The 57,671-nt window shown below is 49.8% G+C and carries 56 protein-coding genes and 2 tRNA genes (1 of these 58 running past the window's edge); 11 read left to right on the top strand and 47 right to left on the bottom strand.

Going from position 1 to position 57,671, the window contains the following annotated elements:
* The 11 genes from oadA to pncC form a co-directional block, all read right to left on the bottom strand.
* Nucleotides 1-1,015, bottom strand: partial view of a sodium-extruding oxaloacetate decarboxylase subunit alpha gene (gene oadA / locus EOE65_RS11270; protein ID WP_127694423.1) — the 5' portion only. The gene continues 770 nt to the left of window position 1, outside the view; only the first 1,015 of its 1,785 coding nucleotides appear in the window; it begins with the start codon at nucleotides 1,013-1,015; the stop codon falls past the left edge of the window.
* Nucleotides 1,016-1,071: 56 nt separating this feature from the next.
* Entirely contained in the window at nucleotides 1,072-1,308 is a 237-nt protein-coding gene (locus EOE65_RS11265) for an OadG family protein (RefSeq protein WP_127694422.1), read from the bottom strand.
* A gap of 259 nt (nucleotides 1,309-1,567) precedes the next feature.
* Nucleotides 1,568-3,028, bottom strand: a complete 1,461-nt coding sequence (gene thiI, locus EOE65_RS11260; RefSeq protein WP_127694421.1) for a tRNA uracil 4-sulfurtransferase ThiI — start codon at nucleotides 3,026-3,028, stop codon at nucleotides 1,568-1,570.
* Between the two features lie 46 nt (nucleotides 3,029-3,074).
* Nucleotides 3,075-3,151: transfer RNA gene (locus tag EOE65_RS11255), tRNA-Arg, on the bottom strand.
* A gap of 5 nt (nucleotides 3,152-3,156) precedes the next feature.
* Nucleotides 3,157-3,246, bottom strand: a tRNA-Ser gene (locus EOE65_RS11250).
* An 81-nt stretch (nucleotides 3,247-3,327) separates the two neighbouring features.
* Nucleotides 3,328-3,516: a carbon storage regulator CsrA gene (csrA, locus tag EOE65_RS11245; protein ID WP_127694420.1), complete on the bottom strand. Its 189-nt coding sequence runs from the start codon at nucleotides 3,514-3,516 to the stop codon at nucleotides 3,328-3,330.
* Nucleotides 3,517-3,642: 126 nt separating this feature from the next.
* The gene (locus EOE65_RS11240; protein WP_127694419.1) at nucleotides 3,643-4,878 is read right to left on the bottom strand and encodes an aspartate kinase; all 1,236 of its coding nucleotides are present in this window, start codon (nucleotides 4,876-4,878) and stop codon (nucleotides 3,643-3,645) included.
* Between the two features lie 45 nt (nucleotides 4,879-4,923).
* The gene (gene alaS / locus EOE65_RS11235; protein WP_127694686.1) at nucleotides 4,924-7,476 is read right to left on the bottom strand and encodes an alanine--tRNA ligase; all 2,553 of its coding nucleotides are present in this window, start codon (nucleotides 7,474-7,476) and stop codon (nucleotides 4,924-4,926) included.
* A gap of 176 nt (nucleotides 7,477-7,652) precedes the next feature.
* Nucleotides 7,653-8,117, bottom strand: coding sequence for a regulatory protein RecX (locus EOE65_RS11230; protein ID WP_164847092.1), 465 nt, complete (start codon nucleotides 8,115-8,117; stop codon nucleotides 7,653-7,655).
* An 84-nt stretch (nucleotides 8,118-8,201) separates the two neighbouring features.
* Entirely contained in the window at nucleotides 8,202-9,242 is a 1,041-nt protein-coding gene (recA, locus tag EOE65_RS11225) for a recombinase RecA (RefSeq protein WP_127694417.1), read from the bottom strand.
* A gap of 81 nt (nucleotides 9,243-9,323) precedes the next feature.
* A complete protein-coding gene (pncC, locus tag EOE65_RS11220) occupies nucleotides 9,324-9,800 on the bottom strand; it encodes a nicotinamide-nucleotide amidase (RefSeq protein ID WP_127694416.1) in 477 nt (158 codons plus the stop codon).
* A 459-nt stretch (nucleotides 9,801-10,259) separates the two neighbouring features.
* Here pncC and EOE65_RS11215 point away from each other — a divergent pair, with 459 nt between their 5' ends.
* Complete coding sequence (locus EOE65_RS11215) at nucleotides 10,260-10,694, top strand: Lrp/AsnC family transcriptional regulator (RefSeq protein WP_127694415.1); 435 nt, start codon at nucleotides 10,260-10,262, stop codon at nucleotides 10,692-10,694.
* Nucleotides 10,695-10,699: 5 nt separating this feature from the next.
* Here EOE65_RS11215 and EOE65_RS11210 read toward each other — a convergent pair whose 3' ends face one another.
* Genes EOE65_RS11210 through EOE65_RS18335 form a run of 3 tightly spaced genes read right to left on the bottom strand, consistent with a single transcriptional unit; the run spans nucleotide 10,700 to nucleotide 12,281 of the window.
* Entirely contained in the window at nucleotides 10,700-11,515 is an 816-nt protein-coding gene (locus EOE65_RS11210; protein WP_127694414.1) for an agmatinase family protein, read from the bottom strand.
* Between the two features lie 8 nt (nucleotides 11,516-11,523).
* Nucleotides 11,524-11,874, bottom strand: coding sequence for a type 2 periplasmic-binding domain-containing protein (locus tag EOE65_RS18340; RefSeq protein ID WP_276317519.1), 351 nt, complete (start codon nucleotides 11,872-11,874; stop codon nucleotides 11,524-11,526).
* Nucleotides 11,835-12,281, bottom strand: coding sequence for a transporter substrate-binding domain-containing protein (locus EOE65_RS18335; protein WP_276317518.1), 447 nt, complete (start codon nucleotides 12,279-12,281; stop codon nucleotides 11,835-11,837). The genes EOE65_RS18340 and EOE65_RS18335 overlap by 40 nt, the downstream gene beginning before the upstream one ends.
* Before the next feature lie 365 nt (nucleotides 12,282-12,646).
* Between EOE65_RS18335 and mutS the strand changes: the two genes are divergently transcribed.
* Together mutS and fdxA are read left to right on the top strand one after the other, a co-directional pair.
* Nucleotides 12,647-15,226 (top strand): DNA mismatch repair protein MutS, encoded by a 2,580-nt coding sequence (gene mutS / locus EOE65_RS11200; protein ID WP_127694685.1) that lies wholly within the window; start codon nucleotides 12,647-12,649, stop codon nucleotides 15,224-15,226.
* A 25-nt stretch (nucleotides 15,227-15,251) separates the two neighbouring features.
* Nucleotides 15,252-15,575, top strand: a complete 324-nt coding sequence (fdxA, locus tag EOE65_RS11195) for a ferredoxin FdxA (protein ID WP_127694413.1) — start codon at nucleotides 15,252-15,254, stop codon at nucleotides 15,573-15,575.
* A gap of 8 nt (nucleotides 15,576-15,583) precedes the next feature.
* Here the strand turns inward: fdxA and rpoS are convergent, their stop codons facing one another.
* The 26 genes from rpoS to rpsB form a co-directional block, all read right to left on the bottom strand.
* Nucleotides 15,584-16,591 carry an RNA polymerase sigma factor RpoS gene (gene rpoS, locus EOE65_RS11190; protein WP_127694412.1) on the bottom strand — a complete coding sequence of 336 codons (1,008 nt, stop codon included), beginning with the start codon at nucleotides 16,589-16,591 and terminating at the stop codon, nucleotides 15,584-15,586.
* Nucleotides 16,592-16,634: 43 nt separating this feature from the next.
* Nucleotides 16,635-17,534 (bottom strand): peptidoglycan DD-metalloendopeptidase family protein, encoded by a 900-nt coding sequence (locus tag EOE65_RS11185; protein ID WP_127694411.1) that lies wholly within the window; start codon nucleotides 17,532-17,534, stop codon nucleotides 16,635-16,637.
* 7 nt (nucleotides 17,535-17,541) lie between these two features.
* Nucleotides 17,542-18,483, bottom strand: coding sequence for a polyprenyl-phosphate transporter (locus tag EOE65_RS11180; RefSeq protein WP_240656975.1), 942 nt, complete (start codon nucleotides 18,481-18,483; stop codon nucleotides 17,542-17,544).
* 9 nt (nucleotides 18,484-18,492) lie between these two features.
* Nucleotides 18,493-19,158: a protein-L-isoaspartate(D-aspartate) O-methyltransferase gene (locus EOE65_RS11175; RefSeq protein ID WP_127694410.1), complete on the bottom strand. Its 666-nt coding sequence runs from the start codon at nucleotides 19,156-19,158 to the stop codon at nucleotides 18,493-18,495.
* Nucleotides 19,155-19,907: a 5'/3'-nucleotidase SurE gene (surE, locus tag EOE65_RS11170; protein ID WP_127694409.1), complete on the bottom strand. Its 753-nt coding sequence runs from the start codon at nucleotides 19,905-19,907 to the stop codon at nucleotides 19,155-19,157. Before surE ends, EOE65_RS11175 begins: the two co-directional genes overlap by 4 nt.
* 6 nt (nucleotides 19,908-19,913) lie before the next feature.
* Complete coding sequence (gene truD, locus EOE65_RS11165) at nucleotides 19,914-20,948, bottom strand: tRNA pseudouridine(13) synthase TruD (protein WP_127694408.1); 1,035 nt, start codon at nucleotides 20,946-20,948, stop codon at nucleotides 19,914-19,916.
* Nucleotides 20,949-20,951: 3 nt separating this feature from the next.
* On the bottom strand, nucleotides 20,952-21,248 hold the full coding sequence (gene ftsB / locus EOE65_RS11160) for a cell division protein FtsB (protein WP_127694407.1): 297 nt from the start codon (nucleotides 21,246-21,248) through the stop codon (nucleotides 20,952-20,954).
* 71 nt (nucleotides 21,249-21,319) lie between these two features.
* A complete protein-coding gene (eno, locus tag EOE65_RS11155; protein WP_127694406.1) occupies nucleotides 21,320-22,615 on the bottom strand; it encodes a phosphopyruvate hydratase in 1,296 nt (431 codons plus the stop codon).
* 66 nt (nucleotides 22,616-22,681) lie between these two features.
* Complete coding sequence (locus EOE65_RS11150; protein WP_127694405.1) at nucleotides 22,682-24,316, bottom strand: CTP synthase; 1,635 nt, start codon at nucleotides 24,314-24,316, stop codon at nucleotides 22,682-22,684.
* A gap of 87 nt (nucleotides 24,317-24,403) precedes the next feature.
* Nucleotides 24,404-25,690 (bottom strand): tRNA lysidine(34) synthetase TilS, encoded by a 1,287-nt coding sequence (gene tilS / locus EOE65_RS11145; protein WP_127694404.1) that lies wholly within the window; start codon nucleotides 25,688-25,690, stop codon nucleotides 24,404-24,406.
* Nucleotides 25,687-26,646, bottom strand: coding sequence for an acetyl-CoA carboxylase carboxyl transferase subunit alpha (gene accA, locus EOE65_RS11140; protein ID WP_127694403.1), 960 nt, complete (start codon nucleotides 26,644-26,646; stop codon nucleotides 25,687-25,689). The genes tilS and accA overlap by 4 nt, the downstream gene beginning before the upstream one ends.
* An 85-nt stretch (nucleotides 26,647-26,731) precedes the next feature.
* A complete protein-coding gene (gene dnaE / locus EOE65_RS11135) occupies nucleotides 26,732-30,226 on the bottom strand; it encodes a DNA polymerase III subunit alpha (protein ID WP_127694402.1) in 3,495 nt (1,164 codons plus the stop codon).
* Nucleotides 30,223-30,828, bottom strand: a complete 606-nt coding sequence (gene rnhB, locus EOE65_RS11130; protein WP_127694401.1) for a ribonuclease HII — start codon at nucleotides 30,826-30,828, stop codon at nucleotides 30,223-30,225. Before rnhB ends, dnaE begins: the two co-directional genes overlap by 4 nt.
* The gene (gene lpxB, locus EOE65_RS11125; protein WP_240656974.1) at nucleotides 30,829-31,992 is read right to left on the bottom strand and encodes a lipid-A-disaccharide synthase; all 1,164 of its coding nucleotides are present in this window, start codon (nucleotides 31,990-31,992) and stop codon (nucleotides 30,829-30,831) included.
* Nucleotides 31,993-32,001: 9 nt separating this feature from the next.
* A complete protein-coding gene (gene lpxA / locus EOE65_RS11120; RefSeq protein ID WP_127694400.1) occupies nucleotides 32,002-32,769 on the bottom strand; it encodes an acyl-ACP--UDP-N-acetylglucosamine O-acyltransferase in 768 nt (255 codons plus the stop codon).
* 3 nt (nucleotides 32,770-32,772) lie between these two features.
* The gene (gene fabZ / locus EOE65_RS11115; RefSeq protein WP_127694399.1) at nucleotides 32,773-33,210 is read right to left on the bottom strand and encodes a 3-hydroxyacyl-ACP dehydratase FabZ; all 438 of its coding nucleotides are present in this window, start codon (nucleotides 33,208-33,210) and stop codon (nucleotides 32,773-32,775) included.
* Between the two features lie 14 nt (nucleotides 33,211-33,224).
* Nucleotides 33,225-34,262, bottom strand: a complete 1,038-nt coding sequence (gene lpxD / locus EOE65_RS11110) for a UDP-3-O-(3-hydroxymyristoyl)glucosamine N-acyltransferase (RefSeq protein ID WP_127694398.1) — start codon at nucleotides 34,260-34,262, stop codon at nucleotides 33,225-33,227.
* Nucleotides 34,262-34,768, bottom strand: coding sequence for an OmpH/Skp family outer membrane protein (locus EOE65_RS11105; RefSeq protein WP_127694397.1), 507 nt, complete (start codon nucleotides 34,766-34,768; stop codon nucleotides 34,262-34,264). The genes lpxD and EOE65_RS11105 overlap by 1 nt, the downstream gene beginning before the upstream one ends.
* A gap of 11 nt (nucleotides 34,769-34,779) precedes the next feature.
* Nucleotides 34,780-37,104 (bottom strand): outer membrane protein assembly factor BamA, encoded by a 2,325-nt coding sequence (bamA, locus tag EOE65_RS11100; protein ID WP_127694396.1) that lies wholly within the window; start codon nucleotides 37,102-37,104, stop codon nucleotides 34,780-34,782.
* Nucleotides 37,105-37,134: 30 nt separating this feature from the next.
* On the bottom strand, nucleotides 37,135-38,490 hold the full coding sequence (gene rseP / locus EOE65_RS11095) for a sigma E protease regulator RseP (protein WP_127694395.1): 1,356 nt from the start codon (nucleotides 38,488-38,490) through the stop codon (nucleotides 37,135-37,137).
* Nucleotides 38,491-38,493: 3 nt separating this feature from the next.
* Nucleotides 38,494-39,306: a phosphatidate cytidylyltransferase gene (locus EOE65_RS11090; protein ID WP_127694394.1), complete on the bottom strand. Its 813-nt coding sequence runs from the start codon at nucleotides 39,304-39,306 to the stop codon at nucleotides 38,494-38,496.
* Complete coding sequence (gene uppS, locus EOE65_RS11085; RefSeq protein ID WP_127694393.1) at nucleotides 39,300-40,061, bottom strand: polyprenyl diphosphate synthase; 762 nt, start codon at nucleotides 40,059-40,061, stop codon at nucleotides 39,300-39,302. The genes EOE65_RS11090 and uppS overlap by 7 nt, the downstream gene beginning before the upstream one ends.
* A gap of 39 nt (nucleotides 40,062-40,100) precedes the next feature.
* A complete protein-coding gene (gene frr / locus EOE65_RS11080) occupies nucleotides 40,101-40,658 on the bottom strand; it encodes a ribosome recycling factor (RefSeq protein WP_127694392.1) in 558 nt (185 codons plus the stop codon).
* Nucleotides 40,648-41,409, bottom strand: coding sequence for a UMP kinase (gene pyrH / locus EOE65_RS11075; RefSeq protein WP_127694391.1), 762 nt, complete (start codon nucleotides 41,407-41,409; stop codon nucleotides 40,648-40,650). Before pyrH ends, frr begins: the two co-directional genes overlap by 11 nt.
* A 90-nt stretch (nucleotides 41,410-41,499) precedes the next feature.
* Nucleotides 41,500-42,360 carry a translation elongation factor Ts gene (gene tsf / locus EOE65_RS11070; protein WP_127694390.1) on the bottom strand — a complete coding sequence of 287 codons (861 nt, stop codon included), beginning with the start codon at nucleotides 42,358-42,360 and terminating at the stop codon, nucleotides 41,500-41,502.
* A gap of 104 nt (nucleotides 42,361-42,464) precedes the next feature.
* The gene (gene rpsB / locus EOE65_RS11065; protein WP_127694389.1) at nucleotides 42,465-43,199 is read right to left on the bottom strand and encodes a 30S ribosomal protein S2; all 735 of its coding nucleotides are present in this window, start codon (nucleotides 43,197-43,199) and stop codon (nucleotides 42,465-42,467) included.
* 323 nt (nucleotides 43,200-43,522) lie between these two features.
* Here rpsB and map point away from each other — a divergent pair, with 323 nt between their 5' ends.
* From map to EOE65_RS11050, 3 genes are read left to right on the top strand one after another with little or no spacing between them, the layout of a single operon-like run.
* Entirely contained in the window at nucleotides 43,523-44,293 is a 771-nt protein-coding gene (gene map / locus EOE65_RS11060; RefSeq protein WP_127694388.1) for a type I methionyl aminopeptidase, read from the top strand.
* Nucleotides 44,294-44,309: 16 nt separating this feature from the next.
* Nucleotides 44,310-47,006 (top strand): [protein-PII] uridylyltransferase, encoded by a 2,697-nt coding sequence (locus EOE65_RS11055; RefSeq protein ID WP_127694387.1) that lies wholly within the window; start codon nucleotides 44,310-44,312, stop codon nucleotides 47,004-47,006.
* A 10-nt stretch (nucleotides 47,007-47,016) separates the two neighbouring features.
* Complete coding sequence (locus EOE65_RS11050; protein WP_127694386.1) at nucleotides 47,017-47,316, top strand: DUF1244 domain-containing protein; 300 nt, start codon at nucleotides 47,017-47,019, stop codon at nucleotides 47,314-47,316.
* A gap of 10 nt (nucleotides 47,317-47,326) precedes the next feature.
* Here EOE65_RS11050 and EOE65_RS11045 read toward each other — a convergent pair whose 3' ends face one another.
* Nucleotides 47,327-47,776: an LPP20 family lipoprotein gene (locus tag EOE65_RS11045; RefSeq protein WP_127694385.1), complete on the bottom strand. Its 450-nt coding sequence runs from the start codon at nucleotides 47,774-47,776 to the stop codon at nucleotides 47,327-47,329.
* Nucleotides 47,773-48,465 carry a FlgO family outer membrane protein gene (locus tag EOE65_RS11040; protein WP_127694384.1) on the bottom strand — a complete coding sequence of 231 codons (693 nt, stop codon included), beginning with the start codon at nucleotides 48,463-48,465 and terminating at the stop codon, nucleotides 47,773-47,775. The genes EOE65_RS11045 and EOE65_RS11040 overlap by 4 nt, the downstream gene beginning before the upstream one ends.
* Before the next feature lie 137 nt (nucleotides 48,466-48,602).
* Between EOE65_RS11040 and EOE65_RS11035 the strand changes: the two genes are divergently transcribed.
* Nucleotides 48,603-49,817 (top strand): flagellar assembly protein T N-terminal domain-containing protein, encoded by a 1,215-nt coding sequence (locus tag EOE65_RS11035; protein WP_127694383.1) that lies wholly within the window; start codon nucleotides 48,603-48,605, stop codon nucleotides 49,815-49,817.
* A 71-nt stretch (nucleotides 49,818-49,888) separates the two neighbouring features.
* A complete protein-coding gene (zapB, locus tag EOE65_RS11030) occupies nucleotides 49,889-50,077 on the top strand; it encodes a cell division protein ZapB (protein ID WP_127694382.1) in 189 nt (62 codons plus the stop codon).
* 6 nt (nucleotides 50,078-50,083) lie between these two features.
* On the opposite strand, the gene EOE65_RS11025 is transcribed toward zapB, so the two are convergent.
* Nucleotides 50,084-50,740, bottom strand: coding sequence for a YiaD family glycine zipper/OmpA-like lipoprotein (locus tag EOE65_RS11025; protein WP_127694381.1), 657 nt, complete (start codon nucleotides 50,738-50,740; stop codon nucleotides 50,084-50,086).
* Between the two features lie 214 nt (nucleotides 50,741-50,954).
* On the opposite strand from EOE65_RS11025, the gene EOE65_RS11020 reads away from it, so the two are divergent.
* Both EOE65_RS11020 and EOE65_RS11015 read left to right on the top strand, forming a co-directional pair.
* Nucleotides 50,955-52,868, top strand: coding sequence for a beta-ketoacyl synthase (locus EOE65_RS11020; RefSeq protein WP_127694380.1), 1,914 nt, complete (start codon nucleotides 50,955-50,957; stop codon nucleotides 52,866-52,868).
* Nucleotides 52,869-52,882: 14 nt separating this feature from the next.
* The gene (locus tag EOE65_RS11015; RefSeq protein ID WP_127694379.1) at nucleotides 52,883-53,287 is read left to right on the top strand and encodes a hypothetical protein; all 405 of its coding nucleotides are present in this window, start codon (nucleotides 52,883-52,885) and stop codon (nucleotides 53,285-53,287) included.
* Here EOE65_RS11015 and EOE65_RS11010 read toward each other — a convergent pair.
* The 3 genes from EOE65_RS11010 to EOE65_RS11000 form a co-directional block, all read right to left on the bottom strand.
* Nucleotides 53,284-54,057, bottom strand: a complete 774-nt coding sequence (locus tag EOE65_RS11010; RefSeq protein WP_127694378.1) for a TatD family hydrolase — start codon at nucleotides 54,055-54,057, stop codon at nucleotides 53,284-53,286. The genes EOE65_RS11015 and EOE65_RS11010 overlap by 4 nt on opposite strands.
* Before the next feature lie 29 nt (nucleotides 54,058-54,086).
* Nucleotides 54,087-55,673 carry a peptide chain release factor 3 gene (locus tag EOE65_RS11005; RefSeq protein ID WP_127694377.1) on the bottom strand — a complete coding sequence of 529 codons (1,587 nt, stop codon included), beginning with the start codon at nucleotides 55,671-55,673 and terminating at the stop codon, nucleotides 54,087-54,089.
* Between the two features lie 256 nt (nucleotides 55,674-55,929).
* Entirely contained in the window at nucleotides 55,930-56,577 is a 648-nt protein-coding gene (locus tag EOE65_RS11000) for a LexA family protein (protein WP_000854920.1), read from the bottom strand.
* A 117-nt stretch (nucleotides 56,578-56,694) separates the two neighbouring features.
* Between EOE65_RS11000 and EOE65_RS10995 the strand changes: the two genes are divergently transcribed.
* Nucleotides 56,695-56,946: a helix-turn-helix domain-containing protein gene (locus EOE65_RS10995; RefSeq protein WP_024015942.1), complete on the top strand. Its 252-nt coding sequence runs from the start codon at nucleotides 56,695-56,697 to the stop codon at nucleotides 56,944-56,946.
* Between the two features lie 384 nt (nucleotides 56,947-57,330).
* Here the strand turns inward: EOE65_RS10995 and EOE65_RS10985 are convergent.
* On the bottom strand, nucleotides 57,331-57,671 hold a 341-nt coding region (locus EOE65_RS10985), incomplete at its 5' end, for a transposase (RefSeq protein WP_164847091.1).

The following is a 57,671-nucleotide window of genomic DNA, read 5'->3' as shown; positions in this document are numbered from 1 at the left end:
GAATCAAGCCCAAATCTTCGCGCACACGCGGAATCTCAGCCAGTACTTCATCAAACTTATCAGAAGCACCTTGCTCACGAAGCTGGTTTTCCATGTTCGTCAGCATGCCTCCAGGCACCTGAGCGATCAGGATACGGGAGTCAGTTCCACGCAAAGAACCTTCGAATTGTGCATACTTTTTACGTACGTCGCGGAAATAAGCTGCAATTTCTTCAAGTAACTCAAGATCCAAACCTGTCTCGCGATCCGTACCTTGTAATGCAGCTACAACTGACTCGGTAGACGTATGTCCATAAGTCATCGACATTGAAGAGATTGCCGTATCAACGCGGTCAATTCCGGCTTCGACAGACTTCAGAATAGTCATATCCGAAAGGCCCGACGTTGCGTGCGCATGCAGTTGAACTTCGAGATCAGTTTGCGCTTTCAAACGGGAAACCAGATCAAATGCATCGTAAGGCGTTAGGATGCCAGACATGTCTTTGATAGCAATAGACTCGGCGCCCATATCCTCAAGCGTTTTAGCGTACTCAACCCACATGTCGTTGGTGTGTACAGCACTCTTGGTATAAGAGATCGTACCTTGAGCGTGCTTACCTGTCGCTTTAACAGCGCGAATGGCTGTTTCAAGGTTACGAGGATCGTTCATGGCATCAAAGATACGGAATACATCTACGCCGTTTTTAGCTGCACGCTCAACAAACTTGTTTACCACATCGTCAGCATAGTGACGGTAACCAAGCAAGTTTTGACCACGCAGCAACATTTGCTGTCGAGTCTTCGGCATTGCAGCTTTTAGTTCGCGAATGCGATCCCAAGGATCTTCGCCGATAAAACGAATACAGGAGTCAAAAGTCGCTCCGCCCCAACTTTCTAGGGACCAGTAGCCGACTTTATCCAGCTTTTCAGCGATAGGTAACATGTCATCGATACGCATACGCGTAGCGAAGAGAGACTGATGTGCATCTCGCAGTACTACATCAGTTATACCAAGCGGTTTCTTAGCATCGGACATGGGTAAAAGGCCTTCTGTCGATAATAGTGCACGAATTTATAGTTGCTAATCGTTTCTTATGAACGATATTTATGAACAGCTGCTGATATAACAGCAACAAGCTCATCGTTATTCCCACTTTGCGCTGCGGCAGCAGGTGCCGGCTTCGCAGCCTTAGGCTGGGGTGCTGGTTCATATTTCGTCACCAACTTCGACATCCCAGTCGTAATTCCAACCAACAAAGTTAGGAACACAAAAACAAAGCCCATACCAAAGACCATCAGCGTGAGGCCCTCTGATAACAGATTATCCATCTGCGGCAGCTCCTAGTTGTTAATAAAAAATGCTCGCTTTCTGCAATTTAGTATCTAATTTCCCTGAATTTAGGGAATATGACCACAAATGCAGTTTTTGCGACATAGCAATTAAACCGCAAATAGGCCAGCGGGGCAACTTAAGATGGGAAACACAGGTCAATAAATAGACGTCAACAAAGAAATTGTCGACAATTTGATACTCTATCTAAATCAAAGAGTTAGGAAACCCTCACCAAGGAGAGTGAGGGTGGGCACATTAGACTAAGGGACGATACACCTTAATATTGAGATAACCTTTTTCTTGCAAGCTTTGCGCATGCAAAGAGCTCATAACACCTTTATCACAATACAGCAGATACTCCTTGCTGTTATCAAGCGTAGCAACCTTGCTCTCAAGCTCATAGAAGGGTATCACCTGAACGTCACAACCTGGCATATTGAGCGGCTTACGCTCCACTTCTAAAGGAGCACGAATGTCGACAACAACCTGATTCTCAGAGACTTTGCTCAGCGCCTCGATATCACTTTCAATATCTAAATTCTTCGCAATATCATCAATCTTGATCACCTTGCACTGACTGATCGCACGATCCAGAACTTCTTCGTCTAGCTGAGACTCCTCCTCCAGCACACGTGATAACTTAGCTCGCGTTGTCGGACGATCTGAGATAACACCACAATACTCTGGAATCATCTTAACAATATCGAAACAGCCTAATCGCTTGGTGAGTTCAACGATTTCTGGCTTATCTACCGTAATTAAAGGGCGCACTACGAGCTTATCCGTCGCACGATCAATCACATTTAGGTTAGGGATCGTTTGACTCGAAACTTGGGCAATACTCTCACCCGTAACAATCGCGTCAATTTTCATCTCATCGGCTACACGCTCTGCCGCTCGCATCATCTGACGCTTAAGCACAACCCCCATATGAGAGTGATGCACATTCTGAAGAATATCACCCACCACTTCCTCAAAAGGCACGGTTACGAACTTAACTCGCGCAGAAGCACCAAGACTCTGCCAAAGCTGCAGCGCAACCTGCTTAACACCCACCTCATGCGCCTTTCCGCCTAAGTTAAAGAACAGGAAGTGAGTTTTAGCGCCACGGCGCATCGTCATGTAGGAGGAAACAACGGAATCAAATCCTCCTGATATCAGCGAAAGTACCGGCTCTTGAGAACCTAGCGGATATCCACCAAGCCCCTTATGCTGTTTTTCAACGATAAAGAGTTTTTCATTCTTAATCTCAAGATCAACGAAAACCTCAGGCTTTCTGACATCAACTCTCAATGGCTGAGCATGCTGCAGCAACCCACCGCCAACATAGCGTTCCACATCAACCGATGTGAAGTCATGGTCACCGGTGCGCTTCACGCGCACTTTGAACGTCTTACCTTCGATCCTATCGCGATAAACTGGCAGCGTTTTTTCAAAAACATCATGGAATGACCCGAGCGGATACTCGGCCACCTCTAAGAAGTGAGCAATACCCGGAGTCATCTTCATCGTCTCGACCACCGCATCAACTTCCAACATCGAAGCCGACTCAGGCACAACGACCTCAATCTTATCCCAGAACCCACTCACCGTAACCTTAGGGTGGATGCGCTTTAGAAGAATCTGAAGATTACTTTGGAGACGCTGAATAAAGCGGCGTCGAACAGGACGGCTCTTGATCGTAATCTCAGGGAAAAGCTTAACGATAAATTTCATGACGATTTAGACTTAATTGAAAATTGATCTAAGAAAGGAGGGGGAGTGGCGCGCCCGAGAGGATTCGAACCTCTGACCGCCTGGTTCGTAGCCAGGTACTCTATCCAGCTGAGCTACGGGCGCGTAAATGGCGGTGAGAGAGGGATTCGAACCCTCGATAGAGTTTCCCCTATACGCCCTTAGCAGGGGCGCGCCTTCAGCCACTCGGCCATCTCACCAATCAACGGCGCGTACTATACTAAACTGATTTTTAAAAAGAAAGCTTTATTTTCAAAAAAAACCAGTTTAGTAACAAAAAGTTAGTCCTGTCGTTCAGACTCACCTTTTTCGCGCTGAATACGCTGGTAGATCTCCTCACGATGCACTGAGACATCTTTAGGGGCATTTACACCAATACGCACTTGGTTACCTTTAACACCAAGTACAGTCACTGTGACATCGTCACCGACCATCAAAGTTTCGCCGACTCGGCGAGTTAAAATCAACATTCTAGGATCTCCTAATCTTCCCTTGATACCACCAAAACGAATGAGCAAGCACATCCACGCTTGCTCAGACGCTTCATGACAAAGCAGTTACCAAGTCTACTACTATAGACCAATTACGTAACGTCGTCATTCGCTGACAGTATCAACTTTATCCAAGTCAAATGCTGAGTGTAACGCACGCACCGCTAGTTCAAGATACTTCTCTGCGATAACTACTGACACCTTAATCTCAGAGGTTGAGATCATCTGAATGTTGATCCCCTCTTTTGCTAGCGCGTCAAACATTTTGCTCGCTACACCTGCATGTGATCGCATTCCAACGCCAACGATCGAGACCTTAGCAATCTTATTGTTGCCCACCACTTCACGGGCTTCTAGCTCAGTCGCGACCGCACGAAGCACTTCTTCAGCTTTATTATAGTCATTTCTGTGTACAGTGAAGGTGAAGTCAGTCGTTTGATCGGCAGCAATATTCTGCACAATCATATCCACTTCGATATTCGCATCACTGACCGGTACTAAAATTTTAGAGGCAACACCCGGAATATCAGGAACACCCAACACCGTTAGCTTTGCTTCATCACGGTTAAATGCAATACCGGAAATAACTGGTTTTTCCACTGTTTCTTCTTCCTCTATCGTAATCAGCGTTCCTGGGCCTTCTTCAAAGCTTGATAAGACACGCAGTGGCACTTTGTATTTGCCCGCAAACTCGACAGAGCGAATTTGCAAAATTTTTGACCCCAAGCTTGCCATCTCAAGCATCTCTTCAAAAGTGATGCGCTCTAAACGACATGCACCTTCAACGACACGCGGGTCGGTCGTGTATACACCATCAACATCGGTGTAGATCTGGCACTCATCCGCTTTCAACGCTGCAGCAAGCGCAACGCCTGTCGTATCCGAGCCACCACGGCCTAACGTAGTGATATTCCCCTCAGCATCCGCGCCTTGGAAACCCGCCACTACGACGACGCGCCCTTGCGCTAAGTCGCCTTGAATACGTTCGACATCAATATCTTGAATTCGTGCTTTAGTATGCGCACTATCCGTCAAGATTCGTACTTGAGAGCCCGTGTAAGAACGCGCAGGAATGCCTCGTTTTTCCAGCGCCATACACAATAGCGCAATGGTCACTTGCTCACCTGTTGAGACAAGCACGTCCATTTCGCGAGGACTCGGCGTCTCTTGAACCTCTTTCGCTAACGAAATCAGGCGATTGGTCTCGCCGCTCATGGCCGAAACCGCAACGACCAAGTCATGCCCTTGGTCTTTGAACTTTTTGAGTTTATCAGCGACCGCCTCTATGCGCTCGACAGACCCAACGGATGTTCCACCATACTTCTGTACATACAGAGCCATTTGTCTTTTTGTCTCCATCGGCTGGCTCAGCCAGCCCTATTACCGCTAACTATTTGCAACGATCTCTTTAACACTTTCCAAAGCACCCGCTAGCGCTGCGCTATCGGTACCGCCACCTTGCGAAAAATCAGGACGACCACCGCCTTTACCGCCGATCTTTCCCGTCAAATCACGCACAATATCGCCCGCTTTAACACGGCCTGTTAGGTCTTTAGTTACGCCTGCTGCCAAACTGATCTTACCTTCGGCTTCAGTCGCCAACACAACAACACCAGAGCCAAGCTTGTTTTTGAGCTGATCAATCGTGTCGCGCAACGCTTTAGGTTCCACGCCATCAAGCTGGGCTGCTAGCAATTTGATACCATTAACCTCAACAGCCTGCCCCAACAGATCAGCGCCTTTTGCGGCAGCTAACTGGCCTTTAAGCTGTTCAATCTCTTTTTCTAGCTGACGGCCTTTTGCCTGCTGATCGTTCAGTTTTGCCTCGAGCTCCGCTTGAACCTGAGCAAAGTGTGCTAATGCAGCCGCGCCGGTCACAGCTTCTACCCGACGTACACCTGATGCAATACCGCCTTCAGATACAATCGTCAGCAAGCCGATGTCGCCGGTACGCTCAGCGTGCGTGCCACCACATAGTTCAATCGAGAAACCATCGCCCATGGTCAAAACACGAACTTCATCATCGTATTTCTCGCCGAACAGAGCCTGAGCGCCCTTCTCTTTCGCCGCGTCGATTCCCATGACTTCAGTGACTACAGGGGAGTTTTGGCGAATCTGATCATTTACCAGTTGTTCAACTTCAGCGAGCTGCTCACGTGTCACAGCTTCAAAGTGAGAGAAGTCAAAGCGCAAACGCTTGTCATCATTCAAGGAGCCTTTCTGCTGAACATGGTCGCCTAGAACGACGCGCAGTGCTTCATGGAGTAGGTGCGTCGCGGAGTGGTTCAAAGCGATCGCATGACGGCGTGCCTCATCCACTTGAACAGCAACGCTGTCACCCACAGCGATCGAGCCAGACTCAATGTGAACATGATGGAGGTTATTCTTACCTTCCTTTGTACAGTCCGTCACCTGAGCGCTCATGGAGCCGTTTTGCAGCGTTCCAGTATCCCCGACCTGACCACCTGACTCGGCATAGAAGGGGGTGTTATCCAGTACGACTAAACCATCATCACCCGCATTCAAGTTACCGACTTCTTCACCGCCTTTGATCAGCGCAACAACTTTTGCAGCATCGCCATGCAGTGCTTCGTAACCTGTGAAGAGGGTCTCACCGTCTAACTGGATGGCATCGTTATAATCAACAGAGAACTTACCAGCAGCACGAGCTCGCGCACGCTGCGCCTCCATTTCGCGCTCGAAGCCCTCCATATCTAGCGTCAGCTCGTGCTCACGCGCCACGTCGGCTGTGAGGTCTGCCGGGAAGCCGTAGGTGTCGTATAACTTAAATACTGTTTCACCTGGAATCACCGTACCCTCTAACCCATCAATGGCTTCCTGCAGAATACGCATTCCGTGATCTAGCGTTTTGGCGAACTGCTCTTCCTCTTTCAGCAACACGTTCTCAACACGTGCCTGCTGCGAAATAAGCTCTGGATAAGCAGCACCCATCTCATCGGCCAGTGCTTTTACTAACTTGTGGAAGAATGGGCCGTTAGCTCCCATCTTGTTACCATGACGTACCGCGCGGCGGATAATCCGGCGTAATACGTAACCTGCACCTTCATTCGAAGGCACGACACCGTCGATGATCAAAAATGCACAGGAGCGGATGTGGTCAGCGATTACACGTAACGATTTGTTACTCGTATCATCGTTACCCACCGCTTGCGCTGTCGCCTTGAGAAGGTTTTGGAAGAGGTCGATTTCATAGTTGGAATGCACGTTTTGCATCACTGCAGCGATACGCTCCAAGCCCATACCGGTATCAACCGATGGCTTTGGTAACGGAGTCATGTTGCCTTCTGCATCACGGTTATACTGCATAAAGACCACGTTCCAGATCTCAATGTAGCGATCGCCGTCCTCTTCTGGTGATCCTGGAGGGCCACCCCATACATCAGCTCCGTGGTCGAAGAAGATCTCAGTACAAGGACCACAGGGGCCAGTTTCACCCATTGACCAGAAGTTATCTTCATCTAGTTTCGAGAAACGCTCGGGATCTACACCGATTTCCTCTTTCCAGATACGCTCAGCTTCCTCATCAGAGTGGTGAACCGTAACCCAAAGACGCTCTTTTGGGAGACCAAGCACCTCAGTTAAGAAGGTCCATGCAAAACGAATCGCCTCTGGCTTGAAGTAGTCACCAAAGCTGAAGTTACCCAGCATCTCAAAGAATGTATGGTGACGCGCCGTATAACCTACGTTTTCGAGATCATTGTGCTTACCGCCAGCACGTACACAACGCTGAGATGTAGTAGCACGGTTATAATTACGTTTATCGGTGCCAAGGAACACATCTTTAAATTGCACCATCCCGGCGTTGGTGAACATCAACGTTGGATCATTTGCCGGAATAAGGGAGCTAGACGCTACAACCTCATGGCCCTGTTCTTGGAAATAACTCAGGAAAGCCTGACGAATTTCGGCACTTGTCATGTATTTCATATGAATTGTTCGTTCCGCTGGATGGTTACATGCCTAATAAAACTTGCTCTGCAAGGCGGTGATACTCAAACGCCGAGCAAAATGGCGACCTAGTATATATCGCGGTTAAAAATTGTTCGAGTTTTAATGGACTAAGGGAGGACGGTTGGTGAGTATTTTGTTAGCTATTAGCACTCTTCATCAGTAAATTCTGTGGCGAATTTAATTTCTTCAAAAGAAAAGCCTCTAGACAACATAAAACGCATCCGCTTTTCGTAACTTTTTCTATCGTAATCCTTTAAGGGCATACCAAACTTACTACGATAAACACGACGTGCATTTTCGAACCAATCGATCGCCTCCTCACGAAGCGCGTCTTCGATAAGGTCATCAGAGACTCCACGCCGGCGTGCGTCCTGTAACACACGCATTTTGCCATACCCTTGTTGCGCTTTGCTGCGGACAATCATGCCTGCACAGCGCTGGTCACTTTGATAACCCGCCTCATGAAAGTCATCTAATACCGCTGCCAATAACTTTGCATCGCAGCGATTGCTGTATTTATGCTCAATTTCAGCGCGGCTATATTCACGGCGAGATAGCAGTGCAATAAGCGCTTTACGTAGCTCACTTTCAGACTCAAGGTATTTCAAAAGACAAACCTTTAAACGCAAAAAGGGCCGCAATGCGGCCCGACTAATATGAGAGCAGCACTAACGCCGCTCTTTGGGGAACTCTTATAGGTCAAGCTGTGGCGCATCAGACGCCTCATCTTCTGTAGCAGCTGTTGGCAAACCCAGCAACTTCTCACGCAGCGCCCCTTCAATCGCTTGCGCTGCCTCTGGGTGCTCTTCTAAGTAGCGTGAAGCATTGGCTTTACCTTGGCCAATTTTATCGCCGTTGTAGGCGTACCAAGCACCCGACTTATCCACCAGCCCATGCTGAACACCGAGGTCGATAACCTCACCCATACGGTAAATACCCTTACCATACATGATTTGAAATTCAGCCTGCTTAAAGGGCGGCGACACTTTGTTCTTAACAACTTTCACCCGTGTTTCGTTACCGACGATCTCATCGCCCTGTTTAACAGAACCGATACGGCGGATATCCAAACGAACCGAGGCGTAGAACTTCAGCGCGTTACCACCCGTTGTTGTTTCAGGTGAGCCAAACATCACACCAATCTTCATACGGATTTGGTTGATGAAAACCAACAAGCAGTTAGATTGTTTAACGTTACCTGTGAGCTTACGTAGCGCTTGCGACATTAAACGCGCCTGCAAGCCCACATGAGAGTCACCCATCTCACCTTCGATCTCGGCCTTAGGTGTCAACGCTGCCACAGAGTCAACGATAATGACATCAATAGCGTTAGAGCGAACCAGCATGTCGGTAATTTCAAGCGCCTGCTCGCCTGTATCTGGTTGGGATACCAGCAAGCTGTCCACGTCTACCCCGAGCTTCTCTGCGTAGTTAGGGTCTAACGCGTGCTCCGCATCGACAAATGCACATGTCTTACCTTCACGCTGCGCTTCTGCGATAACTTGCAGTGTTAGCGTTGTTTTACCTGAAGACTCAGGGCCGTAAATTTCGACAATACGACCGAATGGCAGACCGCCAATACCCAGCGCAATATCTAGGCCTAGCGAGCCCGTCGATACAGATGGGATCGCTTCACGCGGCTGATCGCCCATGCGCATAACAGCGCCTTTACCGAATTGACGCTCAATCTGGCTTAAAGCGGCATCAAGCGCTTTCTTTCTGTTATCGTCCATTTCCAACCCTTTGAGTCTGAGGTGACAAATACTGTATAGATGGACAGTATTATTGCAGATACCAATTCGAATGCAAGCAGATTATTTAGGGATATATGCCAAAACACCCTCTAGCGCCTGCTCGACCGCTTGCTCACGAACGGAGGTCCGATCGCCGTTAAAATAACTCAAACAAGTAACCGTTGGATGGCCTTGAATCGCCCACGCAAACCACACTGTACCGACAGGTTTCTCATCAGAACCACCAGTGGGGCCAGCAACACCGCTGATCGCTACCGCGATATGAGCATCACTGTTCGCTACGGCACCTTCCGCCATTTGTGCCACCACAGCTTCGCTAACAGCACCACTTTGCTCTAACACCTGCGGATCAACACCGAGCATGCGCTGCTTAGCGGTATTCGAGTAGCTAACGAAGCCGCAATCAAACCAAGCTGAGCTGCCGGGAACTTCGGTTACCGCCTTTGCTACCCATCCTCCTGTACACGACTCCGCAGTAGCCAGTTTTGCTCCGCGAGCCATCAGCTCTTTACCCACCTGATCTGCAAGATTCAGCATGTTATCCTCTTATCTCTTTGCTTTAGTAAAGTGCTAGCACCTGAGGCCAGAATCAACCTTCCAGCCCCAGCTCTGACTACTTTATAGTGCTTCTGGCGCCATATCGTCAATCAGATCACTAGATCAGACCATCAGCTTGTTTATACCTCGCTAATGGGTGCCTCGTTTATAGAAACGTAAAAGAAGATAACATGCGTATTGCATTAAGCTATCTCGCCCTCTAACGCCATCATTGTGGCCTGCAACCCCTCAGAGAGCGGCACAACTTGGCCAAGGTCAAAGCGCTTTTTCATTTTATGAGCGCCGCCTAAGGAGATGGCGATATCGCCACTTCGAGCCGCTCCGAATGGGGAGGCTCGAAGTGTGGATGCGCTCAATCTCAACTTGGTTTATGGTAAGCCAAGCGGCGCCGGTCTAGCCGAGCGCCTTCTGTTTAGCTCAGCGCTGGAACGAACGTAATTGGACAGCAAAGACCAAAAGATCCTCTCACTACTGGCTGAAAACGCCCGCATACCTGCATCGGAGATCGCTCGTGCAGTGCATCTGGCTCGTACGACGGTCAATGAGCGTATTAAGCGCCTAGAGCAAAAAGGCATTATTCAGGGCTATAACGTGCGCTTAGATAACACACAGTTGCAGCGCCCAGCCTTGCTAAGCCGCGTCGCGATAACTGTTAAGGCACCGCAACAGCAAGCGGTGTTGCGTCAGCTGGGAAGCTTTAGCCAAGTTTACGCTTGCGAAACCATCAGTGGCAGCTTCGATATCATGCTTGAGGTAAGAACTCAGGATACGGCTGAATTGGATTGGGTCATCGAGAAGGTCAGTGCGCTCAATGGGGTTGAGAGCACTGAATCGGCAATAGTACTTAGAGAATTTTTCCGCCGCGAGGTCTAAAAGCGCTAGGCACAGTCTCTAAGCAATAGCCCCGCCAGCTCTTTGTATAGCTTTGCACATACCATCGCTGTCATTTCGTTAAGATCACGCCGTGGATTGTACTCAACCAAATCCGCACCAATGACTGGTCCTTTCAGCTGTTGCAGCAAACTAAGTATGTCACGTACCGAGAGCCCTCCGGGCTCATGATGAGACACCCCCGGAGCAAAAGCTGGGTCCAGCGCATCTAGGTCGATCGAGATATACACCGGCCCTTGAATATCCAACTGAGGTAGCCCAGAGACTAACGAGGGCATATCGTGAATCTCCACCCCAAAGCGCTCTGCTTGTTCGCGCTGGTGCTGGTTTAGCGTACGAATACCCACTTGAATCAAACGATCAGCCAATCCTGCTTCCATAATGCGAGCAAACGGACACGCGTGAGAGTAACGGTTGCCCAACAGCTCGTCATAGAGGTCTGGGTGGGCATCAAAGTGCAAGATCGTTATATTTTGGTGCCCCGCTGCCTGTAGCCCCTTAATAAGCGGATAACTGATCGAGTGATCGCCGCCTAGCGTCAGCAGTTTGCGCCCTTGAGCATAACAATCATGGGCGGCCTGACTGATGGCATCAAACGCGGCTGCCTCATTCTGCCAACAAAGGTCGTCTAACGTCTGAAGGCGCGAATCGCGGCCGATATTCAGCCCTAACTCAGACGTTAAATTAGCCGAGCCATTATTAAGTACACGACGAATAATGGGGGGAGCCTCTGCAGGCCCTCGCAAATGGGAAGAGTTAAAATCCAGTGGCACCCCTAGCGCCGACACACCTTGGTACTTCATCACAGCTCCTAGTAGATGCTAAAGGGGAAGTAGCGTTGGTTGATCTCTTGATAGCGCCCATTGGCAACAATCTCGGCTATCGCCTTGCTAAACGCCTCTTTGAGCTTTGATCCTTTGCGCACCGCCACGGCAACCTTGTCTTGAATATCGATATCGTCCCCTTTGAACTCAAAACCCTGCGCCTCTTTGCTCTGCAACCAATTCCAAGCAGGGAATTTATCCGAGACTAACAAATCGATACGGCCCGCGGTTAAATCGAGATAGGCATTTTCCTGATTGTCATAAAGCTTGATATTCACCTTATCGGCAAAGTTGTCCTCTAGGTATTGGCTAGAGACCGTAGAGCGATAAGCTCCCACATCCCTGCCATACATCGCCTCGGCAATGCTCCTAATTGCAGCGACTTAGCGCCTAATAGGGTCAGTACATTGGAGTAATAGTGGGATGAAAAATCGACCGCCCGAGCGCGCTCTTCTGTCACCGAGATAGAGGAGACAATGGCATCAAACTTTTTCACCTTTAAACCGCTGATAATGCCTTCCCACGGTTGAGATACGATCTCACAGTCCGCCTGCATCTGCTCACAAAGGGCGTTGGCGATATCTACATCAAAGCCTTGTAGTTGTCCCTCGTTATCCACCACCGCAAAAGGCGCGTAGGAACCATCAATAGCAATGCGAATCGTCTCGGCGTTAGCCTGTACCGTGGCACCTAGCAGTAATCCACCTAAAGCGGCGATCAAGCTTTTCTTATCATGTGTTGTCATCTCTGGCTCGCTCAGATTGAAATAGGGTCTTCAGTTTCTCCTGATCAATAGCCGATAAATAGCGTCATCTTGACGTTTATTAGGCGCTTTGTCGTCGATCTGACGACCTTGAGCCTCTTAATCTCTTGTCTTAGTAAGGATCACCGAATCCCATGGCCCACGGCTGAGTGATCTTGAGGAAACTGCCCGTTGAAATTACCACCAGAGTGCTCTTGGTATTAGCGATTTTGGGGCTGATTTGTTAGTCTGTTCGGCTTGCTTTCGCCGCATCCATTAGGTTGCATCACATGCGTGTACAACTGGTTGGAGGCGGTATTAAAAGTATTAATCGAGCCTGCCTGTTACCTCAGATAGCAAAAGAGATCATGACCAAAAAGCCAAGCAAAACCGCTCAAAAATCCGAACATACACCGATGATGCAGCAGTACTTCAAAATCAAGGTGGAGTACCCAGATCAGCTGGTTTTTTATCGTATGGGCGACTTTTACGAGCTGTTTTATGATGATGCGAAAAAAGCCGCTCAACTCTTGGATATCTCGCTGACTGCCCGCGGTAAGTCAGGCGGGGAACCGATTCCCATGGCTGGCATCCCCTATCACGCAGCAGAAGCCTATATTGGCAAAATCGTGCGTGCCGGCGAGTCGGTGGTGATCTGTGAGCAGTTTGGCGACCCCGCCACCAGCAAAGGGCCTGTTGAGCGCCGTGTTGCACGCATTGTAACGCCAGGCACGTTAAGCGATGAGGCTTTTCTGGATGCCTCACGAGACAACATTATTCTTGCACTCGATCAGCGTGACCAAACGATGGGGCTGGCGATTATGGATATCAGTATTGGCCGTTTTGCGTTGCTCGAGGTGGAAGGAGAGGAGGCTCTTTTAGCAGAGATCGAGCGTCTTAAACCGGCGGAGATTTTATACAACGATGATCAACCGATCGCTCACCTGATTAAAGAGCGGCAAGGTACACGGCCACAAGCGCCTTGGCACTTTGAGTTCGATACCGCAGAGCGCCTACTTTGCCAGCAATTTGACACAAAAGATTTAAGTGGCTTTGGCTGTGCCGATCTACATTGCGCTATCGGCGCTGCGGGCTGCCTACTGCAGTATGCTAAAGATACTCAGCGCTCAGCACTGCCGCATATTCGCCGCCTTCAGGTTGAGCAACGTAGCGAAACCGTTATCTTAGACGCGGCAACACGGCGTAATCTTGAGATCGATCAGAACCTCGCCGGCAGTAAAGAAAACACGCTGGCCAGTGTACTCGACCGCACAGCAACCCCCATGGGCAGCCGTATGTTAACGCGCTGGCTCAATAACCCACTGCGCGACCTCAAAATATTGACGGCCCGCCAAGCCGCTATTCAGTGGTTGCAACAAGACTATCTATATGAAGCGCTTGCCGAACCTTTGCAGCGTATCGGCGATATTGAGCGGATCCTCACGCGAGTGGGCTTAGGCAGCGCACGCCCCCGCGACCTCGAACGATTGCGTAATGCATTAGCAGAGCTACCAATACTGCAAACGCTGCTGCAAAAAGAGCAACAGCCCCCAGCAGTTCAACAGCTAAGCCACCTGATCAGCGAGTTTCCTGACCAAGCAGCACTGTTACAACGCGCGATTAAGGATAACCCACCGGTGGTGATTCGTGACGGCGGCGTTATTGCAGAAGGCTACGACGACGAGCTCGATGAGCTGCGTAATATGAGCGAGAATGCGGGCGAGTTTCTGGTACAGATGGAAGTTCGAGAGCGCGAACGTACCGGCATATCCACCCTAAAGGTGGGCTATAACCGCGTACATGGCTACTTTATCGAGATCAGCAAACTGCAAGCCGCTGAAGCACCAGCGGAGTACATACGCCGACAGACACTAAAGAATGCCGAGCGCTTTATTACGCCGGAGCTAAAAGCGTTTGAAGATAAAGCGCTCAGCGCGAAAAGCCGTGCACTCGCACGTGAAAAACACCTTTATGATGCGCTGATTGCCCAGCTACAAACATACTTACCAGCCTTACAAGACTCAGCCAATGCCTTGGCCGAGCTAGACACGTTGGCAAACTTAGCGGAGCGCGCGCATACCCTGAACTTCTGTGCACCCACCTTACACACATCGCCACAGATACACATCACTCAAGGACGCCATCCTGTTGTTGAAGCGGTGACCGATAAACCCTTTGTTGCCAATGATCTCATCTTAGATCCCGAACGAAGAATGCTGATCATTACTGGCCCGAACATGGGCGGTAAATCAACCTATATGCGCCAAGCTGCGCTCATCGCCTTGTTAGCTCATATTGGTAGCTATGTACCTGCACAAGCGGCAGAGATCGGTATCTTGGATCGAATCTTCACGCGAATGGGATCCTCCGACGACCTAGCAGGTGGGCGCTCCACCTTTATGGTTGAGATGACGGAAACCGCCAATATTTTGCACAACGCCACCGAACAGAGTTTGGTGTTGATGGACGAGGTAGGGCGCGGCACAAGCACCTTCGATGGACTCTCTTTGGCATGGTCTGCCGCCGAGCACCTTGCGAGCCAAGTCAAAGCGTTTACGCTCTTTGCAACGCACTACTTCGAGCTTACAGCGCTACCTGAGCAGCAAGCAGGGGTTTTTAATGCTCACCTCACAGCCCTTGAACACAATGATGCGATCGTGTTTATGCACGAAGTGCAAGATGGCCCAGCTAGCCAAAGCTACGGTTTACAGGTCGCTAAACTGGCTGGTGTACCGTCGCATGTAATCACAACCGCACAAGAGAAGCTCGTCCAGCTAGAGCAGGAAGCCGTGACCGTACATCAAGCACCACCGGCTCCTCCTTTGCAGAATGACCTTTTCAACACAACGCCTCACCCTGTGATCGACACATTGGCGTCTATTGATCCTGACAGCTTATCCCCCCGCGAAGCGTTAGAAGTGCTATATTCGTTGAAAGAACGTTTGTAGCTAACCCCAACGGGGAGGACCAGCCATGACGTATGTGGTGACGCAAAACTGCATTCTGTGTAAATACACCGATTGTGTTGAGGTGTGTCCAGTCGACTGCTTTTATGAGGGTGAGAACTTTCTGGTGATTCACCCTGATGAGTGCATCGATTGCGGCCTATGTGAACCCGAATGTCCAGCTGAAGCGATCTATCTAGATGATGAGATTCCAGAAGATCAGCAGATCTTTATCGATCTGAATGCGCAGTTGGCAGAGCGCTGGCCAAACATTAGTGAGCGTAAAGCGCCCATGCCAGATGCGGAGAACAAAAAAGGCGAGCTCGGTAAGCTCGCCTTTTTGATCAAGTAAGCGGTCTTTTAGCGCAACAGATCTTCGCCAGAAAGGCCGTTTTTCTCAACGATCTCGCGCAACTTACGTAGCGCCTCAACTTGAATTTGACGGACACGTTCACGCGTGAGGCCAATCTCATTGCCGACCTCTTCAAGCGTGCTCATCTCATAGCCACGCAAACCAAACCGGCGCGATAGTACTTCAGAGTGCTTCTCAGGCAGCATATCTAGCCACTTATTCAAGTTGCCACTGATATTAGTGTTTTGCAGCAAGACACCGGGATCAGAGGTTTCTTTATCGGCTATTGTTTCGATAACTGGCTTGTCAGAGTCACCCATTGGCATATCAATCGATGCCACACGCTCATTGAGACCGAGCAATTTCTGCACATTCTCAACGGGCTTATCCACCAGCGCTGCAATCTCTTCTGCGGTTGGCTCATGATCAAGCTTTTGCGACAGCTCTCGAGCAGCACGTAGGTAGACATTGAGCTCTTTGACAACGTGGATAGGCAAACGAATCGTGCGCGTTTGGTTCATGATGGCGCGCTCTATCGTTTGGCGGATCCACCATGTAGCGTATGTTGAGAAACGGAAACCGCGTTCAGGGTCAAACTTCTCTACAGCACGAATGAGCCCTAAATTTCCCTCTTCAATAAGATCGAGTAGCGACAGACCTCGATTAATGTAGCGGCGGGATATTTTAACAACCAAGCGCAGGTTACTCTCGATCATACGCTTGCGGGCTTTCTCATCTCCTTTCAGTGCCAAGCGAGAAAAATAAACCTCCTCTTCGGCAGTCAATAATGGAGAGAAGCCAATCTCATTTAAATAGAGCTGTGTTGCATCTAAAGACTTGGCGTTCATCAAGTCTTTATGTGCCAGACTTCCACGGCCTCTACCACTGTTTAAAAACTCGGGGGTATCGTCGTCCTGTGACTCAGCTTCCAGATGCTCGTTTGACAACTCCTGATCTACTGACTCCAGCGGTAAGTCCTCACCACTTTCAACGTCTTTCTTTTCGATATTAGTCATCACTGTCATCACCTTACGTCGCTTTAATTATAATTTTCTTTATCTACCGTTTCGGCAAAAACTTTAGCGGATTAACAGGTTTACCATCCTTACGTATTTCAAAATGGAGCATATTCCGTGTTGTACCGCTCCTACCTATTTCGGCAACTTTATCTCCCACGTTAACATTATCATTCTCTGTTACTAATATGCGACTGTTATGTGCATATGCGCTCAAGTATTCTTGGTTATGGTTGATTATGATCAATTTTCCATAACCCAGTAGTCCGCTTCCCGCATAAACAACTTTTCCTGACGCCGCTGCATAAACCGGATCACCGCGTTTTCCGGCAATATTAACGCCACGATTACGGCTCCCTTTGTTAGAAAACCCACTGAGGACTCGGCCTTTTGCGGGCCATTTCCAAGTAATTTTTCCGGCATTTTGTTTTTTTACAGAGACCGCACGCGGCTTTACTTCCGCGGGCTTACTGACATTTACCGTTTCAGTTTTAACGGCTTTGTTAGGTGGATTATCACCTGCTGGTGGATCATCAAAACGGCTATTTTGATTTACTGGCACTAAAACACCATCCGCTTCAGCCTTTTCCACCTTAACATTAGATTTGCTTAATATTGGCTTAATTGAAGATGTAGATTGCGGCTCTAAACGAATTACTTGTCCAGAATAGATACGATAACTTTTACCAATGCCGTTGATTTTAGCGAGCGTGCGATAATCCTTTCCATAACGCCACGCAATTGAATAAAGCGTATCGCCACGCTTCACTTGATATGTTTTTGCCGAACTCGATCTATCACGTTGAGATCTTACAATTTCGACATTACGGCTTTGTGAAATAGAGCGGTCAGAGACAGGGGCGTAACCAGAGGAACACCCCCCAAGCAGAGCTAGGGCAGAAAGAAGTGCAACGTAGACTAATCCGTATCTAGCTCGACCCATGAAGACACTAGCCGCTTTGCGTATCTCGTGAATCCAGCAACAGCACCAGTGCCATTCCGACTATCAGCAGCACCAGCGATGCCACCATAAAGGAGTTTTGCCCAGTGAGCGCCTCATATGCAAACGGCGAGATATTATCTTGCACTAAAGGAACTTCCTTGCCATGCCGGTCAACCGTATACGCCGTCGTGTATTTCCACGGCCACACCTTATTCAATGACCCCAGCAAGAAACCAGACAATACAGCAAGCGTCAGCGCCTTGTAGTTCGAGAACAGCCAATCTAGCACACGGACAAAGCTTAGCAGCCCTACCACACACCCCGACATAAACAAGAGAATGACGGGCAGGTCAAAAGATTTAACGGCGCCTAAAATAGGCCCATATAGCCCCATAATCAGCAAAATAAAACTTCCAGATATACCCGGAAGTATCATCGCACAAATAGCGATGGAGCCTGCGAGAAAGATCATCAAGGAGGTCGCTTCAATTTGCGTCGGACTGATAGAGGTGACCACATAAGCACTTAGCGTACCTAGAATAAAGAAGGAGAGCGTATTCATATCCCAGCGGGGGATATGGCGCATCACACTCCATGTCGACGCCAAGATCAGTCCGAAAAAGAAAGACCAAAGCATCTCTGGGTAGGTGTCGAGTAGATAAACAATAAGATGCGCAAAGCTTGCCAGACTGAAAATAATCCCGCCCACCAGAGCTAACAGGAAGCTGCCATTAATGTGCGCCCAAAACGCCTTAGGGCCGTCACTGAATAAGATCTTCGCCGCACTCAGGTCGACTTGGCGTAAGGAGTGGATTAGCTCCTCGTAAATGCCAGTAATAAACGCGACAGTTCCCCCGGATACGCCCGGTACCGCATCAGCGGCTCCCATCATCATCCCTTTACCACCGATGCTCAAATAAGACCGCATCGAGCGCTGCTTCTGTTCCAAAAGCTTCTCCTAACTAATTGTGCCACTCAAAAGTGGGACAAACTTCACTGTTTCAATACGCACTTCATCATAACGGGACTCGTCTATACGCGTAATGCGCAACAACTCTTGCTGCTCGCCACCAACAGGTATAATCATGACCCCACCAATGGCCAGTTGCGCGTATAGCTCCGCTGGAACGGCGTCAGGAGCGGCTGTCACAATAATGCCATCGTAAGGGGCGTGAGATGTTAAGCCCATCCCGCCATCAGTATGCTGCAGCGTGATATTACGCAGGCCCAACTGCTTAAACCGGGTGCTGGCTTTTTGTTGCAAGGGCTTAATCCGCTCGACTGAGTAGACTCGCTCAACTAATAGCGATAACACAGCGGTCTGATACCCTGAGCCCGTCCCCACCTCGAGTACCTTTTCCAACGGGCCAGAGGCAAGTAATTCCTCTGTCATCTTCGCAACGATATAGGGCTGGGAGATCGTCTGGTTGAAACCTATAGGGAGCGCAGTATCTTCATAAGCTTTATGCGCCAGCGCCTCATCGACAAAAATATGGCGCGGCGTTGCGCCGATCACATCCAGCACCGCTTCGTTGGAGATGCCTTGCTGCTGTAAACGCGCCACTAATCGGTCACGTGTTCGCTGGGACGTCATCCCAATTCCTTGAAGTGTGAGGTCGCTCATAACACAGCCTCCAACCATTGGGCGACATCATCCATTGCACTATTGAGCGTCATATCGATATGGATCGGTGTAATAGAAACAAAACCTTGCTCGATCGCATAAAAATCAGTTCCAGGTGCTTTATCCACAGCATCTCCGGCACCAGCCACCCAGTAACGCACTTTACCGCGCGGGTCAGCCGCCGCCACCGGTTTACCGGCTGCTGCTCGATGCCCTAAACGAGTGACATGTATTCCTTTGATATCACTTAACGGCAGATCGGGTACATTAATATTCAACAGAGCCCTGCGCGGGAGCGGCAACGAATCGATGTGCGACAAAAGATCAGCAACGATTTGCGCCGCAGTATCGTAGTGTTGTGGATGGCTCCCCGCTAGCGATACAGCGATCGGAGGCAAGCGCATACCACGCCCCTCCATAGCCGCTGCGACGGTGCCGGAATAGATCACATCATCGCCCATGTTCGCGCCGGCATTGATACCCGAGATCACAATATCCGGTACATCACTAAACAGCCCAGCCACGCCCATGTGGACACAATCGGTTGGCGTGCCCGTTAAACTCACAAAACCATTGGTATGATGATGTGCCTCCACAGGGCGGTCTAGCGTCAGCGCATTGCTCGCGCCACTGCGATTGCGGTCAGGTGCAACGACTTGCACGGCGGCAACGCTTGCCAAAGTAGCGGCTAAAGCCTCAATACCCGGTGCAAAAACGCCATCATCATTAGAGATTAGAATATTCTTCATAAGGCTTCAGTTCGACTCCTGCCCTACTACACACAATTCACGTAACACGCTGGTTGCAAACGCACCAGCGGGAAGTTCAAAGCTCACCAACCAGCAACCCGATGCTTCTTGCTCAAAGCTCAGGTGCTCTGGAACTAACCGCAGTGCGCGGCGCTCTTGGCGCAACCCAACGTGCTCCAGACGCTCGCAAACACTCTCCCATGGATCAAGGGTACGCTGCTCAAACAATAACGACTCATCTGCTGCGCCTGATGCCCCGCGCCCCCAAAGCGGGCCGGAAAGGTGGATATCAAAGCTATCTAGGCGATTTTGCAGATCGTTTAGCTCAGGATCAGTTGCGCTGAAAATACTCTGAGTCCCTGCCAACATCATGACATCCCCCGTCACAACCTTGGCCCATAACCCCTCGGTAATACGCTGAGATAACACATGGTTAAACACCCAAGAGCGTACCGCAGAGATATACAGGCCTTTCTTGTGACGCTGACGCTCTTTTAGCTCGCCGCTCAACAACGCTAAACCCTTGTGTAGGTTGCCACCCTCAAAACCAAAGCGCTGCTCACCAAAGTAGTTTGGAACCCCATCCACAATTTTTTCAAGGCGGGCTTTAAACGCCTCAGCATCGCTAACATCGCGCAGCCGCAGTGTGAAACGGTTACCCGCGAGCGATCCCAAACGAAGCTTGCGCGGATGGCGCACAGCCTTGAGCACTTTAATGGTTTCGGTTTCAAATAACGACCACGTCACAACGCGCGTTAGCGGAACACGTACACTGAACCATTGCTCAGTGACGGCATGACGATCTTTTTTACCGGCGTAACCCACGTCTTTAACCGGGACTTGGCAAAAGTTGGCCAGTTGCTTGGCAACCCAGTCTGTATTCTCACCCACTTTGCGGATATAAAGAAAAACGTGCTCGCCGTCGCCCTCTGGCTCAAACGATGGAATCTCAGTCACCTGAAAATCTTCAGGTTGCTGGCGAATTTTGGCCGTTACTTGCGGCTTACCATACAAATATTGATACTGCGTTGGCAGTTCCATGCTCTACTCACTACGACTATCGGGTAAAGGCTCGACCAGTTGATAAAAGGTCTCCCCCTCTTTAATCATGCCTTGCCCACTGCGCGCCCGCTCTTCTAATGCAGAGAGCCCATCGCGCAGATCGTTTACTTCAGCTTCTAATTGGCGGTTGCGGGCCTGTAAGCGCTCGTTTTCTCTTAGTTGATCTTGAATCTGCTCTTTAAGCGACCAGACCTCCTTCAAGTTGGCTTCACCAAACCACAGGCGATATTGCAAAGCGCCAAAAGTGATCAATAAGAGTAGCAGAATCCAACGAAACACTGTGTACCTCTGAGCCAAAAAAGGGGGCTGACAAGCCCCCTTTTTATAACAAATATTTTAACCTACAGCGATTAGCCTTGGCCTTTGATCTCGGACAGGCCGTTGTAGATTGCAGCATCACCTAGCTCTTCTTCGATGCGCAGCAAACGGTTGTACTTCGCTACACGGTCAGAGCGGCATAGGGAACCGGTCTTGATTTGGCCAGCAGCAGTACCCACAGCCAAGTCGGCAATCGTTGTATCTTCTGTCTCGCCAGAACGGTGAGAGATAACTGCAGTGAAGCCTGCATCTTTCGCCATTTTGATCGCGTCCAGAGTTTCAGACAGAGAACCGATCTGGTTGAACTTGATCAAGATGGAGTTACCGATGCTCTGCTCGATACCACGTGCCAAAATTTTAGTATTGGTTACGAACAGGTCGTCACCAACCAACTGGACTTTATCGCCGATCTTCTTAGTCAGGTATGCCCAACCATCCCAATCAGACTCATCCAGACCGTCTTCGATAGAAACGATCGGGTAGTTCTCAGTCAAGTTAGCTAGGTAGTCACCGAAGCCTTCTGCATCAAACACTTTACCTTCGCCAGACAGGTCGTACTTACCGTCTTTGTAGAACTCAGAAGCGGCACAGTCCAGAGCTAGAGTCACGTCTTTACCTAGCTCGTAGCCAGCGTTAGAGATCGCTTCTTTGATAACTACAAGCGCTTCTTCGTTAGAAGCCAGGTTTGGTGCGAAACCACCTTCATCACCCACTGCAGTATTTAGGCCTTTTGCCTTCAGCACTGATTTGAGGGCATGGAAGATCTCAGCGCCACAACGCAAACCTTCAGAGAACTTATCAAAGTTAACCGGCTGAACCATGAACTCTTGGATATCAACGTTGTTATCCGCGTGCTCACCACCGTTCAAGATATTCATCATCGGAACAGGCAAAGAGAACTGGCCAGATGTGCCGTTGATATCAGCGATGTGCGCGTACAAAGGCACACCCTTCTCAACTGCCGCCGCTTTCGCTGCTGCCAAAGAAACAGCCAGGATCGCGTTTGCACCTAGCTTCTCTTTGTTCTCAGTACCATCCAGCTCAAGCATCTTGTTATCAAGTGCACGCTGGTCAGTTACATCCATACCTTTCAGGGCGTCGCGAATAACGCCGTTAACACCAGCAACTGCGTTTTGAACACCTTTGCCTAGGTAACGTGCTTTGTCGCCATCGCGCAGTTCTAGCGCTTCACGAGAACCTGTTGAAGCACCAGACGGTGCACAAGCAGAACCAATTACACCTGATGCTAGGATTACATCAGCTTCTACTGTTGGGTTACCTCGTGAATCCAACACTTCGCGCGCTTTAATATCAGCGATCTGCGTCATTCTTTCTCTCCAATATGTCCTGAACCGATAATACTTGAAACCAAATGTGAGCGATGCCGGCTTAGACTAGCCCTGACGGCGTGTTTGCTCAGCCAGCGCAGCTTCGATAAAACCTGTAAACAAGCCGTGACCATCACGTGGTGACGATGTGAACTCAGGGTGGAACTGACACGCAACAAACCAAGGATGGTCTGGTACTTCAACCACTTCAACGAGTTCACCATCAACAGAACGACCGGAGATCAATAATCCTGCCTCTTCCAGTTGTGGCACGTAATTGTTATTCACTTCATAGCGATGACGGTGACGCTCTGTAATCTCTGTTGCACCGTAGCTACGCGCAGCATTTGAGCCCTCTACCAAGTGGCATACCTGCGCACCTAAGCGCATGGTTCCACCCAAGTCAGTTGCCGCATCGCGTGTTTCAACACCACCTTCAGACGTTGTCCACTCGGTGATTAAGCCAATCACTGGATGAGCAGAGTTTTGATCAAACTCTGTAGATGTCGCGTTTTCCAGCCCTGCTACGTGGCGAGCAAATTCGATCACCGCCACTTGCATACCTAAACAGATGCCTAGGTAAGGAACCTTGTTTTCACGCGCGTACTTTACTGCTGCGATCTTACCCTCAACACCACGCTCACCAAAACCACCCGGTACTAGGATTGCCGACATATCCTTAAGGATTTCAACACCCTCACGCTCAACACGCTCGGAGTCGATATACTCAATCTTGACTTTGCGGCGCAGCTTGATACCCGCATGAGAGATCGCTTCGATCAGCGACTTGTAGGCATCAAGTAGTTCCATGTACTTACCTACCATGGCAATGCGCACTTCACCTTCAGGGTTTAAGTGTGCATCAGCCACAGCCGACCACTCACCTAGATCTGCCGGTGCAGCATCCAGGTTGAAGCGCTCAACGACGATATCATCAAGCCCTTGGTCGCAAAGCATTTTTGGAATGTTGTAGATGGTGTCAGCGTCTGGCATTGAGATCACGGCACGCTCTTCTACATTTGTAAACAATGACAGCTTACGACGAGATGAATCCGGGATCGCTTGCTCAGAACGGCATACCAAAATATCTGGCTGAATACCGATAGAGCGCAGCTCTTTTACCGAGTGCTGGGATGGTTTCGTTTTGATTTCACCCGCGGTTGCGATGTACGGCACAAGCGTTAAGTGCATAAACATCGCACGTGAAAAGCCCAGTTCAGCTTTCAGTTGACGCACCGCTTCAAGGAAAGGTTGTGACTCAATATCACCGACGGTACCGCCGATCTCAACCAACGCCACATCCGCATCGCCAGCTCCCTCAATAACGCGACGCTTAATTTCGTCGGTGATGTGGGGAATAACCTGAACGGTTCCACCCAAGTAGTCACCACGGCGCTCTTTACTTAGTACGTGCTGGTATACACGCCCCGTTGTAAAGTTGTTGCGCTTAGTCATCGTCGTACGGATGAAACGCTCATAGTGACCTAAATCGAGGTCAGTCTCTGCGCCATCTTCCGTAACGAAAACTTCACCATGCTGGAAAGGGCTCATTGTGCCCGGATCAACGTTGATATACGGATCTAGCTTCAGCATTGTAACTTTAAGACCGCGCGCTTCCAGAATGGCGGCAAGCGAGGCGGATGCGATGCCTTTGCCCAAAGAGGACACGACACCACCTGTGACGAATATATAGCGCGTCATGTGGAACCTGTATTGGCTGTAAAAAATAGAGGGAAAAACTGTATCAAGATGGGGCTACAGGATAGCAAAATTGCGCTGCTGAGACAATCAGAATGGTTGCCATTTTATCTGAAATCCAACGATTCCTTGCTCACTGATCTGATACCCGTCACAGACGCAAATACCCGCAACTGCTGCAACATGCTCGCCATCTAAGAGAACCGGCCAATGCCGGCGTTGCCATGGTGGAACTCCAGCTTCTTGAAAGAGCTTCTTTAGCGTTTTATTAGGCCTTCCTGCTGGACGACATGAGCGCCCCTCTCCAGCAAGCGCCCACGTCAGGTTTTCTGCGCTGCGAATACCTAATCCATCGGTTGAGCGTGCCACCTCAAGCTCACCATGCGGCAACTGAAACTGGCCTTCAGTAAACACAGGTAGCGATATATGCGATGGCGTTTCAGGGCGTAAAAGGTATAAGTTCTGGCGGTAACGGCGCAATGCCCAGCCCGCCAATTGACGCTGCGGTTGCGCATCGCCTTTGGAGCCCAAAAACATGTGCGCGATGTCTGTTAAGTCCTTGGCGTTGATTAACACACCCGTTGCTCGGTATATCCAATGGCGCAGTAGAGGCCGTTGGCGCGGTTCAGGAACGTTACCCAGCAGATCCAGATTTAGTTGCTCCGCACTCGTGGTCACCCGAGCGAGCTCATCATCCAGATAGCTCTCGAGCAGGTAGAGGTCGTCACGTAACAGATCGGTGACATGCGCTAGCTGCGAAACCGCAGACCAACGAGCAGAAAGACGCGGTAGTATCTGATGACGAAGATAGTTTCGCGCATACGTGTCGCTACGATTGCTTGGGTCTTCGCACCAATCGTAACCTCGCTCCTGAGCAATCGCCTCAAGCGTTTGGCGGGAATACCCCAGCAATGGCCGTAACAATAACGCTTCACCTAGCCTTCGATGAGGTGCCATAGCACTCAAGCCACGCAAACCTGCACCTCTCATCAATCGAAACAGCAGTGTTTCCGCTTGATCATTCTGATGATGCGCCAATAGCAATTGATCATGCTTTTCAAGATGTGAGGCAAAAACGTCATAACGCGCGTCTCGCGCGGCTTGCTCACTGGAGGATGCGAGCACTACACGATGTATAAACAGCTGCACATTCAACTGAGCACACAGCCTTTCGCAAAACGCTTGCCATTGATCGGCTTCGACCTGCAAACCATGATTAACATGAATCGCATAGAGAGGTTCGTCAGGAAATGCTTGTGCAGCTAAATGGAGCAGCACAACCGAATCTAGGCCGCCGCTCAGGGCGATAAAACGCCGCCGAGCGGGGTATGCAACACAGAACTCACGCAGAGGTGAGATCAGTGCTGAAAAGGTCATGATGCCTCGGAAATACCGTATGACATCAAGCGTTGGTAACGGCGCTCAAGCAGTTCCTCAACAGACAGTGCTTCCATACGCTCTAGCGTTGCGCTGAGCTGCTCTTTCAATGCAGCACAGAGCGCCTCGGGGTTACGGTGCGCGCCACCCAGCGGCTCTTCAACCACCTTATCCACAAGACCCAGTTCATGCAGACGATGTGAAGTAATGCCCATCGCTTTCGCCGCATCAGAAGCTCGATCTGCACTCTTCCACAGGATAGAAGCACAGCCCTCTGGCGAGATAACTGAGTAAGTCGAGTATTGCAGCATCATCAGCTCATCGCAGACACCAATGGCCAATGCACCACCAGAACCGCCTTCACCCACAACAGTCGAGATAATCGGTGTGCGTAGTTGCGACATTTTCAACAGGTTGAAGGCAATCGCTTCAGACTGACCACGCTCTTCTGCGTCAATACCCGGATATGCCCCCGGTGTATCAATGAACGTCAGGATTGGCATTTTGAAACGTTCAGCCATCTCCATCAGGCGCAGTGCCTTACGGTAACCTTCTGGACGAGGCATACCAAAGTTACGGCGTACCTTCTCTTTAACTTCACGTCCTTTCTGGTGGCCAATCACCATAACTGGGCGGCCATCTAGACGCGCAATACCGCCAACAATCGCAGCATCGTCTGAGAAATGGCGGTCGCCATGTAACTCTTCAAAGTCAGTAAACATATGCTCGATGTAATCGAGTGTATACGGACGTTGAGGGTGGCGAGATAGTTGAGAGATCTGCCAATCAGATAGGTTTGAAAAGATCGACTTGGTTAAGGATTTACTCTTATCCAACAGCGTATTCAGCTCGTCGCCAATGTTGATCTCTGTGTCGTCACCGACCAGTCGAAGTTCTTCAATCTTAGCTTCCAGCTCAGCAATCGGCTGTTCAAAATCCAGATAATTCGGATTCATTCGATTCTATCCGCCCTAACATTAATTTATTTTCTGACAATGGCACGGAATTCTACCGTGAGCAGGCTTTGATAACCAGCCGGATTTAATACTTAACCGCGACGTTATCGGTTCCTACTTGCTCTGCCAATGCCACGAGAAGATCATCATTTGCGTCAACGCGCCAAGTATCACCAAGCTGCACGTTACCCGCCTCTGTCGCGGTTTGATAGCGTACCAACACCGGCACTCCATCAGGGTTTTTGTGAGCGGCCAACGTTTCTTTAAACTGATTAAAACGACGCCCTTTCAGTTGAGCTTCGTCAACCGCTACTTGCACGCCTTGGCTATATGCGGCGCGCGCTTGAGCAATATTGATTACCTTACTGCAACGCACCTTAAGCCCGCCAGAATAGTCATCTTGAGCCACTTCACCTTCGACAACCACGACCGTATCTTTGGTAGCTAAGTCACGCGATTGATCATAAAGTTCACCGTACAAGGTCACATCGATACGGCTGGAGCGATCATCAAGCGTCAAAAAGCAGAGCGAATCGCCGCGTTTTGTTTTCTTCAAACGCAAATCCACTATCAACCCCGCGAAGCGCTGCTGCCGACCACGCGCAGGCTGTAGGTTCACGATCTTTTTACCCACAAAATGCTTGAGCTCTTGCTCATATTCATCAATGGGGTGGCCAGTCAGGTAAAGACCTAAGGTGTCTTTCTCTCCGGTGAGCCGCTCTTTGTCCGACCACTGACGGACATTACGGTAATCCTCATAAGGGTTACGAGGCGCCTCAGCTTCTACCTCACCAAAGAGGTCAAACATACCCGCGTCTTGGTTCTTAGCCGACTGATTGGCGGCTAGCAACGCATCACTGATCGCTGCCCACAAGGTGGCGCGATCAGGACCGAGCTTATCTAAAGCCCCAGAGCGCACCAGCGCTTCCAACACACGTTTGTTTAGGTTTTTAGGCCCTACACGTTCGCAAAAGTCGAACAAACTCTGGAAATCACCTTGGCCATCTTGGCGTGCTTTTACGATCGCTTCGATAGGACCCTCACCCACACCTTTGATAGCCCCAAGGCCATAAACAATCTCGCCTGCATCATTCACCGTGAACATGTACTCGCCCGTACACACATCAGGCGATACGGGCGCAATACCCATGTTACGGCACTCTTCAATGAAGATGACTACCTTCTCGGTAGTTTGCATATCGGAAGACATCACCGCAGCCATGAAAGGCGCAGGGTAATGCCTCTTCAGCCACGCGGTTTGGTAAGAGACCAATGCATAAGCAGCCGAGTGAGACTTGTTAAAGCCGTAGCCTGCAAACTTCTCTACAAGATCAAAGATGTTACCCGCTAGATCACGATTGATGCCGTTATTCTCAGAGCCTTCCAGGAAGATCGCCCGCTGTTTCGCCATCTCTTCAGGCTTTTTCTTACCCATCGCACGACGCAGCATATCCGCACCGCCCAATGTGTAGCCTGCCATCACCTGAGCGATCTGCATAACCTGCTCTTGATAGAGGATGATGCCGTACGTCGGCTCCAAAACGGGTTGCAATGAATCTAACTGGTAATCAGGGTGCGGCCAAGCCAGCTCGGCGCGGCCATGCTTACGGTTGATGAAGTCATCCACCATTCCCGATTGCAAAGGGCCGGGACGAAACAGCGCCACGAGGGCGACAATATCTTCAAAGCGCGATGGTAGCAGGCGTCTTACCAGATCCTTCATACCACTGGATTCAAGCTGGAATACAGCGGTTGTTTCAGCCGATTGCAGCAGATCGAAGGTGGGCTTATCCTCTAAGTCGATGCGCGCGATATCGAGCGGCTCTTCACCCATCTTTTCACGCTTTGCATTGATGGTTTGCAGCGCCCAATCGATGATGGTCAGGGTTCGCAGCCCCAAGAAGTCGAACTTAACCAAGCCCGCTTCTTCAACATCTCCCTTATCAAATTGAGTCACGAGGCCCTGCCCTTCGGCATCACAATAGGTCGCAGAGAAATCAGTTAGCTTGGTGGGGGCGATAACAACACCACCGGCGTGCTTACCGACGTTACGCGTAACGCCCTCAAGCTTGTACGCCATCTCCATGATCTCTTGAGCTTCTTCGCTACCCTCAACAAACTCGCTAAGGGCAGGTTCTTGATCCATCGCTTTGGACAGCGTTATCCCCACCTCAAAGGGGATCAGCTTGGAGAGCTTATCAGCCAAACCAAACGCTTTACCCTGAACACGAGCCACGTCACGCACCACCGCTTTTGCCGCCATCGTACCGTAGGTAATGATCTGCGATACCGCATCACGGCCGTATGTTTGAGCAACATAGTCGATGACCTGATCACGATTCTCCATACAGAAATCGATATCGAAGTCGGGCATGGAAACCCGCTCTGGGTTAAGGAAGCGCTCAAACAGGAGGTCATATTCCAAAGGATCAAGATCGGTAATCTTCTGCGCATAAGCGACCAAAGAACCCGCACCAGACCCCCGCCCAGGGCCCACTGGAATGCCGTTGTCTTTCGCCCACTGGATGAAGTCCATGACGATCAAGAAATAACCGGGGAAACCCATCTGCGTTATGATATCGAGCTCAAACTTAAGGCGGTCATCATACGCTTGTCGTTTCTGCGCGTACTCTGGATCCTCTTTATCCAATAAAACCGAGAGCCGCTCCTCTAAGCCATCCTCTGAAACCTTGCAGAAGAACTCATCCATCGTCATACCCTCAGGAATGGGGTACTTCGGTAGATAATAGATGCCTAGATCGAGCTCGATATTACAGCGCTTGGCGATCTCTATTGTGTTCTCTATTGCACTTGGAATATCGCTAAATAGCTCAGCCATCTCTTCGGCTGAACGAAAGTGTTGCTGCTCAGAGTAATTGCGCGGGCGGCGCGGATCTTCAAGCGTGCGGCCTTGGTTAATACAAACCCGCGCCTCGTGAGCCTCGAAATCTTCGGCATCCAGAAACATCACCTCATTGGTCGCCACCAGCGGGCATTGCTTTTCGATACCCAGCCGCACACTTTCGCTAACAACAATATCTTCGCTTGGCCGCCCAGTGCGCTGCACCTCTAAGTAAAAACGCCCCGGGAAGCGAGCCATCCACTCATCAAGCAATGCGTCAGCCGTCCCATTACCCGAGATCATCGCTCGACCCACTTCACCGTCGCGCGCTCCGGATAGGCAGATCAAACCTGCTGACTTTTCAGTGACCCACTCTTTGTGGACCAGCGCCTTATCCACAATGTAGTTTTGTCCCTCAGCATACGCCTGAGAGATTAGCTCCATCAGATTTCGATAACCCTGTGCGTTTTGTACCAGCAAGGTTATCCGGTGCGGCTCCCCTTCAGGGTCATGCTCATTCAGAACCAACAGATCTGCACCGCAGATCGGTTTGACCCCAGCACCTAATGCCGCTTTGTAAAACTTAACCAGTGCGAATAAATTAACCTGATCAGTAATCGCAACGGCTGGCATATTGTTCGCGGCCGCCGCCTTTAGAAGCCCCTTTACACGCACCAAGCCATCGATCAAAGAGAACTCAGTGTGAACACGTAGATGGACAAAGTTAGCCGCACTCATGAGGTGTGCCCCTCCAAAAGACTCCTAACCGGTTTAAACGAGCGTCGATATTCTGGAAGCACTTTAAGAGTGGCCAGCGCCTCTAGGTGCGCTTTGGTGGGGTAGCCCTTATGACGATCAAAACCATAATCGGGGAACTGCTGATGCAACGCATGCATTTCACGATCTCGCACCACTTTCGCCAAAATGGAAGCGGCACTGATCTCAGCAACCTTAGAATCACCTTTGACCACCGCTTCGCATGGGTAAGGCAGCTCTGGGCAGCGATTACCATCCACTTTGACATACTCGGGCTTCACTTCTAGGCCCATCACTGCGCGCTGCATAGCTAACATACTGGCATGAAGGATATTGAGCTCATCGATTTCGGCAGGTGTCGCGTAAGCGACCGACCAACTCAACGCTTTCTCTTGAATTTCAACGAATAACGCTTCACGACGCTTCTCTGACAACTTCTTTGAGTCGGCTAACCCTTCAATTGGGCGCTCTGGATCGAGTATCACCGCAGCGGCGACAACATTTCCCACTAAGGGGCCGCGTCCCACTTCATCAACACCGGCAACACGTGCCGCCGCAGAGAAATCAAATACTTCTGATTGCATTTAACCCTCCTTAGGGCGCATATCGTGAAGGAGTTTTTCGATCGCATTCGCTGCCTGCTCACCAGCGTTGCAACGCAGTTCAGCGCTCAATTGCACAAAACGAGCCTCGACATGTTGCCGGTAATCTCTATCTTGCAGCGCCCGCACGAGTGCCTCTGCTAAACGTTCTGGTTCAACGTCATCTTGTAAGATTTCCGGCACCAACGCTTCACCGGCCAAAATATTCGGTAGTGCAACGTAAGGGGTTTTGACGAGCCGAGAAAAAATGCGAAATGTGATAGGCGACATACGATAGGCCACCACCGTCGGGCAGCCCAGCAGCATCGCCTCAAGGGTTGCGGTACCTGAAGCGATCAATACAGCATCGGCAGCTTTGAGAACCTCTCGCGATTGCTTCATGACTAATCGTGCTGGCAGCTCAGGGTGGTGTGACAACAGCTGTGACAACTCATCAAAGCGCTTCTGATTAGCGGCAGGAATAACAAACTGTATATCGCTGGATAATTGCGCTTGAAGCTGCTTTGCCGCAGCAAGAAAAGGCGCTGCCAAGTACTTGACCTCACTGCCTCGACTACCCGGCATCAGTGCAACGACTGTAGCATTATGTGGTAACTCCAGTGCATCCCGACAATCAGCTTTTGTCAGCGCTGCTATCGCGATCTGATCTGCCAAGGGATGGCCAACAAACTCAACACGTTGTTGAGTCTCGCGATAGTACTTCGGTTCGAACGGGAATAGCGTTAACAACAGATCCACAGCACGCTTAATCTTGAAAATGCGCTTACGCTTCCAAGCCCACACTGAAGGGCTCACATAATGAACTGTCGTAATCCCAGACGCTTTGAGGCGCTCAGCGAGACCAAGATTAAAATCTGGTGCATCGATACCAATAAACAGATCAGGGGGATTAGCGATCAAGTCGTTGGCAAGGTCACGGCGTAAACGCAACAGCTCCCACAAACGCCCTAAGACCTCGACTAACCCCATGACAGAGAGGCGCTCTATCGGCACGATAGACCGGAAACCTTTGGATATCATCAAGTCGCCGCCGATACCGAAAAACTCGGCATCGGGGTAGCGTTGTTTGAGATGGGTAATGAGGTCAGCCCCCAAAATATCGCCGGAAGCCTCTCCAGCTACCATTGCAATACGTAAACTGGGCACTGTAGATCCTTAACGAATAATGCCTCGGCTAGAGGCTTGAAGCGTTGCTATCAATGGCTGGACAAGCGCAGCTTCTGGCAGTTGCAGCAACGCTTCCAAGGCTTGTTCAAGCGTTAGCTTCTGGCGATAAACCAGACGGTACGCTTGCTTTAGTACGCGCAACTGTTCAGGGCTGAAACCACGGCGCTTGAGCCCCTCAGCGTTAATGCCGTGAGGAGATGCCGGGTTACCTGTTGCCATAACATAATCAGGTACATCTTTAAGCACCACAGTACCAGCCCCACACATAACATGTGAGCCGATGCGGCAAAACTGATGCACCGCTGTAAAGCCACCTAGAATGGTATGATCACCCACATGCACGTGCCCTGCAATCGCCACGTTGTTCGCCATGATGGTGTGATCTCCAACCACACAATCGTGCGCAACATGAGCATTGGCCATAAACAAATTATCGCTGCCGATCTTTGTCAGCGAGTTGTCTTGCACCGTTCCACGATGCACGGTAACACCTTCACGAAATACGTTTTCATCACCTATTTCGAGGCGTGTTGGCTCACCAGCGTACTTCTTATCTTGGCACTCCTCACCAATCGATGAGAACTGAAAGAACCGGTTATTGGCCCCGATGGTAGTCGGGCCCTTGATCACCACGTGGGACGCAACAGTGGTCCCTTCTCCGATAACAACATCAGACCCGATATAACTCCAAGGCCCGACAGTCACATTGTCAGCAAGCTTAGCACCCGGTTCAACGATAGCGCGGGGATCAATCACGATTTATACCTTTCGGTCAGCACACAAAATAGTAGCGGAGCTAACAGTGTCACCGTCGACAGTTGCTTTAACATCAAACTTCCAAATACCGCGGCGTTCCGAGACGACCTTTGCTTCAAGGCGCAGTTGATCACCAGGTACAACTGGGCGCTTAAAACGCAGATTATCAGCTCCAACGAAGTAATAGATAGAACCGTCTTGAGGTTTCTTATCCATCGTCTTAAAGCCTAGCACACCTGCGGCTTGAGCCATGGCCTCGACGATCAAAACACCTGGCATCACCGGGTGATCTGGAAAGTGACCATTAAAAAAAGGCTCGTTGACGGTTACATTCTTAATCGCCACGATGGATTCACCCGGGTTGAGTTCGATCACTCGATCAACAAGAAGAAACGGGTAGCGATGGGGTAAATATTCCCTGATTTCATTAACATCCATCATGTGTTTATTAACCTTTAACTCGAGATATTTTCAACTTTTTGTTCCAATAGAGCGATTCGTTTAGCCATGCTATCCAGCTGCTTAAATCGAACCACATTTCGCTTCCAGCTTGTATGGCCTTCCTGACCGGTACCAGAAGATACAACTTGACCTGGTTCTGTCACGCTGCGGCTTACCAGCGACATTGCAGTTACATGAGTTTTTTCAGCAAGGACCAAGTGCCCCGCGACTCCCACACCACCTGCCAGTGTCGAGCGGGCGCCAATTTTAGTGCTTCCAGCGATACCAGTACAGCCGGCAATCGCAGTTTTTTCGCCGATAACGACGTTATGCGCTATTTGCACCAAGTTATCGATAATAGCGCCGTCTTCGACCACTGTATCTGAAAGAGCACCTCTATCGATGGTAGTATTGGCACCGATCTCTACACCATGACCAATCCGAACACCGCCTAATTGGTGGATCTTTTCCCAGCCATTCGCTGAAGGCGCGAAACCAAACCCATCAGCCCCCAACACAGCATTACTGTGAATTAAGCACCGCTCACCAACATTGACGTGATCGTATAACACCACACCCGCCTCTAAGCGTGTGCCTGAGCCAACGTGGCAGTAGCGACCTATAGTAACGTTAGGCCCAACATAAACGCCCTCACCGATTGAGCTACCAGTACCGATTACTGCACCATCAGCAATAAAAGCGGTTGGCGCGACGCTCGCCTCGCAATGAATAACGGCAGACGTCGCAACATGCGGGGTAACATCATCGCGCCAATCAAACAGCGCCGATGCTTTGGCGTAAGCCAGATAAGGGTTTGGCACACGAATGTAAGCAATATCAGCTTTAGGGGGTTCTAAAGTCTCGGCAACGAGCACAGCTGTCGCATTGGTAGACTTTAGATACTTCGCATAACGAGGATTTGCTAAAAAGCTCAAATTACCAGATTGCGCTGATTCCAATGTACTAAGACCTGCTATCTGCAGATGTTCATCTCCCTCGACTTGGCCGCCGACATGCTGTGCGATTTCAGAGAGAGTGTAGTGCTTCGGCATTAGCGATTATTCAACATATCAACAACACGTTTGGTAATATCGTGCTGTTTACGCGCATATACAGTCGCTTGCTTAGCGATGATAATGTCGTACTCATTTGAGTCGATCAGCTCGCGAATGATAGCGTCCATTTTAGGGCGCATCATCTCTAGGAACTCTTGCTCTTTCTGTGCCTGCTTTTGCTGAATCTGCTGACTGCTACGCTGGTACTCTTCGAAGGCTTTCTGAAACTGCAAACGCGCTCGGTCAGCTTCATCTTTAGACATTGAACTACCCTCTTTCTGAAGGCGCTCACGAATCTTTTTAGCCTGCATTTCCAACTCAAGAATACGATCTTGATCAGTTTTCAGTTCTGACTTGAGCTCTTCGCGATACTGCTTCGCAGCCTTAGTCGATAACAAAGCTTCTTGAACACCCAACACCGCAACTTTTCCGTCAGCCATAGCCGTTGTTGCAAATAGAACACCGCAAGCTAACGCCAGCGCAGAAAGTGTCTTTTTAATCATTTTCTATCCTTTTAAAAGCTCTGACCAAGAGAGAACTGGAACAGCTGTGTTTCGTCGCCTGACTTATCATTCAACGCTTGACCCACACTGAGTGAAAGAGGCCCCATTGGCGATAACCATGTAATACCGACACCCGCGGAGTAGCGCAGTTCATCAAACTTAACGCCCTCTTGGCAGAAGGAGTTCTCTGACGAAGATTTGACACACTCAGAAGCAAAGACGTTACCGCCATCCACAAATACCAATGAACGCCATGCCGATTGGTCCTCAATAAACGGCAGCGGGAAGATCAGTTCAGCGCTACCCACCATCATAATATTGCCGCCAAATGGGTCGTTGTTCGAGTCACGTGGGCCTAATGAGTTGTTATCAAAGCCACGAACGGTACGGATACCGCCTGCGAAGAAGTTCTTGAAGAACGGATATGCATTGCTACCGTAGCTGTCCGCGAAACCTAAACGGCCTTTAAAGCCAAGTACCCAGTTAGAGCCATCAGTGATTGGGCGATACCATTTTCCACGATAAGACGCTTTGTAATAACTTAAATCACCTACGGGAACACCGAGCTCCAAACTCAGGCGGTTTTCATAACCTCTAGTCGGGAAGATGGCTCGGTTTAGGTGGTTATCTTGCCAAGCCAGCGTACTCTTCACGTTGAAGTATTCATCACCCTCTTGCTTGATAAACTCATTGATCTCTTCAACGGGCTTGAAAGGGTTCGTTTTAATATTTATGTTTTCTAAACCAAACGAGAAGCTCAAGCGCTGATAATCATCGATTGGGTAACCAAATGTGATACCGCCACCGAACTCATCCAAAGAGTAACTACTGACATCATCCTCTTCGAAGTCGCGCTTACGATAGAAGACGTCAAAACCGCGGCTAACACCGTTGACCGTGTAGAAGCGATCAAGATAGTTGAAGCTCACCTCTTTCTTGGTCGAGCTGTTAGCGATATTGAAGCCTACTTTTTTACCCGATCCTAAAAAGTTATCCTGCTGTACACCCAAGTCGATAATAAACCCATCGCTCTGGGAGAAACCTAGACTCGCAGTAAACTGGCCAGACTGCTGCTCTTCGAGTGTATAGTTAAGATCAACTTGGTCATCTGTACCTGCAACGGGTGTCGTCTCTAAATTGACATTACGGAAGTAGCCGGTGCGCTCTAACTTCTCTTTCGTACGCTCAATATTCTCGACCGAGACCAGTGCCGCTTCCATCTGCTGCATTTCACGGCGAATAACATGATCTGCTGTATCGCTATTGCCTTTAATATTGATTCGGCGAACGTACGTTAACTTACCCGGCGCGACAAAATACTTAAGGCTGACGGTCTTATCGTCTTCGTTAACTTCAGGAATGGGGCTAACATTGGCAAACATATAACCACTGTTGCCATACAGCTTGGTGATTTTATCCTGCACATCGATCATATCTCGGCGCGAGAACAGCTCACCGGATTTCAGGCTCAGGGCGTTGTCGACCTGCTCTTGAGGAAGTACAAGATCACCCGTTACCGCAACATCCTTCAAACGGTACTGTTCACCCTCATCGATGCTAACCGTGATAAAGACGCTTTTCTTATCCGGCGTGATCGAGACATCGGTGGAGTTTACAGCGAAATTCACGTAGCCGCGGTCCATGTAATAGGACTTGAGGCGCTCTAGATCTCCTGACAGTTTCTCCCGAGCATAACGATCGTCTTTAGTATAAAAAGACCAGAAACTAGGCAGCTTCAAAGAGAATAGCTTTTTTAGTTCCTCGTCAGAAAAGGCTGTATTACCTACGATATTAATATGCTGGATAGAGGCAACACTGCCCTCCTTAACATTAATGTTTAGCGCTACGCGGTTTCCTGCCAGTGGTTCTACTTCTGTATCAATGGCCGCACCGTAACGGCCCTGGCCTACATAGAGACGTAACAGGTCGAGCCGAATTTGGTCTAGAGCCGAGCGTTTAAATACATCACCCTCTTTTAAACCTGACTGCTCCAACCCTTCCAGCAACGCTTCATCTTTGATGACTTTATTGCCGTCTAAACGGATCAAACTGATTGCAGGTCGCTCTTTAACCGTTAATACAAGAAACTGATCTTCGCGTGCGATCGAGATATCTTCAAAGTAACCCGACTTAAACAGCGCGCGTGTTGCATCGGATAAGCGTTGCTGGTCAACGGTATCGCCTGAGGCGATAGGAAAATTACGAAAGACGATGCCAGGCTCTACGCGCTCAATCCCTTCTAAACGTATATCTTGCACTTGAAACGGCTGAAACATCGCGTTCGCGACACTGGCCCATAAGCTCAAGCCCGCAGCAAATCCTAATTTCTTAAGCATCTATTTTTTCCTAAACAACACTTATTGGCTTTAGAGGCGCATAAAATCGTTTATCAGCGCCAAGCTCATCAGGGAAAACAGTATGGCAGCCCCTATTTTGAAGCCCATTACTTGGACTCGTTCGCTAACAGGCTTACCGGTCACCATTTCAACTAGGTAATAAACCAAGTGCCCACCGTCCAAAACAGGAATAGGGAGCAAATTGAGCACCCCTAAACTGATACTTAGGTAAGCCAGAAAACTGATAAAATCTTCTAAACCAGAGGCAGCAGAAGCGCCAGCCACTTTAGCAATCGTGATCGGGCCACTCAAGTTTTTGACAGAGATAACGCCTTCAATCATCTTCCAGATCGAATCGAGCGTTAAGGTGATCATCGACCAGGTTTTGCCAACAGCCTCAGCCACCGCATCAATCGGGCCATAACGCAACTCACGCTGCATCTCTTGGGGCCACTCCGGTAGCTGTACTTCGGCACCAATTAAACCAACCGTTACGCCATCATCTCTGCGATGACTCGCTGGGGTCACGACAATATCGAGCTCGCGCCCATCGCGTAAAACAAGAAAGCTAAGGGGCTTACCTGCCGACGCTTTTATTATTTCCACAAAAGCGGCCCACTCTTGAACGGGCTGTCCATCAACCGCCACAACAAGATCGCCCGCTCGAATGCCAGCCAAGCTTGCTGAACCACCATCAACCACTCGAGCAAATTGCGGCTTTACAACGGGGCGATATGGAGAGATTCCCACGGCAGCTAGCGGAGATTCGTTTTCTAGATCGACATGCCAATTCTCAAGGCTTAAAACGTAATTTCGAGGCTCAGCGCTCGCTGATGTTTTTACACCTAGATCCAGCTGCTTACTTTCGCCTACATGCGCAGCCAACGCTAGATTAACTTCCTGCCAAGAGCGCGTATCTCGGCCATCAATGGAAACAATTTCAGCACTAACAGGAACGCCTGCGCGCGCTGCAATGGACGCTGGATCGACCCCACCGATAATAGGCGCAACGGTCGATACACCAGAGAGAAACATCGCCCAATACGCGATGACAGCGAAAATCAAATTAACGAGCGGTCCGGCGGCAACAATCGCGAAACGCTGGTAGACAGACTTGCGATTAAACGCTTGGGCCTTTAACGCTTCCGGCACTTCGCCTTCGCGCTCGTCCAACATTTTGACGTAGCCACCCAAGGGGATAGCCGCAACGACATACTCTGTGCCGTCTTTACCGCGTCGGCTCCAAAGCGCTTTACCAAACCCCACGGAAAAGCGCAGCACTTTCACTCCACAGCGTCGAGCTACCCAAAAGTGCCCCCACTCATGAATCGTCACAAGGATGCCCAAAGTAACAATTAAAGACGCTACAGTGTGTAAAAAGTCCATAAACTATGCCAACGAGAGCGCGGATAGGCCAATGTAAAAAAACGGCACCGCAGCTAAAATACTATCGATGCGATCAAGCACACCACCATGCCCAGGTAAAATGCGACCGCTGTCTTTTAAACCTGCATGTCGTTTCAGTAGGCTTTCAAACAGATCTCCCATTACGGAGACCAAGCCAACAACAACACATAGCAACGTTAAAAGGACCAAATTCAAAAGACTTAGTTCATTCCAGTAGGCAAAACCTGCTGCGGTTAGCGCCACTGCGAATAGACCACCAAACACACCTTCCCAGGTTTTCTTCGGGCTGACATTTGGCGCAAGCTTGCGACTGCCCCAACGCTTACCCGAGAAGTAAGCTCCGATATCAGCCGCCCATACGACCAGAAGAACAAGCAGAATCCAGCTATTACCAGCATTTAACGCTTTTAGCTCCACCATACTCAACCAAGCGGCAGAGAGTAGCAACAAACCGATGAGCGCACGAATAGCCGTTGATTGCCATGCACCGGGAATGGGGTATCGATACACCCAGATAAAAGCGATACCCCAGACAAGCGCCGCAGGTAAAAGAACCGTAACACTGGAGCCTGCTGAAAAGAGCTGCTGCGCAACGGCTAGTGCTAAAAAAACACCACTGGTAAACAACGCCTTAGTCGCTACGTTGCGAAGCCCCGCTAAGGCTGCCCACTCCCAAGCACCGAGCAGCGTCACAAAAGCAAAGAAAAGCGAAAAATACTCTAAGGGGAGCAGGAAAACACATGCAAGCACAACAGGAGCCAATAACGCAGCCGTAATAACACGTTGTTTTAGCACTTATCGGCCTCTAGTTGTTCACTGGTTTTGCCAAAGCGACGCTCCCGAGTACAGAAGTCGCGGATCGCTTCGCCTAATGATTGCTTACTAAAGTCAGGCCAGAACAGGTCACTGAAGTAGTATTCGGTGTATGCCATTTGCCAGATGAGAAAATTACTAATACGACTCTCTCCACCTGTACGAATGCATAGATCTGGTTTGGCTTGACCGTAAAGGGCGAGGTAAGGGTCAAACGAAGCTTCGGTTAAATCAGACGGCTTCTTCTCGCCCGACAAGCAGTCTTCAGCGAAACGCTGGGCAGCTTGAACAATATCCCACTGGCCACCGTAATTGGCTGCAACGTTTAACGTCAAACGTGTATTTTCAACCGTTAGCGCTTCGACTTTAGCGATTCTCTCTTGAAGAGCTGGACTGAAACGGCTTTTGTCTCCGATAACATTGAGACGAATGCCATTCTTTTGCAGCTTGCGCGCCTCACGATCTAGCGCCAGCATAAAGAGTTCCATTAACCCTTTAACTTCTAGCTCCGGTCGTTTCCAGTTTTCGCTACTGAATGCAAACAGCGTCAATGACTCAACGCCATACTCAACACAGCCTTCAATGACGCTACGCACGCTGTCAACACCCGCCTTATGGCCTGCCAGACTTGGCAAACGACGGCTCTTAGCCCAGCGATTATTCCCATCCATAATAATAGCGATATGCTTGGGCAGCTTTCTATCATGGGGGATGTCTAACTTTTCATATACGGACATAAAAGCAACAGGGGCGCCGCAACGCCCCTTAAAACCCTGTTAGATTTCCATCAAATCCGCTTCTTTTTTCTCAAGCAGGCTATCGATTTCAGAAACGTACTTATCAGTCAATTTCTGGATGCCATCCTGACCGCGGCGTTCTTCATCTTCAGAGATCTCCTTCTCCTTAAGAAGATCTTTCAAGTCGCTGTTCGCATCGCGGCGAATGTTACGCACCGATACACGCGCTGTTTCAGCTTCTTGACGAGCCTGACGAATGTAGCCTTTACGCGTCTCTTCAGTCAGCGGCGGCATTGGAACACGAATCACGCCACCATTTGTGGCAGGGTTCAAGCCCAGATCCGACTTATAAATCGCTTTCTCGACGTCTGTTACAAGCTGCTTTTCCCATGGAGAGATCATCAGCGTACGCGCATCTTCAACGCTTACGTTAGCCACTTGTGACAAAGGCACATCAGAGCCGTAGTAAGAGATCTGAATGGAGTCCAGCAGGCTTGGGTGCGCGCGCCCGGTACGAATCTTCTTAAAGTTTTCAACCAACGCATCAGCACTTTTCTTCATGCGTGCTTCAGCATCTTGAGCGATCTCATTCAGCATACTTTTCTCCTATTTCCTCACCTTCAGTGATGAGGGTACCTTCATCGCCACCCATAAGCAGATTCACAAGAGCGCCTGGGCGGTTCATATTAAATACTCGTAACGGCATCGCATGGTCACGAGTTAAGCAAATAGCAGTCAGATCCATAACGCCGAGCTGCTTTTCTAATACTTCATCGTATGACAGGTGTAGGTAACGCTTAGCACTCGGATCCTTCATCGGATCTGCCGTGTATACACCGTCTACTTTTGTCGCTTTCAAAACAACGTCAGCTTCAATCTCGATACCACGCAAACACGCTGCTGAATCAGTTGTAAAGAAAGGGTTACCCGTGCCAGCAGAGAAGATAACCACATCGCCCTGGCTCAAATAACGCATCGCGTTACGGCGATCGTAATGATCAACCACACCGCTCATTGGGATAGCAGACATAACGCGCGTCGCAATATTGGAGCGTTCCAACGCATCACGTAATGCTAGAGAATTCATTACAGTTGCAAGCATACCCATGTGGTCGCCAGTTACGCGATCTAGGCCTGCTGCGCTAAGTGCCGCACCCCGAAATAGGTTGCCGCCACCAATCACTATACCAACCTGAACACCAATCCCGACTAGCTGGCCAATCTCAAGGGCCATACGGTTGAGAACTTTTGGGTCGATACCAAAATTCTCTTCGCCCATCAGCGCTTCACCGCTGAGCTTTAAAAGAATACGTTTATAATGGGCACGCTTAGTGTTTTCGGTAGGCATAAGAAGTCTCCGCGAACGAAGTTAGAGGAATTAGAGTCTAAACGATGAATGCGCTGCAATACAGCACATTCATCGGATACAAAGTAGAGCTTAGCCGTTCAGCTGAGCAGCTACTTCTGCAGCGAAGTCAACTTGTTCAACTTCGATACCTTCACCCACTTCCAAACGAGCGAAAGAAGCAACGCTACCACCAGCAGCTTTTACCATCTCACCAACTTTTTGGTCTGGGTTTTTAACGAACTGCTGCTCAACAAGGCTGTTTTCAGCCAAGAACTTGTTGATACGACCAACAACCATCTTCTCAGCGATTTCAGCAGGCTTGCTAGCCATGTCTGGCTGAGCCATGATGATCTCTTTCTCTTTGTTGATCACCTCTTCAGGCATATCATCTTTAGATACAACCTGAGGGTTAACAGCTGTTACGTGCATAGCAACGTCTTTCGCCGCTTCAGCATTAGCACCGTTTAGCGCAACGAGTGCAGCGATACGGTTGTTGCTGTGTACGTATGCATCTACGTTTTCGCCTTCAACTACAACTGCGCGACGAACACCGATGTTTTCACCGATCTTCTGAACCAGCGCTTCACGTGCAGATTCCAGCTCACCAGCCATCAAAGAAGCAACGTCTTCTGTCTTAGCAGCAAATACTGCATCGGCTACCTGAGAAGCAAACGCCAAGAAGCCTTCATCGCGCGCAACGAAGTCAGTCTCAGAGTTGATTTCAACGATAATGCCGTAAGAATTATCATCTGCAACTCGTGCAACAACAACACCATCAGCTGCTGTACGACCTGCTTTTTTAGCAGCCTTCATACCAGAAGATTTACGCAGCTCTTCAATCGCTTTCTCAATATCACCGTCATTTTCAGCCAGTGCTTTTTTGCACTCAAGCATTCCAAGACCAGTACGATCACGCAGTTCTTTAACCAGCTTCGCTGATACACCCGCCATTTTTCATTACCCCTTGATTGGTTCAATCAAAATCTAAAAAAGGGGAGCGCGGCTCCCCTTATATACGACTCTGCAGAAGATAAACTTCACATTTGACAGAGTAATTACTCTGCAGCAGACTCTTCTACTTCAACGAATTCGCTCTTTTCGCCACCAGCAACTTCACCACCTTCAGCACATGCATTTGCAACAGACTGAACGTAGATTTGGATTGCGCGCAGTGCGTCATCGTTACCTGGGATAACGTAATCAACACCATCTGGGTTGCTGTTCGTATCAACGATACCGATAACTGGAATGCCCAGCTTGTTCGCTTCGTTTACAGCGATACGCTCGTGATCAACATCAACAACGAATAGCGCGTCTGGAAGACCGCCCATGTCCTTGATACCACCGATAGAGCGCTCTAGCTTATCCATTTCACGCTGACGCATCAGCGCTTCTTTCTTAGTCAACTGAGCGAAAGTACCATCGTTCGCTGCAGATTCTAGGTCGCGTAGACGACGGATAGACTGACGAATAGTTTTGTAGTTAGTCAGCATACCACCCAACCAACGGTGGTTTACGTAAGGCATGCTTACACGCTGAGCTTCTTCTTTGATGATTTTGCTAGCTGCGCGTTTAGTACCAACGAACAAGATTTTGTTCTTGTTCTGAGCCATACCTTTAACCACGTCCAACGCACCGTTCAGTGCTGGCAGCGTGTGCTCAAGGTTGATGATATGGATTTTGTTACGAGCACCAAAAATGTATTGAGACATTTTTGGGTTCCAGTAACGAGTTTGGTGACCAAAGTGAACACCTGCTTTTAGCAGGTCACGCATTGTAACTTGTGCCATGATTTAGCAATTTCCTGTAGTTTATTGGGTTTTACCTCCACATACCCCAGCTCCCAACCGCAGTGCGGCACCCAGAAACTGTGTCGGTATGTGTGTGGGATATACTCCGAAACCGTACCTGCGATTTCGGGTGCGCGATTTATACCACAAAGCGCCCTTTGATTAAAGATAAATTACTCATCCCCTACAGTTCCTTGCGCAATAAGCTGCCGCCGAGCATGGGATATTTTCCACAAGCGAACGAGGTTGATACAATTGCACGACAGTCCTTTTAATCTTCTGCAGCAGTCACACACTGCCTGCAGCTAATACGTGATGACTTTATGACTATTGTTATTAAAACCGCTGAAGAAATTGAAAAGATGCGCGTCGCGGGGCGCCTTGCCGCAGAGGTGCTTGAGATGATCGAGCCCCATGTAAAAGCGGGCGTAACGACGAATGAACTGAATCAAATTTGCCACGACTACATCACGAATGAGCAACAGGCGATTCCAGCACCTCTTAACTATCACGGTTTTCCCAAGTCAATCTGCACGTCAGTCAACCAAGTTGTCTGCCACGGCATCCCAAATGACAAGAAGCTAAAAGACGGTGATATAATTAACATCGACATTACCGTCATCAAAGATGGCTACCATGGCGACACGAGCAAAATGTTCTTTGTTGGCAAAGAGCAACCTCACGCTCGCCGTCTCGTTGACGTGACACTCGAGTGCCTGCAAAAAGGTATTGAACTGGTCAAGCCTGGTGCCAAACTTGGCGATATTGGCCACGTGATCCAGCAGTATGCAGAATCCCAGCACTATAGCGTGGTTCGTGAATACTGCGGCCATGGCATCGGCAAGGAGTTCCACGAAGAACCTCAAGTGTTGCACTACGGCCGCCCCGGTACCGGCGTCACCCTCGAAGAGGGTATGATTTTTACGATTGAGCCAATGATCAACGCAGGTAAGCGCCACGTCAAATTATCTAAGAAGGATGGCTGGACCGTGGAAACTGCCGACCGCCGCCTATCCGCGCAGTGGGAACATACGATCCTCGTGACTGCCGATGGCTACGAAGTTCTGACCAAGCGTAGCGAAGAAAACTATTAAAATGAGTTAAGCACCTATGACAACGCACCTTCAGCAACTCGTCGATGTCGGCGACTATATCGACAGCGAAACGATGGAGCTGCGGCTCATCACCGGAGAGCCTCCGTTTAAGGTTTATAAAGAGACCATTGCACAGGCTACCGAGGAGATGAACGAACGTTTCCGCGAAGGTGAAGATATTCGCAAGCTGGTATACGGGCGAGCGAGCGTTATCGATAGGGTGCTAACATCAGCATGGAATCTCTTTGACTGGCCATCGGATGCGCAAGTATCACTGGTTGCCGTCGGAGGCTACGGTCGAGGAGAGCTCCACCCTCATTCCGATGTCGATATCATGATTTTGGTGGATGGCATCGAACCACAGGCATTTGAAGAGAGCATCAGCCAGTTCCTCACACTTTTGTGGGATATCAATCTCGAGATTGGCTCTAGCGTACGCACCATTGAAGACTGCTACACCGAAGCGCGTGACGATATCACGATCGCTACAAACCTCATTGAGTCACGCCCCCTAACCGGGGACCCTACGCTACACCAACGCATGTATGACCGCGTTACCTCGGAAGGCGCTTGGACAGATAAAGAGTTCTTTCTGGCCAAGCTGCGAGAGCAAACAAATCGCCACGAGAAAACGAATAACACTGAGTACAACTTAGAGCCGAATCTCAAAAACTCACCCGGCGGGTTGCGGGACCTGCAAACCATTGGCTGGGTTGCCAAACGGCACTTCGGTGCAACATACATACGAGACCTGGTCGATCATGGCTTCGTAACCGAGTCTGAACTCGAAACCCTCAACAAAGGCGAACTCTACCTGTGGACCGTGCGCTATGCGCTGCACTTGCAGTGCAACCGCCGTGAAGACCGTCTTTTGTTCGACCATCAACGATCTCTGGCCGCGTTCTTTGGTTACGCTGATCAAGACGGCGCGCTGGCTGTTGAGCAGTTTATGAGCAAATACTATCGTGTCGCCATGACGATGGCCGAGTTCAACGATATGTTGCTCCAGTATTTCGATGAAGCGATCCTCAAAACCGAAGATGAGCAGGTCGTTACACCGATTAACAAACGCTTTCAGATTCGTAACCGCCGTCTCGAAGTGACCTACGATAAGGTATTCGAGCACCACCCCTTTGCACTGCTTGAATCTTTTGTGTTGATCGCTCAAAACGATGAGATCACTGGCGTGCGCGCCTCAACGATCCGTTTGATTCGTGACCACAGGCATCTTATTGATGATGAGTTCCGCAACGATCTGCGCAACACCACACTATTCATGGAGTTACTGCGCTCGCAGAACGGCGTCTCCACAGAACTGAAGCGCATGAACCGCTACGGCATCCTTGGGCGCTATTTGCCGGAGTTTGGCCGTATAGTGGGTCAGATGCAGCACGACTTGTTCCACATCTACACCGTGGATGCGCACACGCTAAAAGTTATTCAGAAGATGCGCCAATTCCGCCACCCTGAATATCGTGAGCAGTTCCCCATTGCCCATCGCGTTGTTAACCAACTACCTAAGATCGACCTGCTTTATATCGCAGGTCTCTTCCATGATATCGCTAAGGGCCGCGGCGGCGATCACTCGGAGCTAGGTGCCGTGGATGCCATGGCATTTTGCGAACGCCACCATTTAGGCAAATGGGATAGCCACCTTGTGGCTTGGTTGGTGGAGAACCACCTTCTCATGTCGATGACGGCGCAGCGTAAAGATATCTCGGATCCTGAGGTGATACATACCTTCGCGATGCAGGTACGTGACATTGTGCACCTCGATTACCTCTATGTGCTGACGGTTGCGGATATCAACGCTACCAACCACACCCTTTGGAACAGTTGGCGGGCCACACTGATGCGCCAGCTCTACATGGAAACTAAGCGTGTATTGCGCCGAGGCCTCGAAAACCCGATCAACAAAGAGGATCGGATTGAGCAGATGCAGCACGAGGCGATGTTCATCCTCAAGCGCGCCGGCAAACCAGAAAACGATGTTGATGACTTTTGGCACACGCTGGGCGAAGACTACTTTTTACGCGAGGAAGCTAAAAATATTGCTTGGCACACCCAGTCGATACTAGAGCACGGCGATAACGAGCTACCGCTGGTATTGATCCAGAAAACTTCCTATCGCGTGTATGAAGGCGCCACAGAGATCTTCATCTACAGCAAAGATCTACCGAATCTCTTCTCGGCGACCGTCGCGACACTCGACCAGCTGCGCTTAAACATCCAAGATGCACGCATCATCGTGACGGACGATGGACGCACGCTAAACACGTACACCGTACTGACCGACGATAATGAGCCTCTTTCAGAGAACCCCGCCTATTTAAATAGCATTCGTGAAAAGCTGATTGACGCACTGGATGATCCAGAAGATTATCCAGAGATCATTCATCGACGTGTGCCAAGGCAGATGAAACTGTTTGCCATGCCAACACGGGTTTTCTTGAGCAACGACCCAAACAACCATTTGACGGTTATGGAAGTTCAATCACCCGACCGTCCAGGTCTGCTGGCGCGTATTGGGCAGATTTTTTCTGAGATGAATATATCAGTACGCAAGGCGAAGATCGCCAGCGTTGGTGAACGCGTGGAGGACTTCTTCTTTATTACCGATGAGCATGGCCAGCCCTTCAGTGATGTTGAGCTGTGTGAAACTTTGCAACGTAGAGTCTGCAAAGAACTCGACGAACATATCCGCGACGAATAACGGGAGCCTTATGGACACTAAAACACAAACCGAAATCGAAGCCGCTGCATTTCGCCGCCTTGTGGCTCACTTAGACAGCCGCAAAGATGTCCAGAATATCGACCTGATGAACCTTGCTGGTTTTTGCCGTAACTGCTTATCTAAGTGGTACTTAGCGGAAGCGCAAGAACGCGGCGAAGAGATGGATTATGATGCCGCTCGCGAAGCGATTTACGGCGAGCCGTACGCACAATGGAAAGACAAGTATCAGCAGGAAGCAACCGCTGAGCAGCTCGCAGCATTTAACCAAGCCACGAGCGACAAAGCTTAACTAACAGCGATCACTGCAGCTCGCTCCAGGCGCGCTGCAGTTGATTCATATCCACCTCTAATACCGTCGCATACGTATCATCCTGCACCGGATAACTCTTGACCACCCGGGCACCACGCACAAATCCTGCAACAGCTGTTTTAAAAGAGTCGCTCTGTAGCACCATATCGTTGACCGTTGTGGTACCGAAGACATACTGTCCGTGCACAATACCCACCAGTTCTTGATATGCCCGTAGCTTAGAGGCCCGCATCGCCATCACAACTTTCTGCTGCCGCGTTGCACCAGGCTGCAAACTAATAGGTGCATAGCCGGTTGCACTCACCCAAACCGGTTCAACAGGTTCAACGGATGTGGGTGGAAGATCTGGCAATGCTTCAACAAGTTCAACAGCTGTTTTTCCTGCCGTCTCACAACCGGCCAACATAACAGTTAAAAGCAGTAGTCCAATATATTTCATCGCGTTGCCCTTGCTGGCCCAACACCATTTTCAATGATGTATCCGTTTTGTAGTGCTTTCACCGGATCAAACCCCGGACGCATCCCCTCCAGCAGATCATTGCTGATATGCGTTTGTGCTGACGCCAAGACTTGGCGAGTGGTGGTGTCTAGCACACGTGCATTCAAAGTGATGCCATCGGGATGTTTTGCGTAGGTCCCCGTCAGGACAAAAAAGATCTTATAACGCTGCCGTAACGCCGAGATATTTTGTCGCGATACCGGCGACTTCACCGTCGTGGCTAAACTAACCGCGCGATAGTCAACCAAGTTATAGCCACGCTGTTGCATCGGGAATATAAAACTCTCTGAAATACGCTCACCCAATAGCGGATCTGGCACGCTGTTGCGCAGCGGCATAAACTTAACCACTGCAACAGGGAAGCGCTTCACTCGACTTTGATTCAAGCCATTGATGAGCTGATCAGACATCTGCTCCACCGCTTGGCTGACCGGGTCACTCAAGCGCGGCTGTTCAATGGAGCCATAGGTATGAGGCTCAGCCACGACCTGATTCCGCGCCTGATTCACCACCGCCTTGCTCGCTTGCGGGCTCAGCTTCTCGATGGTTACCGCAACAGGCTGCTGGTAGCTGCATCCTGATAACCCAAGTACTGACAGCAACAATAGGCTAAATCGCTTATATTTCATGCTTTGTGCTCATACACTTTTTCAGACCAATTTATCACACTTTTCACATCGGTAAGCAGATCAACGATAGATTGCATGTCGCCGGCAAATTGCATACCTTTCTAGCGTCTATTAACTATATCGGTCGGGCCCCACTCATGTTGAGATATATTCGATCAACTCTACTGCTCCTTCTACTCGGTGTTGTTTCCGCGGCACATGCCGCCAGCATTGAGGCGACGGGACAAGCGTTTCTGGTCGATGGTGATTTAGGAAAAGCACGGGAACAAGCGATCAACGATGCAAAGCGCCAGGCCTCGCTACAAGCAGCCGCCTACATCAGCAGCACTCAGCAGTTGAGCAACGGCATTCTCGAGATCGATAATATGCGCGTCTCTACACTGAGTACAATTCGCGACGTTGAAGTGTTGGATGAGAAGCTGTTCGGCAACAAGCTCCATGTGCGTATCCGCGCCGAGGTAGAGGTGGATACCGCCTGCGAAAATGGCGGTTCAGGCAATAGCTTTCGCAAAACTGTTGCAGTGTCAGCCTTTCCTGTTGAACAACCTGCACAGAAAAACCTTGGGGGCTTTCGCCACATCGATTCACTCCTCGCCAAACAGCTCGTTGAGCGAATCAACCGCCACCCAAACCTATCAGCACTCAATGCAGGGCACTTACAGCTACAAAATCCCTTGAGCACAGCGGCCACTCACCAATTAGACAATGGTGCTCTCACCACACTCATGCGCCATAGCCAGCAGTTGGACACGCAATATATCGTCTCTGGTGTGGTACGTGATCTTTCGATGGTCGACCCAAGCGTTATGCAAGAGGAGAACCTCTTCGTATCCACCTACAATCGCTTAGACTACAAAAGTGATAAACACCTACGTAACTTTGCTATCGACCTCTATATTCACGACGGCTTTAGCGGTGCACTGATCGACCAGTTCAGCCTTGCCACACAGGGACGCTGGACGTTACAACCCAACCAACAAACCGGCTTTGCGACCCCCGCTTTCTATGAGCAAGCGTACGGAAAGGCAGTGGCCGATCTCTTAAAAGATGCCGCCAAGCAGATCACTGAAAAACTACGCTGTATGCCCTTTTCTGCCCGGATTACGGCTGCAGACAGCAACCGTTTGTGGATAGCCTCTGGCCAACGCAGTGGCTTAAAGGTCGGTGATAAGCTGTCGGTTTACCGTAAAAGCGTCATGTATAATCCATCAGGCCCAGCGACTACGGAACTGATTAACACTCAGCAGACTCTGACCATTAGCGACGTTCAAGCAACGTCGGCTTCTGGCTTTATCGAAGGCTCAACATCACAGCACAATATCCAAATCGATGACGTTGTAATCTTCTGGTAAAGGTTTACTTCATTGGGGCCGCCTCTATAATCAGCGGCTCTTATATATCAACGGGTAACAAGGGTCCTGCAATGCAAACAGAACTGTTCAATCAGTTAGAAGCAAAAATTGAAAACATGATCGACGAAGTCGAGCTGCTACGCTTAGAGATCGCAGAGCTCAAAGAAGCCAAAGCTGCGCTAGAAGCTGAGCAGCAATCAAACGTCGATAACCTGCAGCGCCTGCTAGGCAAATTCTCTACGCTTGATGCTGCTGAGTAACGCGAACTAATTAGCGCGCGTTCCGCGAATGCTAATCTCGACACGACGGTTAAGCGCACGCCCGGCAGCCGTCGTGTTATCTGCTACGGGGTAACGTTCGCCATAGCCCTGTGTACTGATCCTCAAACGCTCCACTCCTGCGCCAGTTAGAAAGTTAGCCACACCCGCCGCTCGGCGTTCAGACAACGTCTGGTTATACTCGAAGCTGCCTTTGCTATCTGTAAAGCCTTCAACCTGAATAACCGTCTTATCATATTCGCGCAGTACCAGCGCCACCGAATCCAGCACAGGGTAGAAGCTATTCGCGATCTGATAATCTTCCGTATTGAACGTAACATGGCCCGGCATCACCAAACGAATCGCATCGCCTTGGCGCTGAATACCAACACCCGTACCCGCTAGGCGCTCTCTCAACACCGCCTCCTGCTGATCCATGTAGTGGCCGATGCCGCCGCCGATGCCACCGCCAACCAGCGCGCCAATCGCAGCACCTTTGGCACGATCACTGCGGCTAGAAACGGCAGCGCCTAAGAGCGCGCCCGTCACTGCGCCAATCCCTGCGCCTTTTGTTGCTTGACTTGTTTTCTGTTCGCCCGTGTAGGGATCGATTGTCGAGCAACCTGCCAGTAGCGCAACCAGCAACACAGGGGTAAGTTTTTTCATCTTAAAGGACCTCAATTAATCTACACTACGCGCTTTAAGACTTGCCAGCAGGCGAATAATTCCTTCACTCACGCGACATAACACCGTAATCAAGGTCTATCGCTATGATTTATTGTGGATATTCCCTATTCCCTATCTAGCAACGACTTACGTCTATCGCTAGAATAATGCGTTACACACGAGATTCAGCTAGTTTCCAGCCGAGGAGTTTTCATTGTCTCATCTACCTCTTATCGTCGGTTTTGGTGGCGTAAACCCCGCCGGACGAGGCTCATTCCACCATGCCTATCGCCGCATTATTCTGGATAAGCTAGACGTACAAACCCAGCAACAAACGCTCTTGAATCTCGCCACATTGATGGGTTTAGCACAGTATCAGGACGGCCAATACCTTAACCAAGCCGGTGAAGCGTGTGCCTTGGATGCTCTGCTAAGCGATATCAACGATCAGATTCTAAATAGCACCCTGATCCGCCAGATCGAGCCAGACACGTTTGATGTAAATAAGGTGGTGATGAACAAAGCTGCAGCACTGCAGCCCACGGAAGATTCACTGAGCTTTACACTGCGCAAACGCCAATTGCCTAATGTGATCCCTGACAATTGGACCGTCGAGTCCACGAATGGGCAAGAGGTCAAGATCACCGTTGCTGGCAAGCTGGACGCCATTTTACCCGACTTCAAAGAAGCACCGGTTAAGGCGGCAGGTCAACTACCAACCGGCTTCAAGCCTGGCACGCTCTATCAATCTCGTAACCACCCACGCAATCTACAGATGACGGTTTTCGCCGCATCCGATGCATTGTCGTCAGTGGGTATTCCGTTTGAAGAGATCCTCAACCAAGTCGCGCCCGATCACGTGGCTGTTTATGCCAGCAACTCAATTGGCCAGTTAGATGACTTAGGCTTTGGTGGTTTAACGAAATACCCCTCTATCGGGAAACGCACCTCATCCAAGCAGATGCCGCTGGGCTATGCCCAGATGCCAGCTGACTTTGTTAACGCTTATATCCTTGGCAACGTCGGTACTACCGGTGGTGCACTCGGTGCCTGTGCAACGTTCCTTTATAACTTACGCAGCGCCGTACAAGATATCCGCAGCGGTAAGCGCAAAGTGGTCTTGGTTGGCGGCAGTGACGCTCCCGTGACTCCCGAAGTCATCGAAGGCTTTCGCGCTATGGGCGCACTTGCCGAAGATAAAGACTTAAAAGCGCTCGACAAAAAAGAGCAACTGACACCTGCGGACTACCGCAAGGCGTGTCGTCCGTTTGGTGATAACTGCGGCTTCACGATCGGCGAATCAAGCCAGTTTGTCCTGCTCATGAGCGATGATCTGGCAATGGAGCTCGGTGCTGAGGTCTACGGCCTAGTACCCGACGTGTTCGTCAATGCAGATGGCCATAAAAAATCGATCTCCGCACCGGGTATCGGTAACTATATGACCCTTGGTAAAGCAGCATCGTTGGTCAAGAGTGTACTGGGTGAAGAGTCCTTGCAGCAGCGCTCGTTTGTGCAAGCTCATGGTACAAGCACCCCACAAAACCGCGTTACTGAGTCGCACGTTATTAACGAAATCGCCACAGCATTCGATATTCCTGCGTGGCCAGTGGCTGCCGTGAAATGCTATTTAGGACACTCCCAAGGAACCGCCGGTGGCGATCAGCTCACCACATCGCTAGGTACTTGGGCATACGGTTATATCCCGGGCATTCAAACCACCACGCATATCGCGGATGATGTTTACCAAAGCAACTTGCGTTTCTCTCAAGAGCACGTTGAAGTTGGCCAAACCGGCATGGACACCGTTATCCTCAACTCCAAGGGCTTTGGTGGTAACAACGGCAGTGCACCAGTCTTTGGGCCACATGTTGCGAAGGCACTCCTGCGTAAGAAACACGGTGAAGCCCGCTACACGGCTTGGGAACAAAAACGTGCCGCGACGCTCGAGTGCGCAGAACAGTACAACTATGAAGCAACCCATGGTTTAGCACTGCCCATCTATCGTTACGATAACAACGTGCTGGAGGGGTATGACTTGGATATTACCGCCGAGCGTATCAAACTCCCAGGCTATACAAACAGCATCAGTTTGGCCGAAGAGAACCCATTCAGCGACTTTATGGACTAATAGGGATAAAGATCATGACATATCACGCGATTGGAGCCACACTGCTTTCAGCAGCAATTCTGAGCGGTTGTATGGGAAGCCAGTCCCAGCCAACCGTATCTGATCAGGCGTACTATGTTATTGATACTCGCTCAGGACATATCTGCCAACAACGCTCACGGGAATGTATTCGCCTCAGCATTGTGGCAAGCCAGAATGGTTCTCTTGCTCCAGTAGAAAGCGCTTACGGGCAGCGTATCGTCGGGCCAAACTACCCTCGCAGTCTGATGAACATGCTCCTTGCACCTAAGGACGGTAGCTATACCGCTAAGCCTCTGGATGAGAGTGGTAAGCGCTATGCGCTGCCGCGTAACGCCAAAACAGACAAGGCTTGGACCACACTTAACAATCTTTATAACCGTATCTACGACAGCTATTAAGATGTAGTCGGTAATCCCGGAAACAGCGCTAACGCATTCGCCGTTGTGCGCTGTGCCACCTCCTCAACTGACACTCCTTGAAGATCCGCCAATAACTGCGCAACCCTCGCCACCGCAGCCGGCCCGTTAGGCTTACCTTGAGCGCCTTGCAGCGGCATATCAGGGGCATCCGTTTCCAAAACCAATGCATCGAGTGGTAGTGCTGCAAACAGCTTTTTGACCCGCATAGCGCGCTCGTGGCTGATAACCCCACCCACCCCTAACTTAAAGCCAAAGCCTATATAGCGCTCGGCTTGTGCTGCACTGCCACTAAAGGCATGGACAACGCCACCTTGCTGAAACTGCAGCTCCCGCAGCACCTTTAATACTTGGTCGTGCGCTTTACGGACATGCAAGATAACAGGCAATTCAAAACGTTTTGCCAATCTCAATTGCGCTTTAAAAAGCGCTAGCTGTTGCTCGGACGTATCAAGACCATGATAAAAATCGAGGCCAATTTCACCCACCGCTAGCGGCTGATAGGTTTGCAGCGCTTGCTCTAACACCTCAAGAGAAGTGGCTGAGTGTTCAGATAGAAAACAGGGGTGAAGACCCAGCGCAAAGCCAAAGGCGTGATGGCTGGCCAGCGTAACGACCCGCTCAAAGTGCTCCGCCGCCACCGCCGGTACGACAAAACGTGTGACGCCGCACTGCTGCGCACGGGCAACAACGGCACCGATTTGATCAGCTAAGATCGGAAAATCGAGGTGGCAATGGGTATCAACCAACATATTCCACTGCCTCCTCTATTCGGCACCGATTAGTGCTCGCGTGTTGCGCGGAATTGGATATCAGGCCAACGCTCTTCGGTAAGGCTCAGATTCACGCGTGTTGGAGCAAGATAGGTCAGCAAACCACCGCCGTCGATCGCGAGGTTCTCGTAACCTTTCTTACGGAAGTCATCCACCATGCGCTGATCATCGCACTCAACCCAACGTGCCGTTTGGACCGAGATCGGCTCGTACTTACACTCTACTTTGTACTCATCTTTAAGGCGGAACATAACCACTTCAAACTGCAGTTGGCCCACCGCGCCAAGAATCAAATCATTGTTCTTGAGCGGCTGAAACAACTGCACCGCACCCTCTTCTGATAACTGCTGCAAACCTTTTTGCAGCTGCTTCATCTTCAGTGGGTCAGTTGGACGTACTGCTTTGAACATCTCGGGCGCGAAGTGAGGGATACCGGTGAATTTAAGCTCTTCACCTTCAGTGAAGGTATCACCAATCTGAATCGTCCCGTGGTTGTGTAACCCGATAATATCGCCCGACCACGCCTCTTCCACGTTAGAGCGGTCACCTGCCAAAAAGGTGACGGCATCGGCAATCTTCACATCTTTATTGATACGTGTATGGCGCATCTTCATACCCCGTGTATAACGGCCCGAGCAGATACGCATAAAAGCGATACGGTCACGGTGTTTGGGGTCCATGTTTGCTTGGATCTTAAAGACGAAACCACTGAACTTTTCTTCATCAGCGGCAACCTCGCGCGATGTCGTCGCACGGCTAATCGGTGCGGGTGCAGCTTCAACGAAACTGTTCAGCATTTCACGCACACCAAAGTTAGCTAGTGCCGTACCGAAAAAGACCGGTGTCAGCTTACCCGCTAAAAACGCCTGCTCATCAAAAGGATGAGTGGCGCCACGCACTAGTTCAACCTCATCGATAAAGTCATCGTATAGGTCATCTAGTAGCTCTCGTGCTGCGTCGCTATCAAGGCCTTGGATCTGAATATCGTCCGGCAATACAGCGTTTTGCCCCGGTTTGAATACATGGATTGTATCCGTATAAAGGTTATAAACACCTTTAAAGAACTTACCCATACCGATCGGCCAATTGATGGGCGCAGCTTCAATCTTCAGCACCTCCTCGATCTCATCGAGCAACTCGATAGGATCACGGATATCACGGTCAAGCTTGTTCACAAACGAGAAGATCGGCGTATCACGCAAACGGCAGACATCCATCAGCTTGATGGTACGGTCCTCGACACCTTTTGCGCCATCCACCACCATCAAGGCAGAGTCAACCGCGGTAAGCGTACGATAAGTATCTTCAGAGAAGTCTTCGTGTCCGGGCGTATCGAGTAGGTTAACGACGCGATCATTCCAGTGGAACTGCATCACCGATGAGGTGATCGAGATGCCTCGATCCTGCTCCATCGTCATCCAGTCTGATGTCGCGTGGCGATCACTTTTCTTGCCTTTAACCGTACCCGCTTTCTGGATAAGGTTGCCGAGCAACAACAGTTTTTCAGTGATCGTCGTCTTACCCGCATCCGGGTGAGAGATGATAGCAAAGGTCCTTCGCTTATTGATTTCATTAAGAAAATCTTGGTTTGCCATGTATAAATTCTTTTAGTTTGTACACGGATTTGTACACACTTTTGGAAGTACTCTCTTTTCAGTTCTTCGCTTGTCAAATCCGTCGTGTTAATCGTAATTGGCCGCTATTTTCGCTGATCTTGACTTTATAAACAATCAATGGTTATCTAATCGGTTACCATTTACTCTCAGCGTGCACCAATGCTCAGTTGTAGCTGTTTGCAATCGTTGCTTCTTCAGCTAATGAACAACTGTGGCTAAACCACAAATTCCTTCGCTACCAGAAATCGATGATAGCTTGTCGTACTACACCGATGATGGTGCAGTTGCCGTTGATCGGTATTGCAGGGTATTGCGGGTTCAAAGGTTTTAGATACTTCTGTTCACCATCAATAACCAACTGCTTAAAGGTTGCTTCTTTCGAATCATCCAAACGCGCAACAACCAATGAACCTGAAGAGTAAGGTAACTCAGGATCAACAACGATCACTGCCCCCTCAGGTATGGATTTTTTTCCGCTTGGATTTTCCATACTGTCGCCTTTTACGCGAAGTGCGAAACAACCCTCATGTGCTTTCCCAGTGACTTCACGCCACTCCTCAGCATCTTCATGGGCAAATCCCTCCGCTATTTCAGTCCAATCACCGGCCTGAACCCAGTTAATGAGAGGAATTCTTCCCTTAATATCAGGCCCGACTTCTACATTACCGACCCCCAAGCCAATCTCGCCATCACCTGTGGCGAGCCAATGAGCATTCACGCGAAGCGCCTCCGCGATCTGCATGGTGTAACGAGACCTAGCCGATTTACCAGAGCAAATCTGGCTGATCGACTGCTGTTTGATACCAATGCGACGAGCCAACTCAGACTGAGTTACCCCAGTAAGCTGCAAGGCATGGTTTAGTCGTTCGGATAAAGTTTTCATAAGCCCGCATTCTACAAATAAAACTGTAGTCTTTCAACAATTTTAACTGTTGACTTATCTACAGTTTAAACTGTAACATTCAATCTTGTAACAGTTATTATTGTAACAGGAGACGGTATGGAAGTGTTCAAAACGACACAAAAACATCTCCGCCGTGCCATTGACTTGGTCGGCGGGCAATCAGCATTAGCAAGAGCCATCAACTCAAAACAGCAAAACGTCTGGTTTTGGTTGAATAAATCAGGGCGTGTTCCCGCTGAATTCGTTTTACCCATCGAACAAGCTACGCAAGGACAGGTAACCCGATCTCAGTTAAGACCGGACATCTATCCCGAATGCCCAAGCGAGCTGAAAGCCAGTAACCAGTAGGATTAAGGGCAAATAATGGTCAGCATTTTACGTAAACACAAAAGCGAGTTCCTCCATGCGTGATTATGGCAAGGTCTATACCCGCTTTTGGCTAAAGCAAAATGTTTTGTCCTGGAGTGACTCAGCGAAGTTGCTAGGACTGTATTTGCTTACATGCCCACATTGTAATTTGCTTGGCTGCTTTCGACTGCCGATTGGTTACGTTGCTTCTGACTTGAACTGGGATGAGCAACAGGTTGCCAAGACGTTAAGGATACTACGAACAAGTCAGGTAATTTTGGTCTGACTTGCTCGCACGCCAACAATACTTCAAATGAGCCATTTAGCCCCAGTTTTCTCACTATGATGCTGCTCTGAGCAACTAAAATCCGTCATTTTGACGGATTAACCCCGCGCCGCTCGTATCATTTGATCAACACGCAGGATATTTCCAAGCGCAAACAGCACGGCGAGCTTGTTATCATTTTTAGACAGGCCTTTGTAGACGGCTTTGCGGAACCCAAACTGACATTTCAACATTCTAAACGGATGCTCAACTTTCGCTCTGATACTCGCCTTTAAGTATTCCGTTCGGATTCGCTGCTTATTGAGACGGGGGTGCTTTTTCCAAGCACGTATCTTGCTAGGCATCTCTGCCACTAACCAATCGACTTTCCTATCCTTTGTTTCTGTCCTCTTTTCTACGCCACGGTAACCCGAGTCCGCTGATACAAATGATTCATTAC

The sequence above is a fragment of the Neptunomonas marina genome (assembly GCF_004005935.1).
GTDB classification, from domain to species: Bacteria; Pseudomonadota; Gammaproteobacteria; order Pseudomonadales; family Balneatricaceae; genus Neptunomonas; species Neptunomonas marina.
This window is presented reverse-complemented; position numbering and strand designations above follow the sequence as displayed.

Excerpts from the sequence above, each read along its gene's own strand:
- EOE65_RS11265 (WP_127694422.1), bottom strand. The coding sequence starts at position 1,308 with ATGGATAATCTGTTATCAGAGGGCCTCACGCTGATGGTCTTTGGTATG.
- thiI (WP_127694421.1), bottom strand. The coding sequence starts at position 3,028 with ATGAAATTTATCGTTAAGCTTTTCCCTGAGATTACGATCAAGAGCCGT.
- csrA (WP_127694420.1), bottom strand. The coding sequence starts at position 3,516 with ATGTTGATTTTAACTCGCCGAGTCGGCGAAACTTTGATGGTCGGTGAC.
- EOE65_RS11240 (WP_127694419.1), bottom strand. The coding sequence starts at position 4,878 with ATGGCTCTGTATGTACAGAAGTATGGTGGAACATCCGTTGGGTCTGTC.
- alaS (WP_127694686.1), bottom strand. The coding sequence starts at position 7,476 with ATGACAAGTGCCGAAATTCGTCAGGCTTTCCTGAGTTATTTCCAAGAA.
- recA (WP_127694417.1), bottom strand. The coding sequence starts at position 9,242 with ATGGACGATAACAGAAAGAAAGCGCTTGATGCCGCTTTAAGCCAGATT.
- pncC (WP_127694416.1), bottom strand. The coding sequence starts at position 9,800 with ATGCTGAATCTTGCAGATCAGGTGGGTAAAGAGCTGATGGCTCGCGGA.
- EOE65_RS11210 (WP_127694414.1), bottom strand. The coding sequence starts at position 11,515 with ATGAAGTACCAAGGTGTGTCGGCGCTAGGGGTGCCACTGGATTTTAAC.
- EOE65_RS18335 (WP_276317518.1), bottom strand. The coding sequence starts at position 12,281 with ATGACAACACATGATAAGAAAAGCTTGATCGCCGCTTTAGGTGGATTA.
- mutS (WP_127694685.1), top strand. The coding sequence starts at position 12,647 with ATGACCAAAAAGCCAAGCAAAACCGCTCAAAAATCCGAACATACACCG.
- fdxA (WP_127694413.1), top strand. The coding sequence starts at position 15,252 with ATGACGTATGTGGTGACGCAAAACTGCATTCTGTGTAAATACACCGAT.
- rpoS (WP_127694412.1), bottom strand. The coding sequence starts at position 16,591 with ATGACTAATATCGAAAAGAAAGACGTTGAAAGTGGTGAGGACTTACCG.
- EOE65_RS11185 (WP_127694411.1), bottom strand. The coding sequence starts at position 17,534 with ATGGGTCGAGCTAGATACGGATTAGTCTACGTTGCACTTCTTTCTGCC.
- EOE65_RS11175 (WP_127694410.1), bottom strand. The coding sequence starts at position 19,158 with ATGAGCGACCTCACACTTCAAGGAATTGGGATGACGTCCCAGCGAACA.
- surE (WP_127694409.1), bottom strand. The coding sequence starts at position 19,907 with ATGAAGAATATTCTAATCTCTAATGATGATGGCGTTTTTGCACCGGGT.
- truD (WP_127694408.1), bottom strand. The coding sequence starts at position 20,948 with ATGGAACTGCCAACGCAGTATCAATATTTGTATGGTAAGCCGCAAGTA.
- eno (WP_127694406.1), bottom strand. The coding sequence starts at position 22,615 with ATGACGCAGATCGCTGATATTAAAGCGCGCGAAGTGTTGGATTCACGA.
- EOE65_RS11150 (WP_127694405.1), bottom strand. The coding sequence starts at position 24,316 with ATGACGCGCTATATATTCGTCACAGGTGGTGTCGTGTCCTCTTTGGGC.
- tilS (WP_127694404.1), bottom strand. The coding sequence starts at position 25,690 with ATGACCTTTTCAGCACTGATCTCACCTCTGCGTGAGTTCTGTGTTGCA.
- accA (WP_127694403.1), bottom strand. The coding sequence starts at position 26,646 with ATGAATCCGAATTATCTGGATTTTGAACAGCCGATTGCTGAGCTGGAA.
- dnaE (WP_127694402.1), bottom strand. The coding sequence starts at position 30,226 with ATGAGTGCGGCTAACTTTGTCCATCTACGTGTTCACACTGAGTTCTCT.
- rnhB (WP_127694401.1), bottom strand. The coding sequence starts at position 30,828 with ATGCAATCAGAAGTATTTGATTTCTCTGCGGCGGCACGTGTTGCCGGT.
- fabZ (WP_127694399.1), bottom strand. The coding sequence starts at position 33,210 with ATGATGGATGTTAATGAAATCAGGGAATATTTACCCCATCGCTACCCG.
- lpxD (WP_127694398.1), bottom strand. The coding sequence starts at position 34,262 with ATGCCGAAGCACTACACTCTCTCTGAAATCGCACAGCATGTCGGCGGC.
- EOE65_RS11105 (WP_127694397.1), bottom strand. The coding sequence starts at position 34,768 with ATGATTAAAAAGACACTTTCTGCGCTGGCGTTAGCTTGCGGTGTTCTA.
- bamA (WP_127694396.1), bottom strand. The coding sequence starts at position 37,104 with ATGCTTAAGAAATTAGGATTTGCTGCGGGCTTGAGCTTATGGGCCAGT.
- rseP (WP_127694395.1), bottom strand. The coding sequence starts at position 38,490 with ATGGACTTTTTACACACTGTAGCGTCTTTAATTGTTACTTTGGGCATC.
- uppS (WP_127694393.1), bottom strand. The coding sequence starts at position 40,061 with ATGTCCGTATATGAAAAGTTAGACATCCCCCATGATAGAAAGCTGCCC.
- frr (WP_127694392.1), bottom strand. The coding sequence starts at position 40,658 with ATGCTGAATGAGATCGCTCAAGATGCTGAAGCACGCATGAAGAAAAGT.
- pyrH (WP_127694391.1), bottom strand. The coding sequence starts at position 41,409 with ATGCCTACCGAAAACACTAAGCGTGCCCATTATAAACGTATTCTTTTA.
- tsf (WP_127694390.1), bottom strand. The coding sequence starts at position 42,360 with ATGGCGGGTGTATCAGCGAAGCTGGTTAAAGAACTGCGTGATCGTACT.
- rpsB (WP_127694389.1), bottom strand. The coding sequence starts at position 43,199 with ATGGCACAAGTTACAATGCGTGACCTGCTAAAAGCAGGTGTTCACTTT.
- map (WP_127694388.1), top strand. The coding sequence starts at position 43,523 with ATGACTATTGTTATTAAAACCGCTGAAGAAATTGAAAAGATGCGCGTC.
- EOE65_RS11055 (WP_127694387.1), top strand. The coding sequence starts at position 44,310 with ATGACAACGCACCTTCAGCAACTCGTCGATGTCGGCGACTATATCGAC.
- EOE65_RS11050 (WP_127694386.1), top strand. The coding sequence starts at position 47,017 with ATGGACACTAAAACACAAACCGAAATCGAAGCCGCTGCATTTCGCCGC.
- EOE65_RS11045 (WP_127694385.1), bottom strand. The coding sequence starts at position 47,776 with ATGAAATATATTGGACTACTGCTTTTAACTGTTATGTTGGCCGGTTGT.
- EOE65_RS11040 (WP_127694384.1), bottom strand. The coding sequence starts at position 48,465 with ATGAAATATAAGCGATTTAGCCTATTGTTGCTGTCAGTACTTGGGTTA.
- EOE65_RS11035 (WP_127694383.1), top strand. The coding sequence starts at position 48,603 with ATGTTGAGATATATTCGATCAACTCTACTGCTCCTTCTACTCGGTGTT.
- zapB (WP_127694382.1), top strand. The coding sequence starts at position 49,889 with ATGCAAACAGAACTGTTCAATCAGTTAGAAGCAAAAATTGAAAACATG.
- EOE65_RS11025 (WP_127694381.1), bottom strand. The coding sequence starts at position 50,740 with ATGAAAAAACTTACCCCTGTGTTGCTGGTTGCGCTACTGGCAGGTTGC.
- EOE65_RS11015 (WP_127694379.1), top strand. The coding sequence starts at position 52,883 with ATGACATATCACGCGATTGGAGCCACACTGCTTTCAGCAGCAATTCTG.
- EOE65_RS11010 (WP_127694378.1), bottom strand. The coding sequence starts at position 54,057 with ATGTTGGTTGATACCCATTGCCACCTCGATTTTCCGATCTTAGCTGAT.
- EOE65_RS11005 (WP_127694377.1), bottom strand. The coding sequence starts at position 55,673 with ATGGCAAACCAAGATTTTCTTAATGAAATCAATAAGCGAAGGACCTTT.
- EOE65_RS11000 (WP_000854920.1), bottom strand. The coding sequence starts at position 56,577 with ATGAAAACTTTATCCGAACGACTAAACCATGCCTTGCAGCTTACTGGG.
- EOE65_RS10995 (WP_024015942.1), top strand. The coding sequence starts at position 56,695 with ATGGAAGTGTTCAAAACGACACAAAAACATCTCCGCCGTGCCATTGAC.